Annotated in this window: 42 protein-coding genes, 1 pseudogene, 1 CRISPR repeat array and 1 other annotated feature (2 of these 45 cut by a window edge); of the genes and pseudogenes, 35 read left to right on the top strand and 8 right to left on the bottom strand. The window is 46.6% G+C overall.

What is annotated here, in order from left to right:
* The 5 genes from KTH90_RS02490 to cas2 form a co-directional block, all read left to right on the top strand.
* A protein-coding gene (locus tag KTH90_RS02490) for a CRISPR-associated endonuclease Cas3'' (RefSeq protein ID WP_275061299.1) crosses the window boundary here: on the top strand, nt 1–1,085 show its 3' portion. It extends 28 nt beyond the left edge of the window; the window shows 1,085 of its 1,113 coding nt (coding positions 29–1,113); the start codon falls outside the window, past its left edge; it ends in the stop codon at nt 1,083–1,085.
* Nucleotides 1,073–2,296 carry a CRISPR-associated helicase Cas3' gene (gene cas3, locus KTH90_RS02495; RefSeq protein ID WP_238726198.1) on the top strand — a complete coding sequence of 408 codons (1,224 nt, stop codon included), beginning with the start codon at nt 1,073–1,075 and terminating at the stop codon, nt 2,294–2,296. The genes KTH90_RS02490 and cas3 overlap by 13 nt, the downstream gene beginning before the upstream one ends.
* Nucleotides 2,286–2,798: a CRISPR-associated protein Cas4 gene (gene cas4, locus KTH90_RS02500; protein ID WP_238726199.1), complete on the top strand. Its 513-nt coding sequence runs from the start codon at nt 2,286–2,288 to the stop codon at nt 2,796–2,798. The genes cas3 and cas4 overlap by 11 nt, the downstream gene beginning before the upstream one ends.
* A 24-nt stretch (nt 2,799–2,822) precedes the next feature.
* Nucleotides 2,823–3,815, top strand: coding sequence for a type I-B CRISPR-associated endonuclease Cas1b (gene cas1b, locus KTH90_RS02505; protein WP_158352614.1), 993 nt, complete (start codon nt 2,823–2,825; stop codon nt 3,813–3,815).
* Nucleotides 3,816–3,906: 91 nt separating this feature from the next.
* A complete protein-coding gene (cas2, locus tag KTH90_RS02510; protein ID WP_158352613.1) occupies nt 3,907–4,170 on the top strand; it encodes a CRISPR-associated endonuclease Cas2 in 264 nt (87 codons plus the stop codon).
* A 145-nt stretch (nt 4,171–4,315) separates the two neighbouring features.
* Nucleotides 4,316–7,438: direct repeats of the CRISPR family, unit length 30 nt; unit sequence GTTTTAGATATACCTATGAGGATTTGAAGC.
* Nucleotides 7,439–7,552: 114 nt separating this feature from the next.
* Here the strand turns inward: cas2 and tnpC are convergent.
* Nucleotides 7,553–8,809, bottom strand: a pseudogene (tnpC, locus tag KTH90_RS02515) (IS66 family transposase); the annotation flags it as partial.
* Between the two features lie 204 nt (nt 8,810–9,013).
* On the opposite strand from tnpC, the gene KTH90_RS02520 reads away from it, so the two are divergent.
* The gene (locus KTH90_RS02520) at nt 9,014–10,024 is read left to right on the top strand and encodes an aldo/keto reductase (RefSeq protein WP_238726200.1); all 1,011 of its coding nucleotides are present in this window, start codon (nt 9,014–9,016) and stop codon (nt 10,022–10,024) included.
* A 391-nt stretch (nt 10,025–10,415) separates the two neighbouring features.
* Here KTH90_RS02520 and KTH90_RS02525 read toward each other — a convergent pair whose 3' ends face one another.
* From KTH90_RS02525 to KTH90_RS02535, 3 genes are read right to left on the bottom strand one after another with little or no spacing between them, the layout of a single operon-like run.
* Entirely contained in the window at nt 10,416–12,830 is a 2,415-nt protein-coding gene (locus KTH90_RS02525; protein WP_238726201.1) for a transglutaminase-like domain-containing protein, read from the bottom strand.
* Between the two features lie 2 nt (nt 12,831–12,832).
* On the bottom strand, nt 12,833–13,924 hold the full coding sequence (locus KTH90_RS02530) for a DUF58 domain-containing protein (RefSeq protein ID WP_238726202.1): 1,092 nt from the start codon (nt 13,922–13,924) through the stop codon (nt 12,833–12,835).
* Nucleotides 13,921–14,904 (bottom strand): AAA family ATPase, encoded by a 984-nt coding sequence (locus KTH90_RS02535; RefSeq protein ID WP_158352609.1) that lies wholly within the window; start codon nt 14,902–14,904, stop codon nt 13,921–13,923. Before KTH90_RS02535 ends, KTH90_RS02530 begins: the two co-directional genes overlap by 4 nt.
* 457 nt (nt 14,905–15,361) lie before the next feature.
* On the opposite strand from KTH90_RS02535, the gene KTH90_RS02540 reads away from it, so the two are divergent.
* From KTH90_RS02540 to KTH90_RS02565, 6 genes are all read left to right on the top strand, one after another.
* The gene (locus KTH90_RS02540; RefSeq protein ID WP_158352608.1) at nt 15,362–16,003 is read left to right on the top strand and encodes an endonuclease III domain-containing protein; all 642 of its coding nucleotides are present in this window, start codon (nt 15,362–15,364) and stop codon (nt 16,001–16,003) included.
* Nucleotides 16,004–16,174: 171 nt separating this feature from the next.
* Nucleotides 16,175–16,407 (top strand) — a binding site (T-box leader).
* 203 nt (nt 16,408–16,610) lie between these two features.
* Nucleotides 16,611–19,256 (top strand): valine--tRNA ligase, encoded by a 2,646-nt coding sequence (locus tag KTH90_RS02545; protein ID WP_158352607.1) that lies wholly within the window; start codon nt 16,611–16,613, stop codon nt 19,254–19,256.
* 16 nt (nt 19,257–19,272) lie between these two features.
* A complete protein-coding gene (locus KTH90_RS02550) occupies nt 19,273–21,246 on the top strand; it encodes an LTA synthase family protein (protein WP_158352606.1) in 1,974 nt (657 codons plus the stop codon).
* Nucleotides 21,247–21,553: 307 nt separating this feature from the next.
* A complete protein-coding gene (locus tag KTH90_RS02555; RefSeq protein ID WP_238726203.1) occupies nt 21,554–22,762 on the top strand; it encodes an MFS transporter in 1,209 nt (402 codons plus the stop codon).
* A gap of 126 nt (nt 22,763–22,888) precedes the next feature.
* Nucleotides 22,889–23,611 (top strand): DUF5131 family protein, encoded by a 723-nt coding sequence (locus tag KTH90_RS02560; protein WP_158352605.1) that lies wholly within the window; start codon nt 22,889–22,891, stop codon nt 23,609–23,611.
* A 108-nt stretch (nt 23,612–23,719) separates the two neighbouring features.
* On the top strand, nt 23,720–25,462 hold the full coding sequence (locus KTH90_RS02565) for a S8 family peptidase (RefSeq protein WP_158352604.1): 1,743 nt from the start codon (nt 23,720–23,722) through the stop codon (nt 25,460–25,462).
* Nucleotides 25,463–25,690: 228 nt separating this feature from the next.
* Here the strand turns inward: KTH90_RS02565 and KTH90_RS02570 are convergent, their stop codons facing one another.
* The gene (locus KTH90_RS02570; RefSeq protein WP_238726204.1) at nt 25,691–28,981 is read right to left on the bottom strand and encodes a hypothetical protein; all 3,291 of its coding nucleotides are present in this window, start codon (nt 28,979–28,981) and stop codon (nt 25,691–25,693) included.
* A gap of 345 nt (nt 28,982–29,326) precedes the next feature.
* Between KTH90_RS02570 and KTH90_RS02575 the strand changes: the two genes are divergently transcribed.
* The 3 genes from KTH90_RS02575 to KTH90_RS02585 all read left to right on the top strand — a co-directional run bounded on the left by KTH90_RS02575 (nt 29,327) and on the right by KTH90_RS02585 (nt 32,097).
* The gene (locus KTH90_RS02575) at nt 29,327–30,112 is read left to right on the top strand and encodes a MerR family transcriptional regulator (protein WP_238726205.1); all 786 of its coding nucleotides are present in this window, start codon (nt 29,327–29,329) and stop codon (nt 30,110–30,112) included.
* A gap of 546 nt (nt 30,113–30,658) precedes the next feature.
* On the top strand, nt 30,659–31,597 hold the full coding sequence (locus KTH90_RS02580; RefSeq protein WP_158352601.1) for a carbohydrate kinase family protein: 939 nt from the start codon (nt 30,659–30,661) through the stop codon (nt 31,595–31,597).
* Between the two features lie 197 nt (nt 31,598–31,794).
* A complete protein-coding gene (locus KTH90_RS02585) occupies nt 31,795–32,097 on the top strand; it encodes a DUF2752 domain-containing protein (protein ID WP_158352600.1) in 303 nt (100 codons plus the stop codon).
* A gap of 95 nt (nt 32,098–32,192) precedes the next feature.
* Here KTH90_RS02585 and KTH90_RS02590 read toward each other — a convergent pair whose 3' ends face one another.
* On the bottom strand, nt 32,193–32,588 hold the full coding sequence (locus KTH90_RS02590) for a DUF4190 domain-containing protein (RefSeq protein ID WP_158352599.1): 396 nt from the start codon (nt 32,586–32,588) through the stop codon (nt 32,193–32,195).
* A gap of 318 nt (nt 32,589–32,906) precedes the next feature.
* On the opposite strand from KTH90_RS02590, the gene KTH90_RS02595 reads away from it, so the two are divergent.
* From KTH90_RS02595 to KTH90_RS02660, 14 genes are all read left to right on the top strand, one after another.
* On the top strand, nt 32,907–33,962 hold the full coding sequence (locus KTH90_RS02595; RefSeq protein WP_158352598.1) for a tetratricopeptide repeat protein: 1,056 nt from the start codon (nt 32,907–32,909) through the stop codon (nt 33,960–33,962).
* Nucleotides 33,963–35,204, top strand: a complete 1,242-nt coding sequence (hflX, locus tag KTH90_RS02600; protein ID WP_238726206.1) for a GTPase HflX — start codon at nt 33,963–33,965, stop codon at nt 35,202–35,204.
* A gap of 147 nt (nt 35,205–35,351) precedes the next feature.
* Nucleotides 35,352–37,715, top strand: coding sequence for a ribonucleoside triphosphate reductase (locus tag KTH90_RS02605; RefSeq protein ID WP_158352597.1), 2,364 nt, complete (start codon nt 35,352–35,354; stop codon nt 37,713–37,715).
* Nucleotides 37,716–37,727: 12 nt separating this feature from the next.
* Nucleotides 37,728–38,072 (top strand): phenylpyruvate tautomerase MIF-related protein, encoded by a 345-nt coding sequence (locus tag KTH90_RS02610; protein ID WP_158352596.1) that lies wholly within the window; start codon nt 37,728–37,730, stop codon nt 38,070–38,072.
* Between the two features lie 371 nt (nt 38,073–38,443).
* A complete protein-coding gene (locus tag KTH90_RS02615; protein ID WP_158352595.1) occupies nt 38,444–39,913 on the top strand; it encodes an L-fucose/L-arabinose isomerase family protein in 1,470 nt (489 codons plus the stop codon).
* Nucleotides 39,914–39,936: 23 nt separating this feature from the next.
* Nucleotides 39,937–40,974 carry a LacI family DNA-binding transcriptional regulator gene (locus tag KTH90_RS02620; RefSeq protein ID WP_158352594.1) on the top strand — a complete coding sequence of 346 codons (1,038 nt, stop codon included), beginning with the start codon at nt 39,937–39,939 and terminating at the stop codon, nt 40,972–40,974.
* Between the two features lie 70 nt (nt 40,975–41,044).
* On the top strand, nt 41,045–42,517 hold the full coding sequence (gene xylB, locus KTH90_RS02625; RefSeq protein ID WP_158352593.1) for a xylulokinase: 1,473 nt from the start codon (nt 41,045–41,047) through the stop codon (nt 42,515–42,517).
* Nucleotides 42,518–42,773: 256 nt separating this feature from the next.
* The gene (rho, locus tag KTH90_RS02630) at nt 42,774–44,570 is read left to right on the top strand and encodes a transcription termination factor Rho (RefSeq protein WP_158352592.1); all 1,797 of its coding nucleotides are present in this window, start codon (nt 42,774–42,776) and stop codon (nt 44,568–44,570) included.
* 109 nt (nt 44,571–44,679) lie between these two features.
* The gene (gene rpmE, locus KTH90_RS02635; RefSeq protein WP_158345848.1) at nt 44,680–44,889 is read left to right on the top strand and encodes a 50S ribosomal protein L31; all 210 of its coding nucleotides are present in this window, start codon (nt 44,680–44,682) and stop codon (nt 44,887–44,889) included.
* Between the two features lie 129 nt (nt 44,890–45,018).
* Nucleotides 45,019–46,026: a DUF1385 domain-containing protein gene (locus tag KTH90_RS02640; protein WP_158352591.1), complete on the top strand. Its 1,008-nt coding sequence runs from the start codon at nt 45,019–45,021 to the stop codon at nt 46,024–46,026.
* Entirely contained in the window at nt 45,968–46,807 is an 840-nt protein-coding gene (prmC, locus tag KTH90_RS02645) for a peptide chain release factor N(5)-glutamine methyltransferase (RefSeq protein ID WP_158352590.1), read from the top strand. The genes KTH90_RS02640 and prmC overlap by 59 nt, the downstream gene beginning before the upstream one ends.
* A complete protein-coding gene (gene prfA, locus KTH90_RS02650; protein ID WP_158352589.1) occupies nt 46,808–47,884 on the top strand; it encodes a peptide chain release factor 1 in 1,077 nt (358 codons plus the stop codon). It abuts the gene before it with no gap.
* Between the two features lie 379 nt (nt 47,885–48,263).
* Nucleotides 48,264–48,992, top strand: a complete 729-nt coding sequence (locus KTH90_RS02655) for a hypothetical protein (RefSeq protein ID WP_158352588.1) — start codon at nt 48,264–48,266, stop codon at nt 48,990–48,992.
* A 123-nt stretch (nt 48,993–49,115) separates the two neighbouring features.
* Entirely contained in the window at nt 49,116–50,009 is an 894-nt protein-coding gene (locus tag KTH90_RS02660; RefSeq protein ID WP_158352587.1) for a DMT family transporter, read from the top strand.
* Here the strand turns inward: KTH90_RS02660 and KTH90_RS02665 are convergent.
* Nucleotides 49,926–52,649 (bottom strand): cation-translocating P-type ATPase, encoded by a 2,724-nt coding sequence (locus tag KTH90_RS02665; protein ID WP_158352586.1) that lies wholly within the window; start codon nt 52,647–52,649, stop codon nt 49,926–49,928. The genes KTH90_RS02660 and KTH90_RS02665 overlap by 84 nt on opposite strands.
* A gap of 83 nt (nt 52,650–52,732) precedes the next feature.
* Between KTH90_RS02665 and KTH90_RS02670 the strand changes: the two genes are divergently transcribed.
* The 5 genes from KTH90_RS02670 to KTH90_RS02690 all read left to right on the top strand — a co-directional run bounded on the left by KTH90_RS02670 (nt 52,733) and on the right by KTH90_RS02690 (nt 56,237).
* Nucleotides 52,733–52,978 (top strand): hypothetical protein, encoded by a 246-nt coding sequence (locus tag KTH90_RS02670; protein ID WP_238726207.1) that lies wholly within the window; start codon nt 52,733–52,735, stop codon nt 52,976–52,978.
* Between the two features lie 40 nt (nt 52,979–53,018).
* Nucleotides 53,019–53,810: a ParA family protein gene (locus KTH90_RS02675; protein WP_158352585.1), complete on the top strand. Its 792-nt coding sequence runs from the start codon at nt 53,019–53,021 to the stop codon at nt 53,808–53,810.
* Nucleotides 53,797–54,228 (top strand): hypothetical protein, encoded by a 432-nt coding sequence (locus tag KTH90_RS02680; protein ID WP_238726208.1) that lies wholly within the window; start codon nt 53,797–53,799, stop codon nt 54,226–54,228. The genes KTH90_RS02675 and KTH90_RS02680 overlap by 14 nt, the downstream gene beginning before the upstream one ends.
* Before the next feature lie 268 nt (nt 54,229–54,496).
* Nucleotides 54,497–54,961, top strand: coding sequence for a hypothetical protein (locus KTH90_RS02685; RefSeq protein ID WP_158352584.1), 465 nt, complete (start codon nt 54,497–54,499; stop codon nt 54,959–54,961).
* A gap of 130 nt (nt 54,962–55,091) precedes the next feature.
* Nucleotides 55,092–56,237, top strand: coding sequence for a 1-propanol dehydrogenase PduQ (locus KTH90_RS02690; RefSeq protein ID WP_158352583.1), 1,146 nt, complete (start codon nt 55,092–55,094; stop codon nt 56,235–56,237).
* 141 nt (nt 56,238–56,378) lie between these two features.
* On the opposite strand, the gene KTH90_RS02695 is transcribed toward KTH90_RS02690, so the two are convergent.
* On the bottom strand, nt 56,379–56,762 hold the full coding sequence (locus tag KTH90_RS02695; protein ID WP_158352582.1) for a hypothetical protein: 384 nt from the start codon (nt 56,760–56,762) through the stop codon (nt 56,379–56,381).
* 349 nt (nt 56,763–57,111) lie between these two features.
* Here KTH90_RS02695 and KTH90_RS02700 point away from each other — a divergent pair, with 349 nt between their 5' ends.
* Nucleotides 57,112–57,671: the start of an ABC transporter substrate-binding protein gene (locus tag KTH90_RS02700; protein WP_158352758.1), read on the top strand. 823 nt of this gene lie beyond the right edge of the window; only the first 560 of its 1,383 coding nucleotides appear in the window; it begins with the start codon at nt 57,112–57,114; its stop codon lies off the right edge, out of view.

A 57,671-nucleotide genomic window follows, 5' to 3' on the forward strand; every position in this document is an offset into this window, starting at 1 on the left:
AGCTGCTTAAGGTCCATTTACAGGAAACGATGGAAAATGCGAAATACAGTTTAAAAAGCGGCTGGGATAAAACTGCAGAAGTGGCCTGTTTGAGCCATGATTTTGGAAAGTATACTATCTATTTCCAAAACAGGCTTCATTACGGAAACCGGAATGATGAAAGGGCGGATCATAGTTATATATCCGCCCTTTTTGGAGCTTTTGCGGGAATGAGACTGCTAAAGGATGAGAATCACGTATTCTACATCTATCATGCGATTCTCTGCCATCACAAGAGCGTGAGCGGCTTGCGGGATGGACTTCTTGAAACAGATAAAAAGGGAGTGGAAATACCGAAAGCGTTTCAGCATAAACTGGATATTGTCTGTCAACAGATTGAAGACATGAAGAATCACAGAGCTGAGATTATACAGGATTATTCTTCATGGAATTATGAAGAGATCGTAGATGAATTCCTCGATCATAGCGGCTTGGAAAATTTGATACGTAAATTAGGAAAATTAGCTTACGGAATTGAGAGCAGGTTCAAAAAGTATGCAGATAATTATATTTATTTTCAAAGTCTGTATTCTGCTTTGATTTCGGGGGATAAATTCAGTGCTTCCGACACGCCAATGATTTTGCCATGTGAATTGCCATTTGTTACTCTAAACGGGAGTAGGAGAATATCAGTTGAGGAACGTACAAAAGGAATAAAAAGTGAAATGGGTATTGTCAGGGAAGAGATATTTACAAATATTATGAATTCGATCGAAGAGCAGCCAGAATATTCGTATCTATACTCCATAACATCCCCCACTGGTACCGGTAAGACTTATGCGGGATTCTTTGCAGCTGTTAAATTAAATGAACAATTGGGAGGCGGCAGAAAGATTATCTACGCTTTGCCTTTTACGTCGATCATTAACCAAAACTTTAATGAAATATATAAATTATATGCAAGGGAGATCCGGGATTTTGAGAAACGATCAGGGCCCTATCTGATGAAGCACCATTCACTGGCGGATGTTGATTATCAGACGAAAAGTATGATGTGGATAAACAAAGGGCCGAGATGCTTCGGGAAAACTGGATGTCCAATGTAATCGTCACCACATTTGTACAAGTGTTGGAGACGCTTGTTGGTAATCGAAATCGTATGCTGAAAAAATTTAATGAATTTCGCCATTCTATATTAATATTGGATGAAGTACAGGCAATTCCCATTGAACTGTTAAAGGTGGCCGACTATATTTTAAGGGAAGCAGCCAGGTTATTGGACTGTAAGATTATATTGATGACTGCTACAAGACCTTTATTTCTAACGGAAGCAAAGGAGTTACTACCGGATTATGAAAAGTATTTCCGAATGTTTTGCCGGACAAAGCTTATCTACAAGCCGGGAAAAACGACCATAGACGAATTTATCGAAGATTTTTTAGGCCAGGTGGAGAGTAAATCCTATCTGATTGTATGTAATACAATAAAGGAATCTTTGTTGATCTATGATGACTTAAAAAAAGCTTTGCCGGAACGGAAATTATTTTACTTGTCAGCGAACCTTTTGCCCTGTGACCGAGTTGAAAGGATAAAAGAGATTGAAAAATCTTTTGATACTTTAAAACCGATGGTAGTTTCTACTCAAGTGATAGAGGCTGGGGTGGATCTGAGCTTTGATTATGTTATAAGAGATTTGGCACCATTATCCTCTATTATTCAAGCGGCTGGCCGTTGTAATCGACATGGAAAAGAGGCGCTGGGCTTTGTTCGGGTAGTAGAATTGACGAATGGCAAAAAAGCGTATGGGCAAATGATTTATGGAGATATGCAAATTAATGTGACGAAACAGCTGCTAGATCAGAAGCGGGAGATATTGGAATCGGATTATTTAGAGTTAATTCATGAATATTATGAAAAAATAAGTGGGTATGTCAGTTGTGATTCTGAAAATTATATCAAATCTATACAAAAATTAATATTTACCGGCGAAAAATATGCGATCGATCAATTTCATCTGATAGAGGAAAAGGGAGCGTATGTGGAGGTTTATTTTCGAATTGATGAAAATGCGGAATGTCTATTTCAGAAATTTTTGCATGCGGTACGGGAAAAGGATATGAAAAAGAAATATGATTCTATGCTTGAATTGAATCCAAAGATGAGTGCATATACATTATCGATTCCGGAAAAATATGTTTCTAGAATTAATCATGTACAAGAGGAAGTTATTTGGTCTTTACCTATGGAAGGCTGTAACGACAATTATTGTCGTGATACCGGTTTTAAGAGAGAGGAAGAGGATTATCTTGTATTTTGATGAGAGCACGGTGGAAATTACAGGTACATTAGTCTGGTTTTATAAAATCTGTGAGCGGGAAGTTTGGTTGATGGCCCACAGCATAATACCAGATCAGCAGGATGATAACATTGATATAGGGCGTTTTCTCCATGAGAATACATATCAGCGGAATAAAAAAGAGATAGTCTTTGGAAATGTAAGATTTGATGTCGTTTTTCAGAACCAAGACAAGCTGGTGATTGGGGAGACGAAAAAGTCTTCTAAATATGAAGAAGCCTCCAAATATCAACTGGCCTATTATCTTCAGCAGATGAAAGAGAGTGGCCTCGATGCGCAAGGGCAGCTGCTATATCCGGAAGAGAAGAAGAGGGTCGACGTTATTCTTACGGAAGATCTGGATAAAGAATTAGAGGAAATAAAAACAGAAATCATCAGAATCGCTGAATTAAGGAATCCTCCCAGAGTGAAGAGAATCCCGTTTTGCAAAAATTGTGGATATAAAGAATATTGTTTTTCATAAAGGAACGGCTAAAGGAGAAGGAGTATGAAAAAAGATATCTATATTTTTAATGATGGAGACCTTCGCAGGAAGGATAATACCTTTTATTTCCAAAATGGAGAGTCTAAGAAATATCTTCCGATCGAAGAATTGGACTCTGTATGGGTATTTGGTGAAATTACGGTGAATAAAAAGTTTTTAGATTTTGCCTCGCAGAAAGGGATACTGATCCATTTTTTTAATTACTATGAGTATTATACCGGTACATTTTATCCCAGAGAGCATCTTAACTCAGGTTTTGTAATATTAAAACAGGCGGAGGCTTATCTCCAGGAAGAAAAAAGAGTCTTAATAGCCAAGAAGATAATAAGGACAGCGATTAGTAATATTCTGGTGGTTTTAAAATATTATTGTAAGAGAGGCATAAATCTACAGGAGACTATAGCTGATATTGAAGAAAAATGGATACAGATGGAAAATTGCTCCAGTACTGCGGAACTGATGGCTTATGAAGGAAATATTCGGGAGAGTTATTATAAAGCTTTTAATGTTATACTGGATGAGCCGGATTTTGTTTTTACAATTAGGAGCCGTCGACCGCCTAAAGATAAGCTTAATGCGTTGATCAGTTTTGGAAATTCTATGATGTATACGACAGTCCTCAGTGAAATTTATCAGACAAATTTAGACCCGCGGATTGGATATTTACATTCAACGAACAACAGAAGGTTTTCTTTGAATCTGGATCTGGCAGAAATATTTAAGCCGGTAATAGTGGACAGGGTGATATTCTCACTAATAAATAAAAGAGTGATTACAGCAAAAGATTTTGATAGTAATTTTGGAGGTATTCTATTAAAGGATACTGGTAAAAAGAAATTTGTAGAAGAGTACAATAAAAAATTACTTACTACGATACGCCATAAATCAATCGGTACAGCTGTAAGCTACAAACGATTGATAAGGCTGGAAGCATATAAGCTGCAAAAACTGATTACAGAAGATGCGGAATATGAAGGATTTGTTTGTGAATGGTGAATGACGAGATTTTATCTGAATAGGACGTAATTGGAGTTGGTTTTGGCCAAAGTGTTTAATGTATGAAGAGGAAAAAACAAGGGGTGTTGTGATGTTCGTGATTCTGGTTTATGATGTAAATGAGAAAAGAGTGGCGAAAGCATTAAAAACATGTAGGAAATATTTGACGTGGATTCAAAATTCGGTGTTTGAAGGGGATATCGGAGAGGCTAATTTGAAAAAGTTGAAGTTGGAACTGAATAAGATGCTACATAATGATGAGGATTCGGTTATTCTTTACAGATTTGAAAGCTTGAACTATTCTAGACGTGAAGTGATTGGTCAAGAAAAAAACGCTCAGGAGTTTATTATTTGATTTTGGGGTCGACCCATAATGGTGTAAAAAATGCGGGGGATCGACCGGATATAAGATCGGCTTGGAGAGCTGGATAGAAAAAATTTGGTGTTTTTGGGGGAGGGGATGGTGGGGGAGGAAGGGAGTATTTATGCGGTGTGAATGGGTTTTAGATATACCTATGAGGATTTGAAGCTTTTTTACACCATTATGGGTCGACCCCAAAATCAAAGTTTTAGATATACCTATGAGGATTTGAAGCTTTCCTGCGGTTGTCGGATGGGTATAGTTTGTCAGCGTTTTAGATATACCTATGAGGATTTGAAGCTTTCATCCATGTCCTCACCGCCTCTCTGCAAAATAAGTTTTAGATATACCTATGAGGATTTGAAGCCTTGCCATTGTCTGCCATCATCAGAGCCAGGAGACTAGTTTTAGATATACCTATGAGGATTTGAAGCGTTGTACAAATGGCCTTGTAAGTGTAACAATGATAGTTTTAGATATACCTATGAGGATTTGAAGCGCGGCAACAGGAGTTGCCAGTGTTGAGATTGAACTAAGGTTTTAGATATACCTATGAGGATTTGAAGCCCAGGATCACCAATGTTACGCTTCCCTTTCATATCAAGTTTTAGATATACCTATGAGGATTTGAAGCTTCAGGATACAAGAGTAGTGCCATACCCCATCCTCGTTTTAGATATACCTATGAGGATTTGAAGCACGGTTATGAAATGGTAGGAGTAACAGCGGCAGACAAGTTTTAGATATACCTATGAGGATTTGAAGCTGTGCTTCCTACTCTCACAACGCTTGCGTAACCTCGGTTTTAGATATACCTATGAGGATTTGAAGCTTTTGCGATTTAAGGCGATTTTGTACTAAATGGTATAGTTTTAGATATACCTATGAGGATTTGAAGCATGGTCAGGTATTCCGGGTATGCATTAGCAATCCCGTTTTAGATATACCTATGAGGATTTGAAGCCGTGGTATAAAAGCGACTGATGGGACTCCGATCTTGTTTTAGATATACCTATGAGGATTTGAAGCTCAAACCGGTAAACTGGTCTATCGCTGACGCCGGGGTTTTAGATATACCTATGAGGATTTGAAGCCCATTGGAGACGTCACAACCGCCACAGCGGGGAATACGTTTTAGATATACCTATGAGGATTTGAAGCCCTGTTAATTTTGTTGCATCTAAACTTGAAATGTCGTTTTAGATATACCTATGAGGATTTGAAGCTCCTATACGATCAATAGTGGTGTTCTACGTGATTTATGTTTTAGATATACCTATGAGGATTTGAAGCTTGAATGCATCCTGTACCTGACGCATTGCCCAGTGTTTTAGATATACCTATGAGGATTTGAAGCTTGCGATAGCGCCGAACAGACGTTGATCGCAGGACTTGTTTTAGATATACCTATGAGGATTTGAAGCCTCCTCTCATTTGTACTTGGCGTTGCACCGCCTGGTTTTAGATATACCTATGAGGATTTGAAGCCTGGTCAAGGCTGGCTATACTGTCCGAGTAGGAAGTTTTAGATATACCTATGAGGATTTGAAGCTGATTTATGTAGTTTTCAATGTGCCAGACAATCCGGTTTTAGATATACCTATGAGGATTTGAAGCTTTTGATACCGTAGACCTTATGCTTCTGCTCGAAGTTTTAGATATACCTATGAGGATTTGAAGCCCAAGTGAGCGGTACTGCTGCCCAAATCTTTGGCCAGTTTTAGATATACCTATGAGGATTTGAAGCATAAACAAATTTGGGGGACTGTTAGGATCAATTAGGGTTTTAGATATACCTATGAGGATTTGAAGCTTTATTGTGTGGTTTGTGTGTGACCTCGCCTGTTGAGTTTTAGATATACCTATGAGGATTTGAAGCCCGGCAAAACAAAGCGGCAGACGTCAAAATCCGGGAAGGTTTTAGATATACCTATGAGGATTTGAAGCTTTCTACCATCCTTTCTGTTGGCCGAAGCCAATAATGGTTTTAGATATACCTATGAGGATTTGAAGCTTAAGTCAACGCGTGATGAGTTAGGTCCTCCGCGTCTGTTTTAGATATACCTATGAGGATTTGAAGCCACGGGATCGGGTTGGATAAGATCGCCGGAACATCAGTTTTAGATATACCTATGAGGATTTGAAGCGAAGAAAAGGATCTACAAGCAATAGCCGGATTGAGTTTTAGATATACCTATGAGGATTTGAAGCCTGGTTCTGCAATGAGATGATGAAAGAGCAAGAAAGCGTTTTAGATATACCTATGAGGATTTGAAGCCACGGGATCGGGTTGGATAAGATCGCCGGAACATCGTTTTAGATATACCTATGAGGATTTGAAGCCTATAGCAGAACGCCAAAACTGATATGTGCGAGAGTTTTAGATATACCTATGAGGATTTGAAGCTATAAAACTGCAATCTTAGCAAGTTCTTCGCTTTGGTTTTAGATATACCTATGAGGATTTGAAGCAATTCCCCAGGAATTTTGCCAATCCTCCTAACGCGTTTTAGATATACCTATGAGGATTTGAAGCCCGTTCAAATACTGGCACAAGCCGCAGGTGTTATGTGTTTTAGATATACCTATGAGGATTTGAAGCAAATCCCAACCTTATCCAGCCTGTGTACCGGATAATCGTTTTAGATATACCTATGAGGATTTGAAGCTTGTATTGGTCTGCCGTTTCTGTTCTGCCGCTGATGTTTTAGATATACCTATGAGGATTTGAAGCCCCGGGCCATGCCGAAGAATCTTCTGGAGATAAGCCAGGTTTTAGATATACCTATGAGGATTTGAAGCTCTTGGGATTATGGGTGGCGGCAGACGGTCTGATCGTTTTAGATATACCTATGAGGATTTGAAGCCCTCCACCTTAAATGCATATGGCTTGAGCGCGGATGAGTTTTAGATATACCTATGAGGATTTGAAGCTTACTTAGCCTCACTTTTTTTAATTTTTCTCTCATGTTTTAGATATACCTATGAGGATTTGAAGCTTTATGCGAATAACGGGAGCCTGGCGGAATGGTTCGCGTTTTAGATATACCTATGAGGATTTGAAGCTCTGGATAATAGTGCTCTTACGCCTGCATATCTTGTTTTAGATATACCTATGAGGATTTGAAGCCCTGAGCGGCTCCTCCATCCCTTCATCCATGATATAAGTTTTAGATATACCTATGAGGATTTGAAGCTGACTAAGAGCAGCTATGATAAAATGTGGTCCCGGGTTTTAGATATACCTATGAGGATTTGAAGCACTTATCCGGTATCGGCACAAATTCAGCTGCATTTGTTTTGTAAGCGCCAAACAATAAGGCGGTAAAATTTAAAATACCCCAGCCCTTTGCGAGTTGGAGTAATTTACTATAATTCACATGCGATTTTTGATAGATTGGAGTTCTTCACTCCAAGGTGCCAGTTCGACCAACTGCTCGTCGGTCATGTTTTGGTTCGGCCTGCGTTCCAGCAAAAATTTAAGGTACCCATAAATATTCAGATTGTGTGCTTTGGCCATCTCGACTATTGTGTATACAACTGCGCTGGCATTCGCTCCATCTACAGAACTGCTGAACAGCCAGTTCTTCCGGCCTACTGCAAATGGACGGATTGCATTCTCGCTGAGATTGTTGGTTAAGCTGCACCGTCCATCTTCCAGATAGGTCTCCGCTGTTTCGCGCCGGTTGAGAACATAATTGACTGCCTTATCCATCCGGGTATTCCGGACGGGCTTTTGCTGGTCAAGCCACGCCCAGAAAGCCTCCAGAACGGGCTTTTCCTTCTCCAGACGCAGCTGCTTGCGCTTTTCATAATCACCGGGGTGCTTTTTGTTAATGGAATCCTCTATGGCAAACAAACGATTGCAATACTGGACTCCCTGTACTGCTGGCTGGCTATAATCATACTGCTTTCCTTGCGGAACGGCATCGATAAAATACCGACGGATATGTGCCCAGCAGGAACAGCGTTTGATCCCTGGCAGGTTGTTGTACCCCTGATAGCCGTCGGTTTCCAGATACCCGCTGTAGCCTTCCAGGAACTCCCTTGCCTGACTGCCGCTCCTGGTCGGGGAATAGCCATACAGAATCAGTGCCGGAAGTCCATCCTCACCGCTTCGGAACAGCCACATAAATGATTGAGACTGGGCTTTGCGTCCTTCCTCATTCAGCACCTGGACTCTTGTCTCATCTGCCATCGCAAAGCCGCGCTTCAACAGTTCCCGGCGGAAGTAATCATACAGCGGCTGGAAATAGCTCCGTGAGCAGTAGATAATCCAATTAGCAAGGGTGGTACGGCTGATCTGGGCGCCATACTGTTTCCAATCCTTCTCCTGACGGTAAAGAGGAAGCCCATTGGCATACTTCTGGTACATCGTCCACGCAACCGTGGATGCCGAGGCAGGGCCTTTCCCAACCAGGGCCATCGGAACCTTGGACTTTATGATTACAGGTTTTTCTGTATCTCCAAGACCTTCTTTGCAGGAGGGGCATCCGTAACTCTGACTGTAGTATTCAATCACTTTGCATGTGGCCGGAATGAATTCCAGCTCCCGGCGGACATACTCCTCGCCGATCGGGACCATCTGCGTACCGCAGATTGGACAGGTCTGTTCCTCTTCCAGAAGAGGGATGCTATGAGTACCGGCTGAAGCCTTTGGGTATTTTAAGAAGTCCGGTATTCCTGATAGAATAGAAGAAAGTTCCCTTGAAGAAATTTTTATTAATTCAGTGTTGTTTAAAAATCACGGGAACATGTATAATAGCGGTAAGGATATATAATTACCGGAAGGGAACTCCGGCTGAAAATGAGAAAGAAACGATAGGAGAGTGAGCTGATGACACAGACATATACAGCTGATGACAAGCGCTATGAGACAATGGAATATAATCGGTGCGGTACAAGCGGAATCAAGCTGCCGATTATTTCTCTGGGCTTCTGGCATAACTTTGGAGTGCACAATGACTTTGATAATATGAGAAGGATGTGTTTTACGGCGTTTGATGAAGGTATCACCCACTTTGATCTGGCCGATAACTATGGACCGTATCCGGGCAGTGCGGAGGAGAATTTCGGCCGCATTTTGGCAAAGGATCTGAAGCCATACCGGGATGAACTGATCATCAGTACAAAGGCAGGCTATGAAATGTGGGACGGCCCTTACGGAAACTGGGGGAGCAAAAAACACCTTGTCGCCGGTTTAGATCAAAGCCTGCTGCGTATGGAATGCGATTATGTGGATATTTTTTATCATCACCGGATGGACAGGGAGACACCTCTGGAGGAGACGATGGAGGCCCTGAACGGTATCGTTAAGAGCGGCAAAGCGCTGTATATCGGAGTATCCAACTATGATCAGGAATACACCGAGAAAGCTATCAAAATGTTAAGAGAGCTGAAATGTCCGTTTATCATTAATCAGAGAAGGTATTCCATATTTGACAGGACTATCGAAGAAGACGGAGTAAAAGAATTCGCGTATAAAAATGGGATCGGCGTGATCGTATTCAGCCCTCTGGCTCAAGGGCTGCTGACGGACAAATATCTGCATGGAATCCCGTCGGACAGCAGAATAGCCCGAGATCCCCGCTTCTTAAAAGCCGATAGCCTGACGAAGGAAAGGCTGGATCAAATCGAGGCGCTGAATGAGATTGCAAAAGAGCGTGGACAGTCTCTGGCCCAGATGGCGTTAGCCTGGACAGTGAAGGACGGCAGGATCTGCAGTGCGTTGATCGGGGCATCTTCTCCGGAGCAAATCAGGGAAAACGCAGCCGGTATCATGAAGCATACCTTTACGGATGAGGAAATCAGGAAAATCGATCAGATCAGCTGCGGGGCGGGTGCATAGAATTCTGAATGAGCGGTAATGTATGGGATTTCGCAGGACGGCAGGCTATAGTAACTGTATAGCACGCTGATATAGCGGAGAGTCTGGTAGGAGCAATTGAAAATCAGGAATTAAAGAAATGGTTCATGCCCGAAAATTTATATATATATAGATTTACGGTAAGAACCATTCTTTCGCTATGAGCACTTTAGCCATTGCCTGTCCTAAAAAGAGTATTCAAGACGAAAACCATTTTAAATGTCTCCCCATAAATTAAGCATCAAATATTCATAAGAACCACAGAGTTCAGATATTTTTTTTACAGCAGTGAACCGATATGGTGTGGGTTATAACCGGTAAAAGTCTAAAATACCCGGGAATCCCCCATTTTTTGTAAACTGCTTTTGATAACCTACTCCCTGATCCACAGCCACAGCCTCCCAAACCAGGAACGCTTGGAATACACGCTCCCGCGCAGCATCCCATATTTTTGTATCATAAATTCCAGTGAAAATTCCGGAAGCTGTTTTTCTCCATAACAGGCTTTCCGGGTATCTTCCAATATTTCCTCAAATATGCCGGCGGGCAGATCCGGATATTTGCCGGAGAGAAGGAGTACCCATTCTTCATTCGGATACTCCGGTTTCTCTTTCAGACCATCCAGTGTAAGCAGCCGGCTGATACTCAGATAAGTTTTTCGAATCCGGTCATTGATATTACTTTTAAGATTCCCGAACCGGGCGTATGCCCGTAAGGATTTTAAGATTCCCAAACCTATGGCGGGGAGCAATAAGGCACCCAAAATGATCCAGCCAATGTATGGGAATACTACTTTCCATAAATGGGAAGTTCTGTCCGCTAAATCAGAACCGCCATACGCGCCATCCTGGGAGGCATCGGCATCGGAAGCAGCCGAGGGAGCCGGCGTCACCGAGGGAGTCGGAGTTGGTGTGGTTTCAGCCTCATTTGTGCCCGGATTTTCAGGAGCCTCGGGAGCTTGTGATCCATCACCAAAATCGACCCGTTCAAATCCTGGCGTAGCTTCGGCCACGAGCCATCCGACATGATCAATGTAAACTTCCACCCAGGCATGAGCGTCTTCTGATGTGACAATGGCCTGATAAGTTCCGTTATCCTTCTCATGAAATTCACTGGGAGAAACCCGATATCCAGAGACGAATCGCGCGGGGATGCCGTTCATACGCAGCATCAGAACAGCAGTGGTTGCGTAGTGTACGCAGAAGCCTTTTCTGTTCCGGTAAAAGAAATATTCTGCAAAATCCCTGCCTACCGGTACACGTCCGGGCGAGGTATCATAGGTGGTCTGTTCCCTCAGAAGAGAGAGCACATTCCGTATCGCAGTAAAAGGATCTGACGAAGCGGTATGGGCGATATCGTCCTGGAAGCGTTCCCGGACGTGGTCAGGTACCTGCAGATAAGTCTTGTTTACATAATCGTTATACCGTGTTTTAATATTCGAATCCGCAGTTCCTTCGGCCTTCGCGCCGGGCGGAATATCATTCACTATAAAAAGCGGATTATAAAACACAGAATAGCTGGATTCCTGATTTCCGTAGATATAGGAATCCGCGCACAGGACCATATTGTCCTCGTAAAAACTGGTGTATGGCGTATAATAATAGGATGGATCGGCGTTGATCAGTTCTACATCCATAGACTGATACCGGTAGAGCTGACTGACAGCCTCCATATTCATATAATATGGGGGATAGGATAGGTTCCTAATAAATGCCCCCGGATTAGCGGCCCGGACAGTAGAGAAGTATTCCTGGAATGTGTCAGAATCAGCTGGGTCCCATCCCAGATTTGTATATTCCGCACCGATATAGCCTTCCAGGTAGATATTAATCACAGGAGGTTCGTCTGTCAGAGTCAGCCTCAGGTGATTGGTCACCGGTCCTGCCAGGCTGGATATCTGGGCCAGGCTTCCGGAACCTACCCCACGCTCTGTATAAGAGCTGCCGGGACGGAAAGGATCGATCGCAGTCAGGTAACCATTGATGGTCCGTTTTAGCTCCAGACGGTTTCCAAGGCTCTTTTCAATCAGCGGTGCCAGGAAGGCCAGTCCGATGGAAAGACTTAAGACGATCATTAGAAGGACAACCGGGCCGGTTTTCTTCTGAATATGAGTTTCTGTTGTGCGGTCCCGTTTTTTGCCGCCGCTTCTGACTGCGACAGAGAGAAGGACGGATAAGAAAACCAGAATACCGGATGCGGTATCCGCAGATGTCCCCAGACAGAACGGCCAGAGGAAACCAAAGCCCAGAGTCAGAACATACGCATAACTGCGCTTCGCCCGAATAAGGCACCAGGAGAGCAGCGGACATAGCGGAAGACATACGGCTAACAACCCTGCTGTCCCGGAAGAAGACTGGATCTCGTTGTATAGGGGAGGCAGTGTATAAGAGCTGCCAAGGTATTCATTTACCTGGGTCAATATGGAACCGGCGATCCAGAAGAGCCCTTCCTGTACGGACTCTTCAAACAACCAGAAGAATAGTAAATAGAGCAGAACGCCCGCAGGCAGCCAAAGACGCCATGCCGAATTAAAATAAAAAGTCAGGCAGCCATAGAGTGCTGCCAGGGCCAGCACATATACGGTGAGCGGTACGTAAATGGGGATGGAAAAACAAGAGGCAACAGTAAACAGCAGCCCCAGAATGCCCAGGCACAGGATGACGGATAAAAAGAAATAGTCTATAAAGGAACGGCGGTAGAGACTCTCTTCAAGTCCAGTATAAGAGGTATGGATTGAGAGACCATTCCCGGTTTTTCTGTTTTTTTTCTTAAATATTTTCATAGGCATTATTAAAGATAAAACTCCAACGATTCCAGCTGAGATTTTAAATCGGCCGGAGAAAATTCGGCGGTTACGTCGCCGTTTGTTATCAGTTCCAAATCCGTATTCAGAACCAGTATGCTGGCAAACCTCATATTCGGATAGGCGTCTTCATATTCGAACAGAGCATTCTGGCCAAATGTGGAAATATCTAAGGACAGAAGCCTGCGTATCATTTCGTAAAAGGTTTCCTCATCTTTCACCAGACATCTGACGATTTCCCGCCCAACCCGATCCGGCCAGGCGATATAGTGGCTGCAGGAGAGTGAGAGCAGTGATCTTGAAAAGGATACGGCCGTTTCCAACATACCGTTCCACTGTTCCGGTGTGGCCGGCCAATCCTTTCCCTCCAGAAGCAAAAGGACAGCGGCTCCCACAGGCTGACTGAATTCTTTGACATACAGCTCGTCCTCACGGGCGCTTAATTTCCAGTGTATTCGTTCCGGCCGGTCCCCCGGACGGTATTCCCTGATATCAAATATTTCAGAAGGATCATCCCCGGGCCGGTCTTTGGCGTATTCATCACTGTCCATCAGAAAGTTCTGAATCTTATTTCCGGCATGGATATTGACAGGATAAGCGGCGGGAAGGATGTAAACCTGGGATGGCTGTTCTACGCGTATGCGGAAAAAGAGAAGCTTCAGGTAATCATAGATCCGGAAGGAATGAATCCGGATATCCAGCCGCCCGCAGTAAGAAGGGATGATTCTATAGGTAGCCTTTCTGTCAGATTTCCCGTCGATACTGGCCTCTATTTTCAAACGCTGTCCCTGATCGGAATTACCGTATCTGCACTCCAGACTGATCCGAATATACGAAGCCGGAAGGAGAGAGCGGTTTTGGATGCGCAGTTCGACTGGAATATCCTCACCGCGTTCTGCCATGACAACAGGCGTACGGCATTCTGCTCGGATACAGCGGTGCAGATACCAGGACAACAGCAGACAGAAAACAGGGAGAACCAGTTCACAGGCCAGAAGAGGGATGCCCCCAGGCCACCGGAACATAATCTGCAGATAAAAAGTCCCCGCAAGCAGAAGCAAATAGATCAGGATACTCATTCCGATACCTCTTTTTTGGCTGTTTCTTTACGCCCGGACTTTTTGGGAGTTGGTGAGGGGGTATTTTTTAAGATATCCCGAATTACGTCTTCTGTCCGCGTATGGCCCGCGCGTGCTTTGGCGTTTAGATGGATACGATGACATGCCACATCCGGAAATGCATAGGCCACATCCGCAGGTATGCAGAAATCCCTTCCGTCCAGATAGGCGGCGGCTTTTGCCATTTTAGCCAACGCTATGGTACCTCTGGGGCTTAGACCTGTCTGAATCAGCGGATGGGTTCTGGTGGCGGTGATCAGCCTGCCAATATAGTTGTACAGTACATCATGTACAAAAACTGCCTGCACCTCACCCTGCATTTGGATCAGCATGTCCGGACTGATTACCGGTTGTATTTTCTCATAAGCCTTTTTATCGAAGGTCCCTTTGACGATCTCAATTTCATCCTTGATATCAGGATAACCCATGGTGATACAGATAAAGAAACGGTCCAGCTGGGACTCAGGCAGCATCTGGGTGCCCGCGGAGCCAAATGGATTCTCCGTGGCAATGACCACAAATGGATCCGGGACCGGATGGGTAATCCGGTCTACCGTGACCCTGCCTTCCTCCATGACCTCCAGCAATGCGGATTGGGTTTTGGGGGAGGCCCGGTTGATCTCATCGGCCAGAAACAGATTACACATGATGGCTCCCGGCTGGTACTCGAACAGGCCGGTATCTTTCTGAAACATCGTAAAACCTGTGATGTCCGCCGGCAGGACATCCGGTGTAAACTGAACCCGGTGCTGGAGCATACCCATGCTTCTGGAAAAGGCTACGGCCATGGTGGTCTTGCCAACACCCGGGATATCTTCTATTAATATATGTCCTCCGGCCAGGATGGCGGACAACACTTTGCGGATACAGTCGTCCTTGCCGATGACGGCTTTTTTTACTTCATCCATAATCTGAACAGCGGTACTGCTGGTTACTGGCATATCGGTTCATCCTTTCTGGTGAGCTGCTGTGTTACGGCTTCCTTCGTCTATTCTTATACAATTTTATCTGGATATCAAAAGTCTTTCGTTAACAAGATTATAGCATGCTTGATTATAGTTATCATATACTTTGGAGTCAGGTTCAGGTCAAGAAAGTTTTTATTAATGTTTTGTGAATATTGATAATGTTTTAACAATCAAACGAAATGGGACATGTCCATTTCGATTTGTTCCTTTCTATTTGGAATATATCTGGTTCTGATTGAAATATGTTTATTTCCTATTGGAACATATCTATTATCTTGTCTATCTATTTCGTTATTTCCCGGCAAACCATTGAAAACAATCAGAAAGCAATTTATAATGACATTTATAAGCATACACATAATATAAAGTGCGCATACCGTAACGCGCATGGAAAAGGTGACGAAGGAAAGGAGCCTATAAGGATTCTAACATGACAAAAGAAGAATTGGCACTGGAAATCGTAGAACGTTTAAAAAAGGAATACCCGGATGCCGGATGTACGCTTGAGTACGCCCCGGATCAAGCATGGAAACTTCTGGTAAGCGTCCGTCTGGCGGCACAGTGCACGGATGCCAGAGTGAACGTGGTGGTACAGGAGCTGTATAAAGAATTCCCCGACGTGGAAGCTTTGGCAAATGCCAGGGTGGAGGAGATCGAGAAAATCGTGAAACCCTGCGGCCTGGGCCATAGCAAGGCCAGGGATATAAACGCCTGTATGAGGGAGCTGCGGGATCTGTATGGCGGCAAGGTGCCCGATGATTTCGATGCGCTGTTAAAGCTTCCGGGAGTTGGGAGAAAAAGTGCGAACCTGATTATGGGGGATGTGTTTGGCAAGCCGGCGATTGTGACCGATACGCATTGTATCCGCCTGGTCAACCGGATGGGACTCGTAGATCAGATCAAGGAACCGAAGAAAGTGGAGATGGCCCTTTGGAAACTGATCCCTGCTGAAGAGGGCAGTGATTTTTGCCACAGGCTGGTTTATCATGGCAGAGATATCTGTACGGCCCGGACAAAGCCCCATTGTGAAAAATGCTGCCTGGCCGATATTTGTGCCAAAGCCGGAGTATAGGAATGATGTGCTGAGGAAATGGAAAAGATTAAAAATGCTTTGGAAAAGAGTTAAAAATGCAAGAGCTTGACAAAAACATAAAATCCGATTATGATAGGCGTATCTTATTTGAAACTCTGTTGATGTCAGCAGTCAGACTGAGTTGAACAGAGAAGTCAGTATCATATAGAATCAACGGTAGCGAAAAAGAGGAGTACGTATTACACGCCTGTCAGAGAGGACGGTCCATTGGCTGGAAGGCTGTCCGGGAAACGGGATACGGAAAGTAGCTTTGGAACCGGAAGGCTGAACCGCGCTGATGCAGTAAGTCTTACCCGTCTTGTCCGCGTTAACAGACAGACTGAGATATATGCCGTACAGCGGCATATAAGATAAGGTGGTACCGCGAGACATTCGCCCTTTGCTTTGTGCAGGGGCGTTTTTTATTTCATGGGAATCACCATTGCGCACCTTCAGGCGCGGCACAAATAGTAATGAAAGTTTTGCCTTCTTTCACACTAAAGTGCTCCTATGAAAGAAAAAACGTTCCGTAAGTTGTAAAAAAACAGCAGTTAATCGTACAGAGTTATAAAAAATGAAAGTTACGTAATAAGAGAGGGAGAAACCAATGAGTAAAGAATTAAGCAAGACCTATGATCCGAAGGATATTGAGCCCAGGTTATATGACAAATGGGAGACCCGCAAGTATTTTCACGCAGAGGTGGACAGGAGCAAAAAGCCATTTACCATCGTGATGCCTCCGCCCAACATTACCGGTCAGCTGCATATGGGACATGCGCTAGACAATACCTTACAGGATATTCTGATCCGCTATAAGAGAATGCAGGGTTATAACGCGCTGTGGCAGCCCGGCTGCGATCACGCCAGTATCGCCACTGAGGTCAAGATCACGGAGCAGCTGAGAAAAGAGGGAATTGACAAGGAGGATCTGGGCCGGGAGAAATTTCTGGAAAGAGCCTGGCAGTGGAAAGAGGAATACGGTGGACGGATCGTCGGCCAGTTAAAGAAGATGGGGTCTTCTGCGGACTGGGACAGAGAGCGCTTTACAATGGACGAGGGCTGTTCCAAAGCGGTGGAAGAAGTATTCCTGAAATTCTACGACGAGGGATTTATCTATAAAGGGAACCGGATCGTCAACTGGTGCCCGGTCTGCCAGACGACCATATCCGATGCGGAAGTGGAACATGAGGAACAGACCGGCCACTTCTGGCACATCAAATATCCTATCGTGGGAAGCGATGACTTCGTAACGGTAGCCACGACAAGGCCGGAGACCATGCTGGGAGACACGGCGCTGGCGGTTCATCCGGAGGATGAACGCTACAGCCATCTGATTGGCAGGACTGTAATCCTGCCGCTGATGAACAGAGAGATTCCGGTCGTGGCGGACAGCTACGTGGACAAAGAATTCGGTACCGGAGTGGTAAAGATTACGCCGGCCCACGATCCGAATGACTTTGAAGTAGGAAAACGTCATGACCTGCCGGTGATCAATGTGTTAAACGACGATGCCACCATCAATGAAAACGGAGGCAAATACGCCGGGATGGAGCGCTATGAGGCCCGGAAGCTGATCGTCAGGGAACTGGAGGAACAGGGTCTTCTGGTGAAAGTGGAAGAGCATGTTCATAATGTAGGAACCCATGACCGCTGCGGGACCACCGTAGAACCCATGGTAAAGCAGCAGTGGTTTGTAAAAATGGAGGAGTTGGCGAAGCCGGCCATCGAAGCGCTGAAAACCGGCGATCTTCAGTTTGTGCCAGAACGGTTTGACAAGATCTATCTCCACTGGCTGGAAAATATCCGTGACTGGTGTATCTCCAGGCAGCTGTGGTGGGGACACCGGATACCGGCCTATTACTGTGACCAGTGCGGTGAGATGGTAGTGGCAAAAGAAGCGCCCGGAGTCTGCCCGAAATGCGGCAGTACGCATTTTACACAGGATCCGGATACGCTGGACACCTGGTTCAGTTCGGCACTGTGGCCCTTCTCCACACTGGGATGGCCCAAGAAGACAGAAGACCTGGATTATTTCTATCCGACGGATGTACTGGTGACGGGATATGATATCATCTTCTTCTGGGTAGTCCGCATGGTATTTTCAGGTTATGCGCATACCGGGAAATCCCCGTTCCACACAGTGTTGATCCATGGACTGGTGAGGGATTCACAGGGACGTAAAATGAGTAAATCCCTCGGAAACGGCATTGATCCGCTGGAAGTGATCGACAAATTCGGGGCGGACGCCTTAAGGCTGACTCTTGTAACCGGAAACGCGCCGGGTAATGATATGAGGTTTTATTGGGAGCGTGTGGAATCCAGCAGAAACTTTGCCAATAAATTATGGAACGCGGCCAGATTTATCATGATGAATCTGGAGGACCGGGTAATCGATACGCCGGAAGATTTCCATCTGAAACTGGCGGACCGCTGGATTTTATCCAAAGTAAATACCCTGGCAAAAGAAGTCACCGATAACATGGACCGGTATGAACTGGGAATCGCTGTGCAGAAGGTATATGATTTTATCTGGGATGAATTCTGTGACTGGTATATTGAGATCGCCAAGTACCGGATGTACAGCAGGGAGTACGATGAGGACTCTGCGGATTATGCGCTGTGGACCTTAAAGACCGTATTGACGCAGGCGTTAAAATTGCTGCATCCGTTTATGCCGTTCATTACGGAGGAAATCTTCTGTACACTGCATCCGGATCAGGAGTCGATCATGATCTCCGACTGGCCGGTTTACCAGGAATGCTGGAACTACGCGGTGGCAGAAGAGATGATGGATGCGGTAAAAGATGTGGTCAGGGGCATTCGAAATGTCCGCGCAGATATGAATGTTCCAATGAAGAACAAGGTACGGGTATTTATCGTTTCCGATAACCGCGGCACCTGCGAGATGTTCGAGGCGGTGAAAAGCTCCTTTAAGATTCTGGTGGGAGCCAGCAAAATACGTGTCCAGACGGATAAAAGAGGAATCGGTGAAGACGCGGTATCCGTAGTGACTCCGAAGGCGACCATTTACATGCCGTTAGAAGAACTGGTGGATATGGAGAAAGAGAAGGCCCGTCTTACGAAAGAAAAGGAACGGCTGGAAAAAGAGCTGTCGAGAGTGAAGGGGATGTTGAGCAACGCTAATTTCCTGAACAAAGCGCCTGAGCATAAGATAAACGAAGAAAAAGAAAAGCTCAATAAATACGCGCAGATGATGGAGCAGGTTATGGAGCGTTTGGCTTTCTGGAAATAAAGATGGAGTCATAAGTATGAAAAAAGAATCGATCGTAACCGTTATGAACCGGCTGTCGTTACTGTTCCAGGCAATTTTGTCACTTCTGGTCTATTTTATCATTGAGGCAGCCTCCAGGCATTCCGCGGCGGCTGCCTGGGTGTTCATGACGAAGAGTCCGCTGGTATTTCTGTATAATGCGTTTATGATTTTTATGACGATGATGTTCGTATATCTGTTCCGGAAAAGAACTTTTGTAAGGGCATTGATCGCCGGACTCTGGCTGATTCTGGGGATCGTCAATGGTATTGTCCTGGCGAACCGGGTGACACCGCTGACGGGACCCGATTTCAAGCTGATTTTTGACGCGGCGGAGGTTTTGGGAGCTTATATGAGTCCCCTGAAAGTAATCGGAGCGGCAGCAGGTTTGGCGGCCGTGGTGGCGGGAATGGTGATCTTATTCCGGAAAGCGCCGAAGTTTCAGGGGAAAATGCACTATTTGCGAAATGCCGGGATGGTGGCTGCAGTCTGCCTCCTCTTTGGACTGGTTACCCATTTGGCCCTGAACAACCGGGTGCTGTCGTCCTACTTTGGAAATATTGCGTTCGCCTATGAGGATTATGGATTTCCTTATTGTTTTACCAGCACGCTGTTTGGAACCGGAATGGACGCGCCCCACGATTATTCAGACAAATCCATCCGTAAAATTCTGTCCAGCGAAGGTGAAGTAAAAGAAACCATGCCGGGAGATATGGATTTCCCGAATATTATATTTGTACAGCTGGAGTCTTTTTTTGATCCGAAGGAAGTGGAGTTTTTAGAAATGTCAGAGGATCCGATACCGAATTTCCGCGCTTTGATGCAGAAGTATTCCTCCGGCTACTACAAGGTGCCGTCTGTTGGCGCCGGGACTGCGAATACAGAGTTTGAGACGATTACGGGGATGAATCTGAGGGATTTCGGACCGGGAGAGTATCCTTATAAGACGATCCTGCAGAAAACCACCTGTGAAAGCATGGCGTATGTCCTGAAAGAGCTGGGATACGGCACGCATGCCATTCACAACAATACGGCCAGTTTCTATGACCGGCGGGATGTATTTTCCAAACTTGGTTTTGATACATTTACCTCCAGGGAAATGATGGATATCAAAGAGATGACGCCCAATGGCTGGCCTAAGGACGAGATCCTGGTGGAGTGTATTCTGGATGCGCTGAAGGCAACCCCGGATCAGGATTATGTATTTACCATAACGGTCCAATCTCATGGGGATTATCCGGAGGAGCCGCTGCTTGAGAATCCGAAGATCAAAGTCAGCGGGCCGGACACGGAAGGACAGCGGAACGCGTGGGAATATTATGTGAATCAGATTTATGAGGTGGATGCCTTTGTCGGCCATCTGGTGGAAGCGCTGGAAGCTTACGGAGAGGACACCGTACTGTTTCTGTATGGGGATCATCTGCCTACGATGGGCCTGAAGGTAAATGAGGTCAAAAGCAGGTATCTGTTCGAAACCGAATATGTCATCTGGGATAATATAGGACTTGCGAAAAAAGATCAGACGCTTACGGCCTATCAGGCGGGGGCGGAGGTGTTAAAGCAGATCGGGATTCAGAAAGGAACTATATTTACCTACCATCAGACCCGGAGAAAAACCAAGCATTATCTGGTGGATCTGCAGGAACTGCAGTATGATATGCTGTATGGGAAGCAGTATGTGTATGGACAGGAGAGCCCTTATGAGCCTACGGATCTGCAGATGGGCGTGAAACCTGTGATCATTGATCAGGTGTTTACAGGACATAATGGCAACGTTTATGTCCAGGGTGAGAATTTTACCGAGAACAGCCGGATCGTGATTAATGGAGAGCAGGTGGAGACCTTGTTCATTAACTCGGGAGTATTGAGGCCGTTGGATGTAAAGCTGAAGTCTGGTGATCTGGTGCAGGTGCAGCAGGTCAGTTCGAAGAACACTTTGCTGTATTCTTCCGGGGAGTGGGCATATCGGTAGAGGATAATCCAATTCTGTTAAGCGTGTAATCTGGCGTGTAGAAAGACCAAGAAGCTCAGCGGCTTGTTGTCTGCTCCTATTCTATCAAAAAGCCCTCCGGGCAGGAACACCATTTACGTGGTCTGCTGCAGGCAGGCTTTTTTGTTTCATAGGAAAGTGCTCCTATGAAATAAAAAACGCTCCGCGGGGATCGCACAGCGGCGGAAAGGAAGATGCCGCTTGCGCGGCCCGCCGCAGGCGGAGAGTTTCGCAAGCGAAACTCTTTTTTACATGCAAGCCACTAATTTACATCTAAGGAGAATATAGAGTGAATGAAAATAGATTACAAGGGGAATGGCGGGGGAAAACAATTCGTTTTATGACCGCACAGACGATATCCCTGTTCGGTTCCTCCCTGGTTCAATACGCCATCATCTGGTATATTACCCTGGCTACTTCTTCGGGCATTATGATGACGATCTCCACCGTGTGCGGGTTCGCGCCTCAGATATTGATATCTCTTTTTGCCGGTGTCTGGATTGACCGCTATGACAGAAAACATATGTGTATGCTGGCAGATGCTGTCATTGCTGTTTCCACATTCATCCTGGCTCTGTTGTTTCTGAACGGATACCGGAGTGTCTGGCTGCTGTTCTTGGTTCTGCTGATCCGTTCGGCGGGTACGGGGATCCAGACACCGGCAGTGAACGCGCTGATCCCGCAGTTGGTACCTGCGGAACATCTAATGAAGATAAATGGGATAAACAGTACCATCAATTCCCTGATGATGTTCCTGTCGCCTGCGGTCAGCGGGGCGATACTCTCGGTGACAACCGTAGAGGCCGCTTTCTTTATCGATGTGATAACGGCGGTTATCGGTATCGGCATTATGTTTACCATAGCGGTGCCGCCTTTGCAGTCACCGGATGCGCAGAGAAACGGCGGGCAAGAATCCGTGATACAGGAGATAAAATATGGATTCCGGTATCTGAAGGAGCAGCGGTTTATCCGGAATCTTCTGGTGTTTCAGATAACTGTTCTGATATTGATCAGCCCGTCGGCCTTTTTGACGCCGCTTATGGTCAGCAGGACATTCGGGACCCAGGTGTGGCGTCTGACTCTCAGTGAAATGACGTTCAGCGCAGGTGCGGCGGCCGGCGGCCTGTTGATCGCGGCCTGGGGCGGATTCCGCAGCCGGATGCACACCACGGTTCTGGCCGGTTTCCTGTACGGAATCCTGATGGTCGGGCTTGGTGTATCGCCGGTGTACCCGGCCTATCTGGTATGCAACTTCCTGATTGGAGTGACGATGCCCTGCTACAATGCACCGATCAATGTCATGATACAGGAGAAAGCAGACCCGGCCATGCATGGCCGAATCTTTAGTTTTATGCAGATAACCAATGCCTGTGCGCTGCCGCTGGGGATGATGGTCTTCGGTCCCCTGGCGGATGTGACCAGGGTACAGAACCTGCTGGTTTTCGGTGGAATCGCAGTTGTATGCTGTACCCTGTACGCGGGGAAAAAGAGTACTTAGCAGATATAAGCCGCCTGCGTGCAGGAATTGCACTTTATCGGTTGCTATTATACGGCAGACCGTATATGATTGTGGATAAGGCAGGCGAAAGGCCGGTAGTTTTAAGCTGAACAAAGGAGGGCATCTATGAACTGGGAGCCGTGGACAGGTTGTTACAAAATAAGTGATGGCTGCACAAATTGCTATTTTTATGGACCCCATGCGAAACGCTGCGGTCAAAACACCATACAAAAAACAGATAAATTCGATTGGCCCGCAAGGAAAAATGCAAAGGGCGAGTACAACATTAAAGGCAACAAAATTCTCGCTACCTGTTTTGCAACTGATTTTTTTCTACCTGAAGCGGATGATTGGCGCAAAGAGGTGTGGGCTATTATCAGGGAAAGAACGGATATTGATTTTCTGATTTTGACAAAGCGAATTGACCGTTTCCTGATATCGCTTCCATCCGATTGGGGAGCAGGCTATGACAATGTGAATATAGGCTGTACGGTTGAAAATCAAGCATTAGCCGATTACAGGCTTCCGCTCTTTTTATCCTATCCGATAAAGCGGCGTTTTATTGCTTGTGCCCCACTTTTAGAGGCGATAGATTTAACACCATATCTTCATGGGGTAAATCATGTTACTGTTGGCGGCGAAACTGGACGGGAAGCTCGTGTTTGTGATTATAATTGGGTGCTTCAGATCCGAGAACAATGCGTGAAAGCAGATGTAACCTTTTGGTTCAAAAATACAGGCTCACTTTTCAAACGTGACGGTGTAGTGGAAAAAATAAATCCATTTAAGCAAAGCGGTAAAGCAAAAGAGCTTGGTATCGATATATCAGATGGGAAAAGGCTGTTCTGATCTATCCGCAGTGCTTGTAATTTTGGCACTTACGTGCGATGCATGAAAAATAGTCAGCGAGGCATATAATATAGGAATATAAATACGAGAAAAAGGCTGCGGAATCTTATGAATGACCAAAAAATTGAAAATCTGTTAAACCTGGCGCTGGATGCCACGGAAAATGAGAGGGAACGGTCGCTGGAACTGGATGTGGGTTTTGATGAACTTACCCGGACCTGGGAACTGATCGTAAAATACTCGGGGGATATCGGACGGCTGACCAGAGAAAATGAAGAGATCACAGTGGTGGAAATGCTGAATAATTTTGCAATTATCACTGTGCCTGAGCATCTGATTGACCGGCTGGCCGACCAGCCGGAGATCGAATACATAGAAAAACCAAAGCGGTTATTTTTCGCTGTGAACCAGGGCAGAACGGCATCCTGTATAACTCCGGTTCAAAACGAAAGGTTTAATCTGTTTGGACAGGGGGTTCTGGTAGCCGTTATCGACAGCGGAATTGATTATGCGCATCCTGATTTCAGAAATGAAGACGGGACTACGCGGATCGTGAACCTGTGGGATCAGACTGTTTCCGCAGGACCATCCCCTGAAGGTTATCTGATTGGAACCGAATACACCGCGGAACAGATCAACGAAGCGCTGCAAAAAGCTACCCCCCAGGAACAGTACGCGGTGGTCCCCAGCCGGGATCTGAGCGGGCATGGAACCCACGTAGCCGGGATCGCGGCCGGAAATGGAAGGGCGAGCAGCGGTGTTTACAGAGGCGTGGCATCCCAAAGTGAGCTTTTAATTGTTAAGCTTGGAACTCCGAGGGAAGATTCATTTCCCAGGACCACAGAGCTGATGCAGGCAGTGGACTATGTGGTTCGTAAATCTATAGAGCTGGAAACACCGGTGGCTATCAATATCAGCTTCGGCAATACTTACGGATCCCACAGCGGCACTTCTCTGATCGAGACTTATCTGAATAATGTCTCCAATCTGGGCCGGACCACCATCTGTGTGGGGACCGGAAACGAAGGGGCGGCAGCTGGGCACACGGAAGGAGTATTGAGGGAAGGGATCCCGCAGGATATAGAATTTTCGATCTCCAATAATGAAACAGTCATGAATCTTCAGATCTGGAAATCTTATGTGGATGAGGTAAACATTGCCATTGTTCACCCGTCGGGAATTGTAGCCGGACCGATTCAGCCGTTCCTGGGCCCCCAGCGGTTCGTAATGGGAGGTACGGAGCTTCTGCTATACTACGGAGAGCCCAGCCCATACAGCGTTTACCAGGAAATCTATATTGATTTCCTTCCCAGAGATCAGTATCTGGATAGCGGGATCTGGAAAATCCGTCTGATACCCGAACGGATCGTGTCCGGCCGTTTTGATATGTGGATGCCAAGTGAAGGCGCGCTGAATACCGGCACCCGTTTCCTGGCACCTACAGAAAACATTACCCTCACCATTCCCTCCACGGCTCCAGGCGTAATCAGCGTCGGTGCTTATGATTCCAGAAGGCGCACTTACGCTGCCTTTTCCGGAAGGGGATATACCTGGATGACGAACCAGCCAAAGCCGGATCTGGTCGCCCCCGGTGTGGATATCATGAGCGCCGCCCCCGGCGGGGGGTATACCTCAAGGTCGGGGACTTCCATGGCTACTCCTTTTGTATCCGGTTCCGCTGCGCTGTTAATGCAATGGGGTATTGTAAATGGAAACGATCTCTTTCTCTATGGGGAGAAATTGAAGGCATATCTGCAGCGCGGGGCCAGTGAATTGCCGGGATTAACGGTATATCCGAATTCGCAGGTGGGGTATGGGGCGTTGTGTGTGAGGGACAGTCTGCCTTTGTGAAGTAAGCTTTGAGACAGTCTGCCCATTTAAATTTTGGAATATTGAGGGCAGTCTGAGTTTTTTGGTAAGAAACACAAATACTTTCAAAACTTGCAAGCGAGATTCGAGGTGCAGGGCTTCCATCCAAACAAAGCTCATCAGTTTCAGCATCAGGCAAGCAAAACACGCCTCACTACTGGCTGTGAGCCATTCGTGAGGCGTTCTAAATTCACATACTTCTGTGACACATTAGCTATTTCTGTGTTTTCTTGCAGATATGCAAATGATGCCTACAAATGATACGGCAAGTGCAAGTACCCACATCATTGGGAAATCAGCATCTCCCGTCTCAACTGCAGTAACTTTCTGATCCGCTGAAGTTGGCTTTTGGCTATTTATATCTTGATCTGCACTGCTAGCTTCTTTTCCTTTGATCGTAAATTCTGTCTGTGCACTTCCGCTTGCAGAATGAATTGCAAGCGTATGCTTTCCTGCTGCTAAGGTTGTAAGATATTCCGGCTTCAGTTCTACAATGATACTGCCGGACACTGCCGTATAATTTTTTTGCTCAATAACTGTACCATCTACCGCTACATTCAGCAAATCAGCAAATGCTGCATCGCTCAGGAAAGAAAGTCCCTGATTACTGCCTTGTGTCCATACGCCATTCTCTCCTTTGATGATGGAGGGTTCAAGTTTATGTATAGATTCCGTCCTCGTCGCCTGACAGTCAGCTGCTGTACATGTAAATACCTTTTCTCCCCTAACTGACGCTGTTGGCTGTTTTGTAACAATTCCCTCGTCCCAGGTGTGAGCCGCCAATTCTCCATATTCCATACCACAGACTTCACACTGTGATTTTGCTTTACATGTAGCTGTGCCGCCTGTATGAGCGCTCCTTGCTGCTGTAGTTTCCCTGCCACATACACGACAGGTAATGGCAGTCGTACAGTCGCCATCATCAGGTTTTGGTGTATGTCCGGTTGCAGGAATCACCTTCCAATTCGCAAGGTCCGTAATCTCTGTTATGCAGTCTGCATCTTCAAAATACTTTCCGCACTCGCAGCTATAATATGGTTTGCTTCCTGCCTCTTCGCATTTTGCTTCCACCTTTTCACTCAATGTACCCACATGGACATGATCCAGCTTTGCCTCCGCTATATAACCACAAATCTCGCAGTGCTTGTCCGTCTCTTCCGTTGCTGCATCTACATTCCAGCTATGGTTCTCGCCTGCATCATCCTTTACTTCGCAGACAGAGCATACATGATAATGTTTCTCTGGATCGGCATTTTCAGCTTCGTAATTCGCAGACATTGTGTGCGAAGCGAATTCACCATATTCCATGCCGCAGACTTCACACTGTGCTTTTGCTTTACATGTAGCTGTGCCGCCTGTATGTCCGGTTGCAGGAATCACCTTCCAATTCGCAAGGTCCGTAATCTCTGTTATGCAGTCTGCATCTTCAAAATACTTTCCGCACTCGCAGCTATAATATGGTTTGCTTCCTGCCTCTTCGCATTTTGCTTCCACCTTTTCACTCAATGTACCCACATGGACATGATCCAGCTTTGCCTCCGCTACATAACCACAAATCTCGCAGTGCTTGTCCGTCTCTTCCGTTGCTGCATCTACATTCCAGCTATGGTCCTCGCCTGCATCATCCTTTGCTTTGCAGACAGAGCATACATGATAATGTTTCTCTGGATCGGCATTTTCAGCTTCGTAATTCGCAGACATTGTGTGCGAAGCGAATTCACCATATTCCATGCCGCAGACTTCACACTGTGCTTTTGTTTTACATGTAGCTGTGCCGCCTGTATGTCCGGTTGCAGGAATCACCTTCCAATTCGCAAGGTCCGTAATCTCTGTTATGCAGTCTGCATCTTCAAAATACTCTCCGCACCCGCAGCTATAATATGGTTTGCTTCCTGCCTCTTCGCATTTTGCTTCCACCTTTTCACTCAATGTACCCACATGAATATGTTTTCCTATCTCTATTACTGCACTTTCCGAAGCAAGAACTGTTTCGTTTGCTTTCACTCGAACCTGATAAGTTCCATTTGAAAGTCCGGTCAATGTGGACTCGGTAACTGCTGTCCAGCCGCTTGCTGCTGACAGTTTGTATTCCATTGTGTTGTCCACACCAGTAATTTTACCGTCATCCTGGTTGCTCGTAGTACATGCGACACCAGCAAGATTCATCGGTTTTGCCGCCTGTGTTACCGCAATTTCCTGCAAAGGAGAGTCTTTCGTTGTCGTTCCATTTCCGGCACGCTTGATTTGAATTATATTTCCAGCGTCTAGCCCTGTGAGCGTTACCGAAGTATTTGAGATATCAATCCACCCACCTGCTGTGCTGTTTTTGACCACTTGATACTTCATGCTGATGTCAACATCAGTCAATGTTCCACCGTTAGTACCCTCAGCCGTAAAAACGGCGTTTGGTGCTTCTGCGTCAATGAAGTCCGTAGCAATTGTTCCGGCCGTTATCGTCTTCGGGTCCTCTGAAATTTCTTTTAGTGACAAAAGATAACCGGCGCCGCCGTTCCAGGTATCGCCAAGGAACACTGCATATCCTTCCAACACATCGTATGAAATAACAACCCCATAAGCAACATGTGTTTCATTCTCTTTCAACTCATGGATCACAACAGATTTTTCATTCAATTCATACTGCTCTGCAACCTTACTTACAACAGATTGTAACCTTATATTATCCGTATTGTTCATACCAGCATAAGTTCCGGCCTTGGAAAACTTCCAGCTTCCATGATTTTGGCCTCTTGTACCATCCGCCAGCAATGGAGTTATAAGGCGACTCATCACTATCTTCGTATCTGCCTTAGCCGGATAACTCGGGTTTCTCTGTGCATCATAGGCATAAGCAAACGTAACTGCTTCCAGATCAAGGCTGACAACTGCACTAAAATCGTTTTCGTTATAATCATTCCTACCGGTAGCCGCCGTATACTGTGCTCTTCCATCCTGCACCCGAACCACGCATAAAAGATTGTCCGGATAATAGTGATTGTTATAATAAGTCCAGAGATAAATATAGTAATATCCATCATCACTCAGGGGGATATCCCCCTCCTTGAGGGATATTGTTAATTCATTATCCGAAGAACCTCCGGTAACTTTTTTTGTATCAGAAGCGGCGATAATACCGAAAATTCCATTCTTGCCCTTATCATATGCAACAGCATCATCATATGTCCCAAAAGAATTTCCATAAGTACCAAAATCTGTGAAATCACCGTGGGCTGGTTTCTCAGCTGTGGTCGAATTTAACTGCTTTTTCATCAATACCAACTGAACATTTGCGGCTGCTTTCCCAGATTCCCATCCAAAGATCGGTGTAATACTTTTTAACGCACCATTTGGATAATATGTAACATCCTTCTTTACTGTGACATTCTGTGCTGCTGCAGATACAGATAATGGCAGGGCCCCCACAACCATAACAACCATCAGCAGCATCATTATTAGCGACTTTATTTTTTTCCCTATTAGATTTCTTCGTTTTTTCAGCTTCATATCCGTCCTCTTTTTACGCTCCTTTTCTTTTTTTATATAAGCAGTGTCTGCTGGGCTTTGACTCTTGCATCTAATGCCCAACTCGCTATAATAAATTTACACCGTACATCAATGTGCGAGTCAATGCATTTCTTAAAATTGATAGTGTCAAGTGATGTATGAAAAAACTGAATCAAAAAAATAGGCTCAAATGAACCTTGAAAACTGTAGATATTGATAACAATAAGCTTACAAGATAAAAGGGATTTTTGAAGATTTCTTCAAAAATCCCTTTTATGCATCCGCATTTGCTACTATATGATAAAAATAGTGCGCCTGTCCTCAGGCGTTGGGGGAAAGAAAGTAATGAGAAAACATGATGGAAGCCTTTTCCAGATTGGAGAAGTAGCAAAAATACTCGGCCTCAGCCGGAAGATGATATTGAATTATGAAGATCAGGGGCTGGTGGTTCCCGCTGTCAAAGATGAGGTCAGTGGCTATCGCTACTACACTGCCGATAATATGACTCGGCTCCGCTCAATCCGGACCCTGCAGTCTCTCGGACTGTCGCTGAAAGAAGTGGCAGAGTATTACTATGATACAACAAACATTGACAGACACCTGCAGCGATTGATGGAAATGCGGGATGCATTGGACAAAAGTATTGAGATGCTGCAAGTCCGCTCGGCAAAATCTGGGGATTTCACCATACACTCTGTGGCTCTGCCCAGACAAATCTGCTTCTGCCGCCAGTATACATGCACAGATGTTTCCGAAGCCGCGATTCATTTGCGAAATACTTACATCGCTGCAGCCCGTACAGGGTATATGTCCATGGTTCGCTGCATGTTTACTGTTCGTCAGACTGCTAAGCCAGATACGCTCCATCTACTGTGTTCCATACCTGTCGAAGATTGTTTTAATGGACCGGAACGTCGTGAATTTCCGGAAACGCTTGCTCTATGCATCTACTATCGAGGTCCTTATGAAGGTATCGGAGATGCCAGACGTGCATTAAAGCAATATGTGAAAGAAAATAATATCTCTGTAAGCGGCTATTTTCGCTCTATTTTTTTAGAAGGCCCACCCACCCGCGGAACAAACAGTGCTGACTACATTACGCAGGTCGCTGTTCCAATTGCAGACAGGTGAAAGCAAAGTTAATTTGCGATGTCTTTGCTTACTACAAATTGCTTTGCTGTCTGTCTCGTGTTGTCTATTTTCGGTTTGCCTCCACGCCGGGAGTGCATCTGCAAATTGGTAATCAGCCCCATCCAGCCGTAGAAGCGTTCTGTGATAGGAAGGAACCTGTTGTTTTGACAGTATTAAATCTGAGAAAAGCAACCGCGGCCTGGACAGATTCTTTTTGGGAGCTAAATTATTTTTTTTCATATATTAGTCCATACTTGACAGCAGCATATCCGAATTCGCAGGTGGGGTATGGGGCGTTGTGTGTGAGGGACAGTCTGCCAGTATGAATTCATCTGGTAATGGGAAATGATTGTGGAAAGAAATACAGATACGACTGCTGCGGTAGAAAAAAATAGTGAAAATATTTTGACACGTAATGTAGGATTCGCTATAATAAAAGTGTTTCATCAAAGGGTTTTATATAAGTGCGTTTTACGGAAGTTTTGTATGGACCCGGGACTGGGCCGCCGGCAGTTAATTTGAAAAAGGATAGTGGAGGATGAAGACATGGATGTAATTTGTGTAGGGGAAATGTTGATTGATTTTATACCGGGCAGTGAGCCCTGCAGTTATGTAAAAAATGCAGGAGGAGCGCCAGCCAATGTGGCGATCGCGGTGGCCAGGAACGGTCTGGATTCCGGCTTCTGCGGTAAAATGGGCGATGATGATTTTGGCAGATTTCTGGCTGACACGCTGAAGGAAAACGATGTGAAGGTACTGTGTCCGGAATTGACCAGGGATGCGGTTACCACTATGGCGTTTGTTACACTGTCCGGGAATGGCGAGCGCACGTTTACATTTGCCAGAAAACCAGGGGCGGACATGCTGCTCACTGTGGGAGACATCGACCGCGCGAATCTGGATGCCACGAAAATGATCCATGCCGGCTCCTGCTCCCTGTCCAAAGGAAGCGCGTCTGACGCCACTATCTATGCGCTGAAGGCCGGACATGAAAAAGGAAAAATCGTAAGCTTTGATGTGAATTATCGGAATGTGATGTGGGATGATGATCAGGAAGCCGCAGCCAGAAAAGTATTTGAAATCCTCCCTTATGTGGATCTGCTGAAGATATCGGAGGAGGAAGTGGAAATGATGGGTGGGGAAGAGCATATTCCGAAGCTGATGGAGCAAAACCAGATCGCTTTGGTAGTGGAGACTCTGGGAGCGGAAGGAGCGAAATGCTTCTTTGGCGGCAAGGTTTTGAGAATTCCCGGACGCAGAGCCAAAGCAGTGGATGCCACCGGGGCAGGAGATGCGTTCTGGGGCGGGTTCCTGTCCAGCCTTTTGATCCAGGGCGTGGATCAGATCGATAAATTGGATGAAGCGAAGCTGCTCAAGGCGATGGAATATGGAAATGTCAGTGGATGGATCTGTGTGCAGAGTAAAGGGGCAATCTCTTCCCTTCCGACCAGGGACCAGATTGAAGCGGTATTGAACCAAAATTAATGGTTCCCGGATGCTATTACGTGTGCTATAATCGGTTCATGATGCAAAAACAAAGCGAATCTCAAAAAGAAAAACAGTATAGGATAAAATGGTATAGAAAAAGAATCTATAAAGAAAAATTATATAAGGCGGGGATATTGCTGATCCTGCCGGCAGGATTGGTTACTTTCCTATTTTTACATCAGTTTGGTGGCCGGATGGCCGAGCTTTTTCCGGCGTGTCTGTTCCGCAGGATGACGGGTTTTTATTGCCCCGGCTGTGGAAATACCAGGAGTGTGCTGGCTCTGCTGCATGGGGATATCTTTACGTCGCTTCGATATAATATTACCCCCGTGGTGCTGGGAATTGTACTTTCCCTGCTGTATGTGGAAGGGCTCACTTATGTATTCGGACGTCACAGGAAGATCCTTCCGCGGGACTGCCGGTTCTGGTGGGTTGTGCTGAGCCTTATGTTTTTATACTTTATAGCACGGAATTTTTTTCCATATCTCATACCATAAGAGAGGATAATAAAAGGAAATCATAACAGGAACATTTTTTCACTCACGAAAAAGGACCGGAAAGCATATACCGGTCCTTTTTCTCATTCATTTTTTTAGTACATACTATTAATGTCATATCCCATGTTGGTCAGGTAGCTGACTGCCGCTACGCCGACAATAAGTAGTACGATCGCTAATACCAATGAGATGATGGATGTAACAATACCCGCAATCGCCATGCCTCTTCCGGGAGCCTGTTTTTTTAACGCGATAATACCTAAAACGAGGCCGATAATACCGGTTACAAATGCCGCATATACATAACAGCAGGATACTACGATTGATACGATACCCAAAACCATAGAGGCGATCGCCATTCCTTTACCGCCCTGGGGCTGTTCGGGTTCGTAATAAGCCTGAGGCTGCTCATATACCGGCTGGTCGAATTGAGGCTGCTCAAAGGTTGGCTGTTCTTGTGTGTCTGGTACCTGATTGTTGTTTTCGTCCATTATGATATCCTCCTCATAAATTTAATGACGCTTTCATACTATCATAATTAATTAAAATTTACAATAAATCGGGCTCGACTGAATCTAAATTTTTCCTTAAGGTTTGTCAAAAAATGGACGGAAAGTGTTGATAACTTCGGGGTTTTCGTCAAAAACAGACCATCTTTTAGAGTTGTTAAATTTCTGTTAACTGAGAAAAATAAATGCCGGAACCTGCATATCCGTCAAATTTTATCTATATTTCCGGAGAAATCTTTGCTATAATGAAAGCCGTAGCAGGGAACCAAGAAGACAGGAGCAGACTACTGGAGGTTATTTATGAAAAGATTTCTCACCTGGTTATTGATTGCCGGAACGGTGCTGATGCTGTCCGGCTGCTCTAATACAAAACAGGAAATGGAACTGACGTATCGGGATCAGGGGATCAAGCATATGAATTCCGGGGATTACACGGCGGCGGTCACATCTTTTACCAAGGCGTTGCAGCAGGCCCCGGGACGTGTTCGGGAGCTGGAACTGGATATTTCCTATTATAAAGCAGCGGCTCAGTATAAGAGCAATGATTACAGCGGAGCTATTGATACCTACACGAATCTGATTGATTATAAAGCCAGTGCGGATCTTTATATTTTACGGGGATCGGCCTATATCGCCGCGGGTGAGACAGAGAAGGCCTATGCAGATTTTGACCAGGCGATGGAAATGGACGGGAAAAATTATGAGTCTTATATCCGCATTTATGAATCCTTGGTTCAAACCGATGCGGAGAAAGCAAAGGGATATCTGAATCAAGCGTTAAAGCTGGAGGGAAAGAAGGACAAAGACTACCTGAAACGGGGAGAGATCTATTATTATCTCGGAGATTACCAGAATGCGGAAAAAGAGCTGAAAGCGGCTCTGGAAAAAGAGAACACGGAAAGCCTGCTCTATCTGGGAAAAACCTATGAGGCGGTACAGGACCCGGACACTGCGTTAGATTACTACCAGCAGTATCAGGAAAAGGGCCAGGAAAGCCAGGAAGTCTACAATATTATGGGCGTGTGCAAAAGGAACAAAGGGGATTACGAAGGCGCCTTACAGAGTTTCCAGGCCGGGCTTACCATGACCGGAGACACTTCCTTCCGCCAGACTTTACTGTTTAACGAAGCGGTTGTGTACGAATATCTTCTGGATTTTGACACAGCGGCGTCTAAGATGGCTGCTTATCTTGAGGAATTCCCGGAAGATACGAAAGCGCAGAAAGAAAATGAATTCCTTCAGACCAGACGGACGAAATCAGCCGGGGAAGGCGATAATCCGGGAGAAAGTGGAGATACTGATGAAGGAGACAGCCAAAATCCGGAAGGACAGGATGGCGAAGGCGGAGAGGCATAAATGATAGAATTTGAAGAAATTAAGGAAAAAGTAATTTTAGTCGGAGTATCCTTAAATGACGGAGACGACACGCAAGACTCCCTGACAGAGCTTGAGGAACTGGCTTCCACGGCGGGGGCGCAGACGGTAGGCGTGTTGATTCAGACACGGACGCAGATCCATCCGGGGACTTATCTGGGGTCCGGAAAATTAGAGGAACTCTCGGAGATGATTTACGAGACTGGGGCAACCGGTATCATATGTGACGACGAACTCTCTCCGGCGCAGCTGCGGAATATGGAAGATGCACTGGACACCAAGATCATGGACCGCACGCTGGTGATCCTGGATATTTTCGCTAAGAGAGCGTCCACCAGCGAAGGAAAGATCCAGGTGGAGCTGGCCCAGTTAAAATATCAGCTGGCAAGACTGGTGGGGCTTCGAAGCTCCCTGTCCAGGCTGGGCGGAGGTATCGGCACCAGGGGCCCGGGTGAGAAAAAACTGGAGATGGACCGGCGGCTGGTGAAAGAACGGATCGCGCAGCTAAACCGGGAACTAAAAGAGGTCAAACGCCACCGCGAGGTTACGCGCAGCCAGAGGCAGAAGAATAGAATCCCGGTGGCCGCCATCGTAGGTTACACCAATGCGGGGAAGTCGACACTTCTGAATACGCTCACCGGCGCGCAGGTACTGGAAGAGGATCAGCTTTTTGCTACACTGGACCCCACTACCAGGAGTTTAATTCTGCCCAGCAATCAGCAGATACTGCTGACAGATACCGTAGGATTCATCCGTAAGCTGCCTCATCATCTGATTGAGGCATTCCGCAGCACATTGGAAGAGGCGAAATACGCGGATATGATACTACATGTTGTGGATGTGTCCAATCCACAGGTGGAAAAACAGATGTACGTAGTCTATGAGACACTGGCGGATCTGGGGATCGCGGGCAAGACTATAATCACCTTGTTTAACAAGCAGGACAAAGTGGCCGAACCTGTCGATTTACGCGATTTTAAAGCGGATAAGACATTGAAGATTTCAGCCAGAAGCGGCGAAGGGTTAGAGCGTCTGAAAGAAATCCTGGATGAGGTGCTCCATGAGCGCCACATGCTGTTGGAGCGGGTCTTTCCCTATGAGAAAGCCGGGCTGATCGCGCTGATCAGGGAGCAGGGAGGACTGATCAGCGAGGATTATCGGGATAACGGGATTTATGTAAAAGCATATGTGCCCAAAGAGCTTTATGCAAGAGTTTCTGGGTGATTATCGACACTAACACTATATTTTGTATGAAATTAATAAAACATACAAGATATAGTGTTTTTCTATTGACTCCCAATTAGAAATCTGCTACAATTTGATTGCTGACGTAAAGAGATTAATTGATGACATGGGAAGGATGAGAGTGAGATGTTTCGTGTAGTAAAGAGAGACGGCGAAGTGGCAGATTTTGATCTGGCCAAAATCAGTGGCGCAGTTCAGAAGGCATTCACCGCAACGGAAAAAGAATTTAATCAGGATATTATCGATTTGCTGTCCCTGAGAGTGACAGCAGACTTTCAGTCTAAGATCAAGGACAACCTGGTTCACGTGGAAGATGTGCAGGACAGTGTGGAGAAGGTTTTGGAACAGGCCGGCTACACCGATGTGGCAAAGGCCTATATTTTATACCGGAAGCAGCGGGAAAAGATCCGTAATATGAAGTCCACGATTCTGGACTATAAGGAAATCGTAAACAGTTATGTAAAAGTAGAAGACTGGCGTGTAAAAGAGAACTCTACCGTGACTTATTCGGTAGGAGGGCTGATCTTAAGCAACTCAGGAGCCGTGACCGCCAACTACTGGCTGTCCGAGATCTATGATGAGGAGATCGCCAGTGCGCACCGGAACGCGGATATACATCTGCATGATTTATCCATGCTGACCGGATACTGCGCGGGATGGTCCTTAAAGCAGCTGATCGAGGAAGGGCTGGGGGGTATCCGCGGAAAGATTACTTCCTCACCTGCGAAGCATCTGTCCGTGCTGTGCAACCAGATGGTAAACTTTCTTGGCATTATGCAAAATGAATGGGCCGGCGCTCAGGCGTTCTCATCCTTCGATACCTATCTGGCGCCCTTTGTTAAGGTAGATAACCTGAACTACCGGGAAGTGAAAAAATGTATTGAGTCCTTTATCTACGGTGTGAATACGCCCAGCCGCTGGGGTACTCAGGCTCCCTTCTCCAATATTACGCTGGACTGGACCGTACCCAACGACTTAGCGGAGCTTCCGGCTATCGTAGGCGGCAGGGAGATGGACTTCAAATATAAAGACTGTAAGATGGAAATGGATATGATCAATAAGGCCTTTATCGAGACTATGATCGAAGGCGATGCCAACGGCCGGGGCTTCCAGTATCCGATTCCCACCTACTCTATCACCAGTGATTTTGACTGGTCTGATACGGAAAATAACCGTCTCTTGTTTGAGATGACTGCGAAATACGGAACCCCGTACTTCTCAAATTATATTAACAGCGATATGCAGCCCAGTGATGTCCGCAGTATGTGCTGCCGTCTGCGTCTGGACCTGCGCGAGCTGCGCAAGAAAACAGGCGGGTTCTTTGGTTCCGGCGAGAGTACCGGAAGTGTGGGCGTTGTAACCATCAATATGCCCAGAATCGCTTACCTGGCCCAGAATGAACAGGATTTCTATAAGAGACTGGATCGGATGATGGATATTTCCGCCAGATCTTTAAAGATTAAGAGGGAAGTGATTACAAAGCTTCTGAACGAAGGCTTATATCCTTACACCAAACGTTACCTTGGTACTTTCGACAATCATTTTTCCACGATCGGCCTGATCGGTATGAACGAAGCCGGTTTAAACGCCAATTGGCTGCGCAAGGATATGACCCACGAAGAGACCCAGGAGTTCTCCAAGCAAGTATTGAACCATATGAGAGAGCGGCTGGCTGACTACCAGGAAGAATACGGTGATTTGTATAACCTGGAGGCTACCCCTGCGGAATCCACCAGCTATCGTCTGGCGAAGCACGACAGAAAGCGCTGGCCGGATATCATTACCGCAGGAAAAGAAGGGGATACTCCTTACTATACCAACAGCTCCCATCTTCCGGTGGATTATACAGCGGATATTTTTGACGCGCTGGATATTCAGGATGAACTGCAGACCCTGTACACATCCGGAACCGTATTCCACGCATTCCTGGGAGAGAAGCTTCCGGACTGGAAAGCGGCCGCGGCCCTGGTGCGTAAGATCGCGGAGAATTATAAACTTCCTTATTACACGATGTCACCGACCTACTCGATCTGCAAGACCCACGGCTATATCAGCGGCGAGCATTTTACGTGCCCTGAGTGCGGAGCGGAAGCGGAGGTTTACAGCCGTATCACCGGATATTACCGGCCGGTACAGAACTGGAACGAAGGAAAATCCCAGGAATACAAGAACCGTACCCTGTACGATATCGACAATTCCTGCATGAAGAGAGTACGGACCAATATCGTAACGGTATCCAAAGAGGATGTGACGATCACTCCGGCCCCCTCCATGAAATACCTGTTTACTACCAAAACCTGCCCGAACTGCAAGATTGCCAAAGAGATGCTGTCAGACGAACAGTATGAGCTGGTGGACGCGGAAGAAAATGCTGAGCTGGCCAAAAAATACGGTGTCATGCAGGCACCTACCCTGGTGGTAGTGGACGGCGAGGATACTCAGAAATATGTTAACGCATCCAATATTAAAAAATATGTGGACAAAAAATAGGAGTGATAAAGAATGCCCTGCATTAACGTCAAGACCAACGCGGAGATAAACAGTGATCAGGAGCAGACGGTTAAGGAGCAGTTGGGCCATGCCATAACCTGCATTCCCGGAAAAAGCGAGAGCTGGCTGATGATTACCTTTGAAGATCAGGTTCCTATGTACTTTAAGGGGAAAGCCGACCAGAGGATGGCGTTTGTGGAAGTGAAAATCTATGGCAGTGCTTCCGCGGAAGATTACGACCGGCTGACCGGTGAGATAACAAAGATATTGGAAACAAATCTAAGCATTGCTCCATCACAGATCTATGTAAAGTACGAAGAGGTCAGCTATTGGGGATGGAATGGCAATAATTTTTAGATGATTTAATGGACTTAGTCCCGCGAAACCTGCGATGTGTGCAGGTTTTGGCGGGGCTTTTTTTGTTTCATAGGAAAGTGCTCCTATGAAATAAAAAACGCTCCGCGGGATCGCACAGCGGCGGAAAGGAAGATGCCGCTTACGCGGCCCGCCGCAGGCGGAGAGTTTCGCAAGCGAAACTCTTTTTCAGCTGACCTAAGTTTTAAGCCGCTGACTCACCCAGCCCCGGGGAAAGTATCGTATTGAACAAAATTTATTTGCAATAATGATTGACAAGATTCGCAAAGAGAGATACTATTATATTTATAAAATGTGCTCGAGCACAAACGTAAACGATGCCTAAAATACTAGAAAGAAAAGGAGATTAGAACATGAATAACATACCAGTTGTAAAAGCAGGAATCGTAGCGGTATCCAGAAATTGTTTTCCCATGTCGCTGTCTGAGAACAGACGGAAAGCGGTAGTGAAGGCTTATCAGGACAGATATGGTGATATCTATGAATGTCCGACCTGTATTGAGACGGAAGTCCATATGAGAAAGGCTCTGGCTCAGGTCAGGGAGGCAGGGTGTAACGCTTTGATAGTATATCTTGGCAATTTTGGCCCTGAGTCGGCGGAAACCTTGCTGGGGAAGGAGTTTGGCGGACCGGTTATGTACATAGCGGCGGCGGAAGAGACCGGTGATAATCTGGTGGGCGGGCGCGGAGACGCTTACTGTGGTATGCTGAATGCCAGCTATAATCTGGATCTGCGGAATATAAGGGCTTATATTCCGGAAAATCCGGTTGGAGATGCACAGGACTGTGCGGACCGGATCGCAGAATTCCTGCCGATTGCCAGAACGATAATCGGTTTGCGGAATTTGAAAGTGATTGGTTTTGGTCCCAGACCGCAGGATTTTCTGGCGTGTAACGCTCCGATCAAACAGCTTTATAACCTTGGCGTTGAGATTGAAGAGAATTCAGAGCTGGATCTGTTTGAGGCTTATCATAATCACGCCGGTGATCCGAGGATACCGTCTGTGGTGGAGGAAATGGAGGCAGAATTAGGAGCGGGAAATAAAAAGCCGGAGATTTTAGCCAAGCTGGCGCAGTATGAGGTTACTTTGCTGGACTGGGTGGAGGAACACAAAGGTTCCAGGGATTATGTGGTAATCGCCGGGAAATGCTGGCCGGCTTTTCAGACACAGTTCGGATTCGTTCCCTGCTATGTGAATGGACGCCTGACTGCCAAGGGGATTCCGGTGTCCTGCGAAGTGGATATCTACGGAGCTTTAAGTGAATTCATCGGAATGTGCATCAGCGAAGATACAGTGACTCTGCTGGATATCAATAATACAGTTCCTAAAGATATGTATCAGGAAGAGATCGCCGGTAAGTATTCTTATGGCCTCAGCGACACTTTTATGGGATTCCACTGTGGAAACACGGCTGCGGGAAAACTGAGCTTCTGCGAAATGAAATATCAGATGATTATGGCCCGTACTCTGCCTGAAGAAGTGACCCAGGGAACTCTGGAGGGAGATCTGGTTCCGGGGGAGATCACCTTCTACCGCCTGCAGAGTACCGCGGACGCAAAATTGAAGGCATATGTGGCCGAGGGCGAGATCCTTCCGGTAGCGACCAGATCTTTCGGCGGAATCGGAGTATTCGCTATTCCCGATATGGGAAGATTTTATCGTCATGTACTGGTGGAGAAACACTATCCGCATCACGGAGCGGTAGCTTTCGGACATTTTGGGAAAACCTTGTTTGAGGTATTCAAATATTTGGGAGTGGAGGATATCGGATTTAATCAGCCGAAAGAGATGAGATATCCTTCGGAAAATCCATTTGCATAGTAGAATTTAACGGAGACGAGCTTATGTCGGTGACAATCAAACAGATCGCGGAAAAAGCGGGTGTATCCAGAGGGACCGTAGACCGGGTCATTAACAATCGGGGCCATGTCAAGCCTGAGATAGAAGAACGCATACAAAAGATCGCGGTAGAACTGGGATATCGGCCGAATGCGGCCGGGAAAGCCCTGGCGGCTCGGAAGAAGAGTTTTATCATAGGTGTGATTCTGTGTGCCAGAGGGAATGAATTCTTTGATGATATCTTAAAGGGAATCAAAGGAGCGGAACAGGAAGCTTCCGAATTCGGCATTCAGGTACAGGTGATGACTATGAAGGGATATCAGGTGGAAGAACAGCTTCGGCTTATGGATCAGCTGGAAGAACAGATTCATTTTCTCATCCTGAACCCGATCAACGACGAGCGGATAGCCAGAAAAATCAATGATCTGTCAGAAAAAAACATACCGGTGATCACCGTGAATACGGATATCGAAGGCAGCCAAAGACTCTGTTACGTGGGCTGCGACTATCTGAAAAGCGGGCGAACGGCATGTGGAATCCTGGGTATCGCGACAGACGGCAAAGGACAGGTGGGCATCGCGGCCGGCTCCGTGAAAATTCTGGGTCATAATCAACGGATCAGAGGTTTCTTCGAGACGCAAAAGAATAGATTTCCCGATCTGCGGATTCTGGACATCATAGAGACGGAGGATGACAAAGAGACCGGCTATGCCCAAACGCTTGCCATGCTAAAACGGCATCCCTCTATGGATGCGGTATACATAGCAGCGGCAGCGGCCGATGGGGTGTGCCGTGCGGTGGCTGACTGGCAGAGACAGAATATGGAAAGTCCCCACCCTGTAAAAATAGTTGGCAGCGACCTGACGCCGGCCATAACGAAACTGCTGAAAGAAGAAAAAATTCTGGGCACCATCTGCCAGCAGCCATGGACCCAGGGGTATCAATCCGTTACCCTGGCTGTTCATTATCTGGTCAACGGACAGAAACCGGACAGACAATACTTCTATATGAAAAATGAAATAAAAATACCGGAGAATCTATAGCGAAAGTTACTCAAGTTCGCTGTGAGTTTTGAACGCCTGCCTTCTGCAGGATAAATGAAAGGAGGATATTATGCTCTATATAGGTATTGATCTGGGAACCTCGGCGGTTAAATTACTGCTGATGGACGCCCAGGGCAGCATCCAAAAGATCGTATCCCGTGAATATCCCTTATATTTCCCACACCCGGGGTGGTCGGAACAGAACCCGGAAGACTGGTACGAGCAGACGATAGAAGGGATTCGTGAACTGCTTGCAGGCACGGACAAAGAACAGGTAGCCGGCATAAGCTTTGGGGGCCAGATGCATGGTCTGATTATTCTGGATGAAAAAGACCAGGTGATCCGCCCGGCTATTCTCTGGAATGATGGCCGGTCCATCAAAGAATGTGAATATCTGAACGGTGTGATCGGAATGGAAAAACTGACCGGTTATACCGCCAACATCGCGTTTGCTGGTTTTACCGCTCCAAAACTATTGTGGGTAAAAGAAAATGAACCGGAAAATTTCCAGAAAATCAGCAAAATAATGCTTCCAAAAGATTATCTAGCTTACCGTCTGACCGGTGTCTTCTGTACGGACGTATCCGATGCCTCCGGTATGCTGCTCTTTGATGTCAAAAACCGCTGTTGGTCCAAAGAAATGGAAGAAATCTGTGGAATACGGGAAGCGCAGCTGGCTCGTGTATACGAGAGTTATGAATGTGTCGGTACGATAACAAACAAAATCGCTGAGACGCTGGGCCTGCCCCGGTCAGTCATCGTAGCCGCGGGAGCAGGTGACAACGCTGCCGCAGCAGTGGGAACCGGAACTGTAGGCGACGGTATGTGTAATATATCTCTTGGGACTTCCGGAACCATCTTTATTTCCAGTAAAAACTTCGGGGTGGATGCCCACAACGGCCTTCATTCTTTCGCCCATGCCGATGGGCATTACCACCTCATGGGCTGCATGCTCAGCGCCGCATCCTGCAACAAATGGTGGATGGATGACATTCTGCAAACCGCTGACTATCAGGCAGAGCAGGACAAAATACCGGCGCTTGGCCGCAATCACGTGTTTTTTCTGCCTTACCTGATGGGAGAGCGTTCCCCGCATAATGATCCCAATGCCAGAGGAACCTTCATCGGAATGACGATGGACACCACCCGGTCCGATATGACACAGGCGGTCCTGGAGGGGGTAGCCTTCGCTCTGCGCGATTCCCTGGAGATCGCCAAAGACCTGGGTATCCACATGGAACGCACTAAAATCTGCGGCGGCGGGGCCAGGAGCCCTCTATGGCGGCAGATGATCGCCAATATCCTCAACCTGAAAGTAGACCTGATCGAGGTGGAAGAGGGGCCTGCTTATGGTGGAGCGATACTGGCGGCAGTAGCCAACAAAGAATTCGAATCCGTAGAGGAGGCTGCCAAAAAACTGATCCGTATCACCGCTACCATAGAACCGGATCCTGAAACGGTGGATCTCTATGAAGAGCGCTATCAAAAATTCCGCAGGATTTACCCTGGACTTAAGGAGATTTTTAAAGAGATTATGATATAGTTTAACTTGCAGTCTCCCGGAGACAGGAACAGAGCCTTTGAACCGGGAACACATCATGTGTTCCCGGTTCAAAGGCTCTTGCTGTCGGATCGTTTTTACATCAGTCTTTTCTACAAAGGAAAAACCGCTTGTCAATTTTACTTCCTGTGTGTATAATAAAAATAATTGGAAATTAAAGTCATAGTCGTTTCTGACATGAATCCCAGCATGTAAACCAAAACGGTAATACAGAACAGAATAAATAAAGGAGAATAGCATGAATCGGGAAAAATACGAATCGTTATCACTGGCAGCGCTGAAAGACATCGCGAAGGCCCGCGGCATGAAAGGGACCTCCGGGCTGCGTAAAGGCGACCTGATCCAACTGATGCTTGTAGAGGATCAGAAGGCGGAAGGGGAGTCGGCCAAGGCAGCCGAACAGGATGAGAACAGGCAGGAAAAGGAAGAACTGAAACAGCATAAAGAAGGACTGAAACAGGATAAAGAAGAAAAACAGGCGGTAAAGCCGCTGAACGAGACGAGGAAGAGAGTCGTGTCCAGCCAGCAGCGACCGCGATATAAGAACCAGACCAGGGAAGAGGTAAGATCCCAAACTTCGCCCCGGGAAGAAACAAATCAGGCCACGGCTAGGGAAGAGACAAGAAATCAAGCCTCGCCCCGGGAAGAGACAAGAACTCAGACACCGTCCAGAGCAGAAGAACGAAACCAGTCTCCGTCCCGGGAGGAGACCAGGAATCAGGTGCAGACCCGGGAAGAATCAAGGAGTCAGACGCAGTTCCGAGAAGACTCAAGAACCCAGGCACAGTCCCGGGAGGATATCAGAATCCAGCCGCAGCCTGAGCCCAGGGAAGATAGGAAGCAGGAAAACCGGGAAGACAGGCAGGATGGAGAGAGCAGAGCGAATGTCCCGGATATGGAACAGCTGGACAGTGGTGTGACGGCCAATGGAATACTGGAGGTACTGCCGGATGGCTATGGATTTATCCGATGTGCTAATTATCTCCCAGGAGAAAATGATGTCTATGTATCCCCATCTCAGATCCGCAGATTTAATCTGAAAACCGGTGATATCTTATGCGGCAATACCAGGATTAAAACCCAGCAGGAAAAGTTCAGTGCGTTACTTTATTTAAAGAGTATCAATGGCTTTCATCCTTCAGAGGCGAACCGCAGATTTAATTTTGAAGACATGACGCCTATATTCCCCAATAAAAGACTGCGTCTGGAACGTTCACAGTCCAGCATTGCCATGCGTATCGTGGATGTCATTTCTCCGATCGGAAAAGGGCAGCGTGGTATGATCGTCTCTCCCCCGAAAGCAGGTAAGACGACCCTGTTAAAGGATGTGGCCAAGTCGATTATAACCAATAATCCGGAAATGCATCTGATTATCCTGCTGATCGATGAACGGCCGGAGGAGGTTACAGATATCAAGGAAGCGATCGAGGGACAAAACGTGGAAGTGATCTACTCCACTTTTGATGAGCTTCCGGAACATCACAAACGGGTGTCGGAGATGGTGATCGAGCGGGCGAAGCGCCTGGTGGAACACAGGAAGGACGTAGTGATCCTGCTGGACAGCATAACGAGACTGGCCAGGGCCTATAACCTGACAGTGCCGCCCAGTGGAAGAACGCTTTCCGGAGGTCTGGACCCGGCGGCCTTACACATGCCAAAACGATTTTTCGGAGCCGCGAGAAACATGCGGGAAGGGGGGAGCCTTACGATTCTGGCTACCGCTCTCGTGGATACGGGCAGTAAGATGGATGATGTGGTATATGAGGAGTTCAAAGGAACCGGTAATATGGAGCTGGTTCTGGACAGAAAGCTTCAGGAAAAACGGATTTTCCCGGCCATCGACATACAGAAGTCCAGTACCAGAAGAGAGGATCTGCTCCTGACCAGGGAAGAACAGGAGGCGGTTTATCTGATGCGCAAGGCGCTGAACGGCCTGCGCACCGACGAAGCTGTGGAAAATATACTGAATATGTTTGTGCGGACCAAGAACAATATGGAGTTTGTACAGATGGTTAAAAAAACAAAATTTATTTAAGAAAAACTTGCAATCAGCTCGTGGGTATGATACAATATGAAAGCTGTTTATTAGTAACGTATGTAAGATCCCCAAGGGGACAGAAAGTAGATATAGAGAGGTGAAAACAATGAGAGAAGGAATTCATCCGACATACCATCAGGCTACGGTAACCTGCAACTGCGGAAATACTTTTGTAACCGGATCCACAAAGAACGAAATCCACGTGGAAGTTTGTTCCAAATGTCATCCGTTCTACACCGGACAGCAGAAAGCAGCATCCGCTCGCGGACGTATCGATAAGTTCAACCGTAAGTATGGCATGAACGAAAACAAATAAGGCAGATAGAGAAGGTTGAGGTTATTTAATCTCAACCTCATTTTTTAAGAAAATGAAAGGGAGTTTCGCAGGGAAACTCTTTTTTCCGTAAAATGTATGGCGCAGTCATGAGCCATTGGAGGTAAACATATGAAATCTTCAGGAATCGGCGGGCAGGCAGTGATCGAGGGTATCATGATGAAGCATGGGGATGAATACTCTGTTGCCGTGAGAAAGCCCGATGGGGAGATAGAATTACAGATTAGTAATTATGAGGGTGTAATAAAGAACGCAGGGATTAAGAAATGGCCGTTTATCAGAGGGATATTTGCATTTATCGATTCCCTGGTGCTGGGAATGAAGACGCTGACCTTTTCGGCCAGCTTCTATGAAGAGGAAGAAGAAACCCAGGCATCCAAGGCGGATCAGGTCATGGAGAAGCTGTTCAAAGATAAGGCGGAGAAGGTAGTCATGGGACTGGCTATCGTTCTGTCGGTGGTATTGGCGATCGGGATCTTTATGGTACTGCCGCTTTTGATTGCCAACTATTTTAAGAAGTACATCATTTCCTATACAGTGCTTGCGATTATAGAAGGGGCTATCCGTATTATCCTGTTTATATCCTATGTAGCACTGATTTCCTGTATGAAGGATATCAAACGGGTTTACATGTATCATGGAGCCGAACATAAATGTATCAACTGTGTGGAGCATGGAAAAGAACTGACCGTGGAGAACGTGCGCAGCAGCTCAAAACAGCATAAGCGCTGCGGCACCAGTTTTCTTTTGATGGTTGTTATTATCAGTGTATTTTTCTTCATGTTTATCCGGGTGGATTCGCCGGTACTGCGCCTGCTCAGCAGAGTTCTGCTGGTGCCGCTGATCGCTGGAGTGGCTTACGAATTTATCCGCCTGGCCGGCAATACGGACAATAAGCTGATCGAAATCTTAAGTAAGCCGGGCCTCTGGATGCAGGGGCTGACGACGAAGGAACCGGATGACAGCATGATCGAGGTAGCGATTACCGCTGTGGAGGCTGTTTTTGACTGGAAAGCATATCTGACCGAAGAATTCGGCGCAGAACAGTTGGGAGATAAGCATGACGTTTCAGGAAGCAAAAGTATACGGAGAAAAGAAGCTGGCACAGTCACAGATTGAGGAATACCGGTTTGACGCGTGGTATTTACTGAATTTCGCTTCCGGACTCACGAATGCGCAGTATCTGCTGCACCAGCGGGAACCCATGGACGACGGTATGTGGGAGAATTATGACCGGCTTCTGGATGCGCGCTGCGCGCATATCCCGCTTCAGCATCTGACCGGGGAACAGGAATTCTACGGCCTTGCGTTTCAGGTGGACCGACGGGTGCTGATACCAAGACAGGATACGGAAGTTCTTGTGGAGGAAGCGAAGCGAAGGCTGATGCCGGGTATGAAAGTGCTGGATCTGTGTACGGGCTCAGGGTGCATTTTATTAAGTTTATTATATGGAAGAAATGATATATTCGGCATAGGTACGGATATATCCGCAGAAGCGCTGGAAGTTGCAAAAATGAATTCCGGACGGCTTGGTGTGGATGCAAGCTGGCGTCAGGGAGATCTCTTTGAACAGATAGAGGGGCAATTCGATTTGATTGTCTCGAATCCTCCCTATATTCCCACGGAAGTGATCGAAGGTCTGATGCCGGAGGTCAGGGATCACGAACCCTTATCAGCTCTGGATGGCGGAGCGGACGGACTGGATTTCTACCGGAGGATCGGCGCCGAAGCGGACGGTTATCTCACGCCGGGTGGATGGCTCTATCTGGAAATCGGATATGATCAGGGAGAAACGGTGTCGTCACTGTTGAAAGAGCATAATTATGAAGAAGTCCGGGTGATCAAGGACCTGGCAGGTTTAGACCGCGTAGTGTGCGGGAGATTAAAGGAGGAATTATAGATGTTTGACAAACTGGAAGACTTATTGATACGGTTTGAAGAAATCATGAGCGAACTGAATGAGCCTTCGGTAGTCAATGATCAGAATCGTTTCAGGACGCTGATGAAAGAGCAGAACGATTTGGCGCCGATTGTAGATGCCTATCAGGAATATAAAAACTGTAAGCAGAATATCGAGGACAGTCTCGCTATGCTGGAGGAGGAATCCGACGAGGAGATGCGGGAGCTGGCTAAGGAAGAGTTAAATGAATCCAAGGACCGGATGACGCAGTTAGAGCATCAGCTAAAGATCCTGCTGCTGCCCAAGGACCCCAACGATGAGAAGAATGTAATTGTGGAGATCCGGGCCGGTGCAGGCGGAGACGAAGCGGCGTTATTTGCTGCTGAGATATACCGGATGTATGTCCGGTTTGCAGAGCGGAACCGCTGGAAAACAGAAATGATCAGTGTGAATGAGAATGGAATCGGCGGCTTCAAGGAAGTCATATTTATGATTACCGGCCAGGGTGCGTATTCCAAATTAAAATATGAGAGCGGTGTACACCGTGTGCAGAGGGTGCCTGAGACTGAATCCGGCGGCCGCATCCATACTTCGACCATTACCGTTGCGATCATGCCGGAAGCGGAAGAAGTGGACGTGGAGCTGGACATGAATGACTGTAAATTTGACGTGTTCCGGGCATCCGGAAACGGCGGCCAGTGTGTCAACACGACGGACTCTGCCGTGCGTCTGACCCACATCCCCACAGGGATCGTGATTTCCTGCCAGGATGAAAAGTCCCAGCTGAAAAATAAAGACAAAGCGCTGAAAGTGCTGCGATCCAGGCTATATGAACTGGAGCTGGCGAAAAAACATGACGCCGAGGCGGAAGCCAGAAGAAGCCAGGTGGGAACCGGGGACCGTTCCGAGAAGATCAGAACCTACAATTTTCCGCAGGGACGTGTAACGGACCATCGGATTAAGCTGACTTTACACAAGCTGGATTCCGTGTTAGACGGGGATCTCTATGAGGTCATCGACAGTCTGATCGCCGCAGACCAGGCGGCTAAGCTGAGTAATCTGCAGGAAGCCTCCTGAACATTCCTGAACAGGAATGTGAAAGAAACGTTCTGATGATATAACATAATTTCATGCAGTTAAAATGGTTTGGTTTTTACAATCAAACCATTTTTTATAGCTATGAGCACTTAGCGGCTGTCTTTGGCCGCTTACGTGCGATGCATGAAAAATAGTCAGCGAGGCTTTTTCGAGCACTACTATTTTTTATAGCTATGAGCACTTAGCGGCTGGATGAGTCATACGGTATAAAATATTGAAAAATCTGTGAAATGAAAATAGAGCATTTACTTTTATATAAGAAGATGATTATAATAGTTGTTAAGGCTGTGAAGCGCTGGGCAGCAAAAGAGGATAGAATTATGACAGTGTACGTGGGTCATGCTGAGGAAAGGAATGTATGTTTATGCCGAAGGAAACGATAGAGAAAACAAAGCTGGACGATGATGCTTTGTTATATCAGAAACGGGATGAAAAGAAAGACAGGGAAAAGTTCAAGGAGCTGGACGGAAAGGGAAAATTACAGTTTTTTAGAGATTACTATCTGCTCAAAGTGGTCATTGTGGTGATAGCGGCAGTTCTTCTCGGTTCGGTGATTTATACGGTGGTGAAGCCGAAACCGGAAGCGGCTCTTAATGTGGCGGTAGTCAATGATCAGTGGGAAGAACAGGCCCTGGAAGATTTTAAGACCAGCCTGCAGGACTATCTGGGGCTGGATGCCAGTAAGAATACCATAGAGGTCATGGATGCGCTGTGGCTCAATGATGACGGCTCCGATATGGCGACCCGGACGAAGCTGATGGTCAATATCTCCGCTGGAATGGTAGATGTGATGATCGCGGACCAGGAACAGTTTTTGAGCTACGCACAACAGGGACTGTTCGTGGATCTTACTGAGGAACTGCCGGCGGACCTGTATCAGAAACTGAATGGACAGATACTGACCAGCGGTGTGATAGAAGAAGAGGGGCAGGAGCCAACAGGAGAGTACAGCGTCGGTATTTCACTGGAGAACAGTCAGCTATACGGTTCTTTGACTAATCAGACGGAACCGATGTATATCGGAATCACGACCAGCACGAAGAATATGGAAGATGCTGTAAAAACGCTTCAGTATCTTTTCCAGTAACGCCAGATCATTTTGATCCGCCGCAGGGGACTGTTGTGAAAGGGAATTTGCCGGGAGCATTCCTTTTACAGCGTCCCCTTTGCTATGTCTTTGCAGCGCATCGAGGAAAAAATGAGGGAGAGAATGGAAAAACTTAAGATAGAGAATGAGAAAAAAACACAGATACTCGGCCATACATTGGCCTGTCTCACGATAATTGTATGGGGAAGCACCTTTATCGCTTCCAAAATTATGCTGGCCTACTTTACGCCGGCCCAGATTATGGTCATGCGCTTCGGGATGGCATATGTGGTTCTGGCACTGCTCAGCAGAAAATTTGAAAAACCAAAAAGTCTGAAAGACGAACTGGGAATTGCCGGTTTGGCCGTGATGGGAAGCACGCTTTATTTTTTGTGTGAAAATGTGGCCCTGACTTACACGCTCACATCAAACGTCAGTATCATTCTGGCCGCGGCGCCGATCTTCACAGCCGTACTGGCCCACATTATGACCAAGGATGAGAAGCTTAAGAAGTCCGCCTGGGGCGGGGCGCTGATCGCATTAGCCGGAGTAATGCTGGTAGTGTTTAACGGGACCTTTGTGTTAAAATTGAATCCGTTGGGCGATCTGCTGACCGTACTGGCGGCTCTGTGCTGGGCCGTCTATTCCGTGAATCTGAAAGCATATGTGCACCGTTATGATAATCTGGTACTGACAAGAAAAATCATGCTCTATGGATTCCTCACTACGTTGCCGGTGGTAATCGTCCAGGGCGGTGAATTCAACCTGCCGGCGCTGGCCTACCCGGATGTGCTGGTGAGCCTGCTGTTCCTGGGATTGCTGGGCAGCGCGGCAGGTTATGTGACATGGAATGTGGCAGTGAAGTCGATCGGAATCATTAAGACGAATAATTATATCTATTTGAATCCATTTGTAACGATGGTTGCGGCCTGGTTAATTCTGGGTGAAAAAGTTTCCTACATGGGATTCGCCGGTGCCGTTCTGATCATCGGCGGAGTGTTTCTTGCGGACCGATAAGTACGTAGGTATCAGCATGATTTCGTGGGCCCACAGCGGCAGGGATGCCAGGCACAGCAGGCGGCCCCATTCTCCGTGGGATAGTTTCGCAGTGCCGAACATGGTCACCAGGGAGGGAATCTCTGTTACGGAGAACTGCAGCAGAAAACCGAGGACGAAGGAAAGGATCATCAGTTTGTTGTTGAACAGTCCGATCTTGAATACAGATTCCTCCACATTGCGCATACCGATCGCATGGAAGAGCTGGGAAAGGCCCAGCACGGTAAAAGCATAGGTCTGTGCTCTGGCCAGCAGATCCGGGACTGCCAGAACCGTCATGATATTCGTCATAGTAAATTCCGCATGGTTGACCTGAAGGTAGACATAGGGAATCGTCATAAAGGCAACCAGGCTGATCAGAGCAATCAGTGTACCGTAAAATAGGGTGCAGAACAGCCCGCCGTGGGCGAAGAGATTCTCCTTCGGATTCCGGGGCGGCCGGGACATCAGCAGTTTCTTATCGTTTTCGTCCACACCGAGAGCCAGAGCGGGCAGTGAGTCTGTGATCAGATTGATCCACAGGATATGACTGGCTTTCAGCGGACTGGGCAGTCCGATCAGGATGGATAAAAACATTGTAATGATCTCTCCGAAATTGGAGGAGAGCAAAAACAGTATAGATTTCTTTATATTTTCATAAATCCCCCGGCCTTCGGAGATCGCCTTTTCAATCGTGGCGAAATTATCGTCCGTCAGGATCAGGTCGGAGGCGTTCTTGGCCACATCTGTGCCGTTCATTCCCATGGCGATTCCAATATCCGCTGTCTTCAGGGAGGGCGCGTCGTTTACGCCGTCTCCCGTCATTGCCACGATATTGCCCAGAGATTTAAACGCTTTGACAATCCGCACTTTATGTTCCGAAGATACCCTGGCGAAGACAGTTATATTCTTAATCTTGGAAGGCAGTTCCGCTTCCGGAATCTTATCCAGCTCCGCGCCTTCCATGCACTGTTTGGGCTGATCGGCGATTCCGATATCCCTGGCAATCGCATAGGCTGTGTTGACATGATCACCGGTGATCATCACCGTGCGCACCGAAGCATGCCGGAACTGTTGTACCGCGTCGTAGACTTCTGGCCGTACCGGATCAATCATTCCGACCAAGCCGACAAAAGTCATGCCCTTTTCCACAAGAGATGTACTGTCCCGGCGCATAGCGAGAGCCAGTACCCGCAGGGCATCCGCCGACATATGATTCATAGCGGAAAGGATTTCTTTTCGGTGTCCGGCTGTCAGGGGCACCGATTTTCCATGCAGAAGAATATGAGTACAGCGCTCCAGAATTACATCTCCGGCTCCTTTGGTAAAGGAGATGGTGGTGCCGGAGCTGCGGTGCATGGTCGTCATCATTTTTCGGGAGGAATCAAAAGGAAGTTCATTCATCCGCGGCATTCGGTGCTCCAGCACGGGTTTGGATTTATGGCATTTGATTCCCATCTCGACCAGGGCCAGTTCGGTGGGATCTCCGATCCGTCTGGAATCTTCCACTGTGGCATCGCTGCAGAGAACCAGCCCTTCCACCAGATAGCGGTATTTCTCATCGTCCAATTCTTCCGTCGTATGAAATTCCAGATTTACAAAGCTTCGAACCACCGTCATTTTATTCTGAGTCAGAGTCCCGGTCTTGTCCGAGCAGACGATGCTCACTGCGCCAAGTGTTTCCACCGATGGGAGCCGCCGGACGATCGTATGTACTTTTACCATACGTGACACACTGAGAGCCAGTACGATGGTGACAATGGCAGGGAGTCCCTCTGGAACTGCTGCTACCGCCAGAGAGATCGCCGTAAGCAGCATATCGAAAATATTCCGGTGCTGCAGTATAGCGATGCCGAATAACGCCACGCACAGGAATACCGCCACGATACTGAGTAGTTTACCCAGATCAGCCAGCCGTTTCTGCAGCGGGGTGGGCTCATTATGGGTGCGGGATATCATACCCGCGATCCGGCCGATCTCCGTGTGCATTCCGGTTGCGGTGACTAAGCCGCTGCCTCTTCCATATACGATGCTGGTGGACATATAGGCCATATTTCTGCGGTCGCCCAGAGGAAGTTCTTTGGAGGCCAGAAAGCCGGAATCTTTCTCTATGGGATGTGACTCACCGGTGAGAGCGGATTCTTCGATCTTCAGACTGGCGGAGGAGATGAGACGCAGGTCTGCGGGAATCTGCCGTCCGGCTTCCAGGATCACCAGATCACCCGGCACCAATTCCTCAGACGGGATCTCATAGGTCTGTCCCTCTCTTTTTACCAGAGCGGTCGGGCTTGTCAGCTTTTTCAGCGCATCCAGCGCCTTTTGCGCCTTTCCCTCCTGGATGACACCGACAATGGAATTCAGCAGGATTACAGCCATAATGATCGTAGTATCTCCGAATTCCCGAAGCAGCATGGAGACGCCCGCTGCAACAAAGAGAACGAAAATCAGAGGTTCGTTCAGCTGCTCCAGAAACATCTGGGCAGAGGATTTCGGCTTTTCCTCCGCCAATGCGTTTTTACCATATTCCTGTAGTCTGGCCGCCGCCTCCACTTCTGTCAGCCCGGCGGAGGTATTGGCTCTCAGATCTTTTGTAAGTTCCGGTATTGGTTTCCTTTCGAACATCGTTCCACACTCCTTTTCCTTATGCACTAATGTATGCGGACAGGTTGTGGATTATGTCCTCGCTTTTGGAGGGTATTCCGGCGTTGGGGAATCAAAGTGGCAGGTCAGAGGGATTCGTCTGGCAGTTTATTTTCGTGGCCGGTATGCCGGTTATCGGCGAGAAGTTACATATGGCGTTTTTACAGGTTCCGTGGCTTGGCAGGGAAGAGACGGCGTTTTGGGGCACTGGTTATCGTGTTTGTCTGGCAGAAGCTGGGGTATGTGATGGTCATTATGACATTCTCCGTCGGATCCAATTCCAAGAATCCCTATTGAAAATAATCCCTTAAGGAAGTATAATTTTTACATACAATGTGAAGGAGACCGGCTATGGGAGATACGAAAGTATTATGCTTTGCCAATAATAAGGGCGGAAGCGGTAAGTCCACCACCTGTTCGAATGTTGGATTCGGGTTGACAAAACTGGGATATAAGGTGCTGCTGGTGGATGGGGATATGCAGATGAACCTGACGCTTTCCTTTTTTACGGAGGAGGAGGCTTTGGGGTTCGCCAGTGGGAACCAGAACCTGTATCATGCGATTCGGAATCAGAATGATCTGGAGCACTATGTGCAGCATACCCGTTATGAAGGGCTGGATTTGATCCCTTCTTCCACACTGATGAGCGGGATCGAATATGAGTTGTTTACAAAATGGCAGAGGGAATATATTTTGAAGAAGTGTCTGCGGACAGTACTGGATTCAGGGAAATATGATTATATTCTTATTGATGCGCCGCCGACTCTGGGCGGATGGGTTATGAATATCCTAGCCGCTTCGCATTTTTTGATCATACCGGTGGAGGCCAGCCCCTGGGGATTATTTGGACTGGCTAACATGTTTGAGTTTTTAAGTGAGGTAAAGGAGATCACTCCGGACCTGAGACTGATGGGAATTGCGGTAACAAAGGTGGATACCAGAAAGAACTATTTTAAGCAGACGTTGGAAACACTGCAGGAAATGGATGATGTCCACTTATTTGATACATATATCCGGGTGGACAGCTCGATCGAATGGGCGCAGGATAACAGTCAGCCTGTGATAGCTTTTAAGCAGAGCAGCAGAAGTGCACAGGAGTATATGGAACTAACGAAGGAGGTAGTGAAAATTGCCAGTAGGTAAAGGAAGTATTCAAAGGGCGAATCAGATCGCAAAAGAACAGGATCTGAAAACGGAAGAAAAAGTGGTCGAAAAGCCGGAAGGGAGCGACGTGGAAGTGGCTAAAGCAGAGGTGAGCGAAAAAGAAACTGCCGTTTCGGATAAAAAAGAGGGAACAGCGGTAAAAACCGTGGCAAAGGCAGCGGAAACAGCTGCGAAAGCGGCAGCCAAGCCGGTGGAAACAGCTGGGAAAGCAGCAGCCAAACCGGCAGCTAAGAAGCCCGCGGCGAAAAAACCTGCCGCGAAAAAACCGGCTGCAGCAAAGGAAAAAGTTGAAACCGCAGTCACTCAGCCGGCAGAGAAGAAGTCCGATAATATTCATGAGAAAAAATTTGAAGTTATCTCAAATCTCAGATGTGATTTGCCGACTTATCTTCTTTAATGATTAAATTATAGAGTATAAAAAACTGTGTTGCGTTAGACGTGATACAGTTTTTTTGTCTATTGTTCTCACGAATGAATGATTTACCTGGTGGACGCCTTATTGCATTGCTGAAGTAGAGCCGCAAGAGATAACAGTCACCATAGTAGGATATCATTATCCCAGAAAGCTGTTTCTGTTTCTAAGAGAGCGTTATGGTGCTGAGATTAAAGAAACATATCCAGGTATTTATTATATTCATGGCTTTTTGTTCCCACTTCAGGTGTTGGTGACAAGAGAACTATCAAAAGAGGAAAATATCTGGCTTAGCCGGCTGCATAGTGATCTGCAGCTGCATGAGGATATTGAGCCGCTGGCAAAAGCCTATAAAGGGATGGAAAAGAACCCGCTGTACGCAGCTGCGATGGACCTGATCGTACGGGCGAACTGGAAAAAGTATCAGGAGGGAAAAGAAATGTGTGAAGCACTGCGCGAACTATTCGCGGATGAATTGTCCGAGAGAGAAAACCAGGGAATCGGTAAAGGTATAGAAAAAGGTATAGCACAGGGAATAGAAAAAGGAAAGATAGACGATATTCTGGAATTACTGGCAGAGCTTGGGCCAGTTCCAGATAGGCTGCGCAAAAAAATTACCTCTCAGTCTGATTGCGATATCTTAACCAAATGGTTGAAACTTGCGGCAAAGTCGTCGAGCATTGAAGATTTTACCAACAATATGACTCAAGCTAAGTGATTTATGGCTTATTTCGATGCTTGTGGATTTCTGTTGTTTTTTGTGGAATTGATCTTGATAAATCGGACAAAGAATGTTATAATATTCACAATGCAACGAAAATGCTTATTTCTGGGAAGGAAGAGAAAACATGAAGAGTTTTGATATCAAGACAAAAATCTATTTTGGTGAGAACTCCCTGGACAGACTGGTTGATATTCCTTATAAAAAAGTTATGATTATTACCGATCCGTTTGTGGTGCAGAGCGGAATGATCAAATTGATTACGTATCGTCTGGACAGCGGCGATATAGAGTTTGATATTTTTAAAGACGTGGTACCGGATCCCCCTATCGAGAAAATCGTGACGGGCGTTCAGGCTGTCGTTGGGTACAAGCCTCAGGCGCTGATCGCAGTAGGCGGCGGTTCTGCCATCGACTCCGCTAAGGCGATTAAGGATTTTGCCTTAAAGACAGGAGAATTGGATGAACTGGCGCTGATCGCGGTTCCTACCACCAGTGGGACAGGCTCGGAAGTAACTTCTTTTTCAGTAATTACGGACACACAGAGCCATGTAAAATACCCGCTGGTCGCTGAATCGCTGATCCCTACCGAAGCGATTCTGGATGCGGAACTGGTTCGCAGTGTTCCACCGGCGGTTACGGCAGATACCGGCATGGATGTATTTACCCATGCATTGGAAGCTTATGTGAGTATCAATAATAATGAGTTTTCGGCAGCTTTGGCCGAGAAAGCTATTGAAATATGCGGGGTATTCCTGTTAAGAGCTTTTCTGGACGGCAATGATACCCATGCAAGGCAGAAGATGCATGTCGCCTCCTGTCTTGCCGGTCTGGCGTTTAATTCCGCGTCCCTTGGTCTGAATCACGGTATGGCACATCAGCTGGGAGCGAATTTCCATGTTCCGCATGGCCGGGCCAATGCTATGCTGCTGCCTCACATTATTGAATTTAACAGTGATATTAATATCCACAGCCGCAGCAGAAAGGATTATCTGCCGCAGGTAAAAAAATATGTGAATATTGCTAAAATTCTGGGACTTCAGAACTTTAACACCATCACCACCGTCCGGGCACTGGTAAACTGGGTGCAGTTCATGCTGAAGGAAATGGATATTCCGTTATCCATGTCCCAGTACGGCAAATGTACGGAAGAGGAGTATATGTCAAAGATCAGCATCATGGCAGAAGCTGCGCTGGCAGACAGCTGTACCGCTACAAACCCCCGGATCCCTAATAAAGCGGATGTCATGGATATCTATCGTAATCTCTGGTAAATAGACTTACATACTGAAGCCGTAATGGCAATCACGATCTGTTAAGCATAAGAAAATGAAAGAGGAGTCAACAGACATAGCTGTACAGGCTATGGATGTTGACTCCTGTTTATATAGACAAAACTACCATTACATACTGGATTACTCGGTTCTGGATATCAACTGACAGTATACAAATACATTTTCAATCTTTTTCGCCTCACTGCCAAAATAAGGATTAATGACCGGCTGGCTCTCAGAAGGCATAATATAGAGCCGGAATATCAGACCATCCTGCCCTACCTCCATCTGCTGTGCATTCGTATATTCGAATTGCTTCTTTTCCACATGCAGATAGGTGTATATGATGTTTTCAATATTTGTGTTTTCGAAGCAGCATATCATATCCTCTTCCCGGTGCAGATCCATGATCGCTTTGACCTCGCCGAAAGTCAGATTGACCACGCGGTATGAACCCTGAGAGATCGCAGAAGGCAGCGATTTGTCATCCAATAAAAATAGAGGATGTTTTAGAGTGCTTGTCATAAGAATTCCCCCTTTTATTATATAAGAATAAAATATTATCTTTCTAAATTCAGTATAATATAAAAAAGTTGGATACACAACAATTGTTATTTTTTAAACTGGAATGTTATTTTTTAAACCAGCTTGTTATTTTTTTGACCACATAATTTTGATTATTAAGAAGAATCAATGAATTATGTACTGCAAGTTTGTTTATAAAATTTACATCGCAGGCGGATGTTAAGCAAAATAAAAACAGAAAATGTGGATAAGATGGAAAAATTTTTCTCATACTATAAGCGAATACAAGCTTATGTAAGAAAGAGAGGGCATCTTTGTGAAAAGGTTAAAAAAATTGACGGTTGTCACAATGCTGATTGCGGTACTGGCAGGCACTCTGACTGCCTGCAGTAAAGAAAAGAAACCGGAAAACGGGCAGCAGAATACAAATCAAAATGATACAGCACAGAATAATACCAATACGGACAATAACCAGGCAGCAAATGGAAAAGGCCGTGTATATTATCTGAATTTTAAGCCCGAGGTTGCGGATGTCTGGGAAAAGATAGCTGCAGAATACACCAAAGAGACCGGCGTATCGGTCAAGGTGGTTACTGCAGCCAGCGGAGAATATGAAAAGACCTTAAAGTCTGAAATGGCAAAGAAAGAAGCGCCCACCCTGTTCCATATCAATGGGCCGGTCGGATATCAGACCTGGAAAGATTACACCATGGATTTGAAAGATACCAATCTGTACAGCTGGCTGAATACTCCGGATCTGGCCATATCGGAAGGCGGAGGAGTTTACGGAGTACCATTTGTTGTAGAGGGCTATGGTATTATCTATAACGACGATATCATGCAAAAATATTTTGCACTGAGTGACAAGGCAGTAGATGTAACCGGTGTGGATCAGATCAATAATTTCAC

Origin of the sequence: Diplocloster modestus (assembly GCF_019042245.1) — a bacterium.
Classification (GTDB): Bacteria; Bacillota; Clostridia; order Lachnospirales; family Lachnospiraceae; genus Diplocloster; species Diplocloster modestus.

What these genes read in the sequence shown, in the direction of transcription:
- cas3 (WP_238726198.1), top strand. Translation starts at nt 1,073, where the DNA reads ATGTCCAATGTAATCGTCACCACATTTGTACAAGTGTTGGAGACGCTT.
- cas1b (WP_158352614.1), top strand. Translation starts at nt 2,823, where the DNA reads ATGAAAAAAGATATCTATATTTTTAATGATGGAGACCTTCGCAGGAAG.
- cas2 (WP_158352613.1), top strand. Translation starts at nt 3,907, where the DNA reads ATGTTCGTGATTCTGGTTTATGATGTAAATGAGAAAAGAGTGGCGAAA.
- KTH90_RS02520 (WP_238726200.1), top strand. Translation starts at nt 9,014, where the DNA reads ATGACACAGACATATACAGCTGATGACAAGCGCTATGAGACAATGGAA.
- KTH90_RS02525 (WP_238726201.1), bottom strand. Translation starts at nt 12,830, where the DNA reads ATGCCTATGAAAATATTTAAGAAAAAAAACAGAAAAACCGGGAATGGT.
- KTH90_RS02530 (WP_238726202.1), bottom strand. Translation starts at nt 13,924, where the DNA reads ATGAGTATCCTGATCTATTTGCTTCTGCTTGCGGGGACTTTTTATCTG.
- KTH90_RS02535 (WP_158352609.1), bottom strand. Translation starts at nt 14,904, where the DNA reads ATGCCAGTAACCAGCAGTACCGCTGTTCAGATTATGGATGAAGTAAAA.
- KTH90_RS02540 (WP_158352608.1), top strand. Translation starts at nt 15,362, where the DNA reads ATGACAAAAGAAGAATTGGCACTGGAAATCGTAGAACGTTTAAAAAAG.
- KTH90_RS02545 (WP_158352607.1), top strand. Translation starts at nt 16,611, where the DNA reads ATGAGTAAAGAATTAAGCAAGACCTATGATCCGAAGGATATTGAGCCC.
- KTH90_RS02550 (WP_158352606.1), top strand. Translation starts at nt 19,273, where the DNA reads ATGAAAAAAGAATCGATCGTAACCGTTATGAACCGGCTGTCGTTACTG.
- KTH90_RS02560 (WP_158352605.1), top strand. Translation starts at nt 22,889, where the DNA reads ATGAACTGGGAGCCGTGGACAGGTTGTTACAAAATAAGTGATGGCTGC.
- KTH90_RS02565 (WP_158352604.1), top strand. Translation starts at nt 23,720, where the DNA reads ATGAATGACCAAAAAATTGAAAATCTGTTAAACCTGGCGCTGGATGCC.
- KTH90_RS02570 (WP_238726204.1), bottom strand. Translation starts at nt 28,981, where the DNA reads ATGAAGCTGAAAAAACGAAGAAATCTAATAGGGAAAAAAATAAAGTCG.
- KTH90_RS02575 (WP_238726205.1), top strand. Translation starts at nt 29,327, where the DNA reads ATGAGAAAACATGATGGAAGCCTTTTCCAGATTGGAGAAGTAGCAAAA.
- KTH90_RS02580 (WP_158352601.1), top strand. Translation starts at nt 30,659, where the DNA reads ATGGATGTAATTTGTGTAGGGGAAATGTTGATTGATTTTATACCGGGC.
- KTH90_RS02585 (WP_158352600.1), top strand. Translation starts at nt 31,795, where the DNA reads ATGGCCGAGCTTTTTCCGGCGTGTCTGTTCCGCAGGATGACGGGTTTT.
- KTH90_RS02590 (WP_158352599.1), bottom strand. Translation starts at nt 32,588, where the DNA reads ATGGACGAAAACAACAATCAGGTACCAGACACACAAGAACAGCCAACC.
- KTH90_RS02595 (WP_158352598.1), top strand. Translation starts at nt 32,907, where the DNA reads ATGAAAAGATTTCTCACCTGGTTATTGATTGCCGGAACGGTGCTGATG.
- hflX (WP_238726206.1), top strand. Translation starts at nt 33,963, where the DNA reads ATGATAGAATTTGAAGAAATTAAGGAAAAAGTAATTTTAGTCGGAGTA.
- KTH90_RS02605 (WP_158352597.1), top strand. Translation starts at nt 35,352, where the DNA reads ATGTTTCGTGTAGTAAAGAGAGACGGCGAAGTGGCAGATTTTGATCTG.
- KTH90_RS02610 (WP_158352596.1), top strand. Translation starts at nt 37,728, where the DNA reads ATGCCCTGCATTAACGTCAAGACCAACGCGGAGATAAACAGTGATCAG.
- KTH90_RS02615 (WP_158352595.1), top strand. Translation starts at nt 38,444, where the DNA reads ATGAATAACATACCAGTTGTAAAAGCAGGAATCGTAGCGGTATCCAGA.
- KTH90_RS02620 (WP_158352594.1), top strand. Translation starts at nt 39,937, where the DNA reads ATGTCGGTGACAATCAAACAGATCGCGGAAAAAGCGGGTGTATCCAGA.
- xylB (WP_158352593.1), top strand. Translation starts at nt 41,045, where the DNA reads ATGCTCTATATAGGTATTGATCTGGGAACCTCGGCGGTTAAATTACTG.
- rho (WP_158352592.1), top strand. Translation starts at nt 42,774, where the DNA reads ATGAATCGGGAAAAATACGAATCGTTATCACTGGCAGCGCTGAAAGAC.
- rpmE (WP_158345848.1), top strand. Translation starts at nt 44,680, where the DNA reads ATGAGAGAAGGAATTCATCCGACATACCATCAGGCTACGGTAACCTGC.
- KTH90_RS02640 (WP_158352591.1), top strand. Translation starts at nt 45,019, where the DNA reads ATGAAATCTTCAGGAATCGGCGGGCAGGCAGTGATCGAGGGTATCATG.
- prmC (WP_158352590.1), top strand. Translation starts at nt 45,968, where the DNA reads ATGACGTTTCAGGAAGCAAAAGTATACGGAGAAAAGAAGCTGGCACAG.
- prfA (WP_158352589.1), top strand. Translation starts at nt 46,808, where the DNA reads ATGTTTGACAAACTGGAAGACTTATTGATACGGTTTGAAGAAATCATG.
- KTH90_RS02655 (WP_158352588.1), top strand. Translation starts at nt 48,264, where the DNA reads ATGTTTATGCCGAAGGAAACGATAGAGAAAACAAAGCTGGACGATGAT.
- KTH90_RS02660 (WP_158352587.1), top strand. Translation starts at nt 49,116, where the DNA reads ATGGAAAAACTTAAGATAGAGAATGAGAAAAAAACACAGATACTCGGC.
- KTH90_RS02665 (WP_158352586.1), bottom strand. Translation starts at nt 52,649, where the DNA reads ATGTTCGAAAGGAAACCAATACCGGAACTTACAAAAGATCTGAGAGCC.
- KTH90_RS02675 (WP_158352585.1), top strand. Translation starts at nt 53,019, where the DNA reads ATGGGAGATACGAAAGTATTATGCTTTGCCAATAATAAGGGCGGAAGC.
- KTH90_RS02690 (WP_158352583.1), top strand. Translation starts at nt 55,092, where the DNA reads ATGAAGAGTTTTGATATCAAGACAAAAATCTATTTTGGTGAGAACTCC.
- KTH90_RS02695 (WP_158352582.1), bottom strand. Translation starts at nt 56,762, where the DNA reads ATGACAAGCACTCTAAAACATCCTCTATTTTTATTGGATGACAAATCG.